This is a genomic window from Priestia sp. TRN 1309 (assembly GCF_050846875.1).
GTDB classification, from domain to species: Bacteria; Bacillota; Bacilli; order Bacillales; family Bacillaceae_H; genus Priestia; species Priestia zanthoxyli.
This window is the reverse complement of sequence record NZ_JBOZGM010000002.1, coordinates 56,627-114,297: the sequence shown is the minus strand read 5'-3', so window position 1 is coordinate 114,297 and position 57,671 is coordinate 56,627. Positions and strand designations below refer to the sequence as shown.

General features: G+C 39.1%; 56 protein-coding genes and 1 riboswitch (2 of these 57 running past the window's edge). Of the genes, 15 read left to right on the top strand and 41 right to left on the bottom strand.

Annotation, left to right across the window (positions count from 1 at the left end; genetic code table 11):
- Positions 1-4,823, bottom strand: partial view of a tandem-95 repeat protein gene (locus ACRPLQ_RS07885; RefSeq protein WP_432235864.1) — the 5' end (the start) only. The gene continues 5,389 nt to the left of window position 1, outside the view; only the first 4,823 of its 10,212 coding nucleotides appear in the window; it begins with the start codon at positions 4,821-4,823; its stop codon lies beyond the left edge, outside the window.
- Between the two features lie 189 nt (positions 4,824-5,012).
- Here ACRPLQ_RS07885 and ACRPLQ_RS07880 point away from each other — a divergent pair, with 189 nt between their 5' ends.
- The gene (locus tag ACRPLQ_RS07880; protein WP_432235863.1) at positions 5,013-5,651 is read left to right on the top strand and encodes a hypothetical protein; all 639 of its coding nucleotides are present in this window, start codon (positions 5,013-5,015) and stop codon (positions 5,649-5,651) included.
- A gap of 317 nt (positions 5,652-5,968) precedes the next feature.
- Here ACRPLQ_RS07880 and ACRPLQ_RS07875 read toward each other — a convergent pair whose 3' ends face one another.
- The gene (locus ACRPLQ_RS07875) at positions 5,969-7,117 is read right to left on the bottom strand and encodes an acyl-CoA dehydrogenase family protein (RefSeq protein WP_367078020.1); all 1,149 of its coding nucleotides are present in this window, start codon (positions 7,115-7,117) and stop codon (positions 5,969-5,971) included.
- A gap of 198 nt (positions 7,118-7,315) precedes the next feature.
- On the opposite strand from ACRPLQ_RS07875, the gene ACRPLQ_RS07870 reads away from it, so the two are divergent.
- The 7 genes from ACRPLQ_RS07870 to ACRPLQ_RS07840 all read left to right on the top strand — a co-directional run bounded on the left by ACRPLQ_RS07870 (position 7,316) and on the right by ACRPLQ_RS07840 (position 12,152).
- The gene (locus ACRPLQ_RS07870; RefSeq protein ID WP_274862507.1) at positions 7,316-8,521 is read left to right on the top strand and encodes a TcaA 3rd/4th domain-containing protein; all 1,206 of its coding nucleotides are present in this window, start codon (positions 7,316-7,318) and stop codon (positions 8,519-8,521) included.
- A gap of 182 nt (positions 8,522-8,703) precedes the next feature.
- Positions 8,704-9,483: an STAS domain-containing protein gene (locus ACRPLQ_RS07865; protein ID WP_028412846.1), complete on the top strand. Its 780-nt coding sequence runs from the start codon at positions 8,704-8,706 to the stop codon at positions 9,481-9,483.
- Positions 9,484-9,626: 143 nt separating this feature from the next.
- Positions 9,627-9,869, top strand: a complete 243-nt coding sequence (locus ACRPLQ_RS07860) for a spore germination protein (protein ID WP_013057625.1) — start codon at positions 9,627-9,629, stop codon at positions 9,867-9,869.
- Between the two features lie 107 nt (positions 9,870-9,976).
- On the top strand, positions 9,977-10,219 hold the full coding sequence (locus tag ACRPLQ_RS07855) for a spore germination protein (protein WP_013057626.1): 243 nt from the start codon (positions 9,977-9,979) through the stop codon (positions 10,217-10,219).
- Between the two features lie 51 nt (positions 10,220-10,270).
- On the top strand, positions 10,271-10,774 hold the full coding sequence (locus ACRPLQ_RS07850; RefSeq protein ID WP_028412845.1) for an Hsp20/alpha crystallin family protein: 504 nt from the start codon (positions 10,271-10,273) through the stop codon (positions 10,772-10,774).
- Positions 10,775-10,863: 89 nt separating this feature from the next.
- Positions 10,864-11,289, top strand: coding sequence for an Hsp20/alpha crystallin family protein (locus tag ACRPLQ_RS07845; protein ID WP_028412844.1), 426 nt, complete (start codon positions 10,864-10,866; stop codon positions 11,287-11,289).
- Positions 11,290-11,333: 44 nt separating this feature from the next.
- A complete protein-coding gene (locus tag ACRPLQ_RS07840) occupies positions 11,334-12,152 on the top strand; it encodes a hypothetical protein (protein WP_274862508.1) in 819 nt (272 codons plus the stop codon).
- Positions 12,153-12,169: 17 nt separating this feature from the next.
- Here the strand turns inward: ACRPLQ_RS07840 and ACRPLQ_RS07835 are convergent, their stop codons facing one another.
- From ACRPLQ_RS07835 to ACRPLQ_RS07825, 3 genes are all read right to left on the bottom strand, one after another.
- Complete coding sequence (locus ACRPLQ_RS07835; protein WP_033579427.1) at positions 12,170-13,453, bottom strand: ABC transporter ATP-binding protein; 1,284 nt, start codon at positions 13,451-13,453, stop codon at positions 12,170-12,172.
- The gene (locus ACRPLQ_RS07830; protein ID WP_028412841.1) at positions 13,450-14,508 is read right to left on the bottom strand and encodes a FecCD family ABC transporter permease; all 1,059 of its coding nucleotides are present in this window, start codon (positions 14,506-14,508) and stop codon (positions 13,450-13,452) included. Before ACRPLQ_RS07830 ends, ACRPLQ_RS07835 begins: the two co-directional genes overlap by 4 nt.
- A 205-nt stretch (positions 14,509-14,713) precedes the next feature.
- Positions 14,714-16,240, bottom strand: a complete 1,527-nt coding sequence (locus ACRPLQ_RS07825; protein WP_274862509.1) for a cobyric acid synthase — start codon at positions 16,238-16,240, stop codon at positions 14,714-14,716.
- A gap of 92 nt (positions 16,241-16,332) precedes the next feature.
- A riboswitch (cobalamin riboswitch) is annotated at positions 16,333-16,512 on the bottom strand.
- A 147-nt stretch (positions 16,513-16,659) separates the two neighbouring features.
- Here ACRPLQ_RS07825 and ACRPLQ_RS07820 point away from each other — a divergent pair.
- Complete coding sequence (locus ACRPLQ_RS07820; protein WP_049165300.1) at positions 16,660-17,223, top strand: YdcF family protein; 564 nt, start codon at positions 16,660-16,662, stop codon at positions 17,221-17,223.
- A 58-nt stretch (positions 17,224-17,281) separates the two neighbouring features.
- Here the strand turns inward: ACRPLQ_RS07820 and ACRPLQ_RS07815 are convergent, their stop codons facing one another.
- From ACRPLQ_RS07815 to ACRPLQ_RS07730, 18 genes are all read right to left on the bottom strand, one after another.
- Positions 17,282-18,853: an APC family permease gene (locus tag ACRPLQ_RS07815; RefSeq protein WP_028412838.1), complete on the bottom strand. Its 1,572-nt coding sequence runs from the start codon at positions 18,851-18,853 to the stop codon at positions 17,282-17,284.
- 424 nt (positions 18,854-19,277) lie between these two features.
- Positions 19,278-19,925 carry a nitroreductase family protein gene (locus ACRPLQ_RS07810; RefSeq protein ID WP_154973687.1) on the bottom strand — a complete coding sequence of 216 codons (648 nt, stop codon included), beginning with the start codon at positions 19,923-19,925 and terminating at the stop codon, positions 19,278-19,280.
- Positions 19,926-20,125: 200 nt separating this feature from the next.
- Entirely contained in the window at positions 20,126-20,362 is a 237-nt protein-coding gene (locus tag ACRPLQ_RS07805; RefSeq protein ID WP_432235862.1) for a hypothetical protein, read from the bottom strand.
- Positions 20,363-20,498: 136 nt separating this feature from the next.
- Positions 20,499-21,248 carry a glucose 1-dehydrogenase gene (locus ACRPLQ_RS07800; protein WP_033579431.1) on the bottom strand — a complete coding sequence of 250 codons (750 nt, stop codon included), beginning with the start codon at positions 21,246-21,248 and terminating at the stop codon, positions 20,499-20,501.
- Positions 21,249-21,269: 21 nt separating this feature from the next.
- A complete protein-coding gene (locus ACRPLQ_RS07795; RefSeq protein WP_033579432.1) occupies positions 21,270-22,241 on the bottom strand; it encodes a DHH family phosphoesterase in 972 nt (323 codons plus the stop codon).
- Positions 22,242-22,577: 336 nt separating this feature from the next.
- On the bottom strand, positions 22,578-23,126 hold the full coding sequence (hxlB, locus tag ACRPLQ_RS07790; protein ID WP_033579433.1) for a 6-phospho-3-hexuloisomerase: 549 nt from the start codon (positions 23,124-23,126) through the stop codon (positions 22,578-22,580).
- Positions 23,126-23,761, bottom strand: coding sequence for a 3-hexulose-6-phosphate synthase (gene hxlA / locus ACRPLQ_RS07785; protein ID WP_274862510.1), 636 nt, complete (start codon positions 23,759-23,761; stop codon positions 23,126-23,128). The genes hxlB and hxlA overlap by 1 nt, the downstream gene beginning before the upstream one ends.
- 102 nt (positions 23,762-23,863) lie before the next feature.
- Positions 23,864-24,874, bottom strand: a complete 1,011-nt coding sequence (locus ACRPLQ_RS07780) for a LacI family DNA-binding transcriptional regulator (RefSeq protein WP_034266759.1) — start codon at positions 24,872-24,874, stop codon at positions 23,864-23,866.
- 101 nt (positions 24,875-24,975) lie between these two features.
- A complete protein-coding gene (locus tag ACRPLQ_RS07775) occupies positions 24,976-25,620 on the bottom strand; it encodes a bifunctional 4-hydroxy-2-oxoglutarate aldolase/2-dehydro-3-deoxy-phosphogluconate aldolase (protein WP_014459503.1) in 645 nt (214 codons plus the stop codon).
- 26 nt (positions 25,621-25,646) lie between these two features.
- Positions 25,647-26,927, bottom strand: a complete 1,281-nt coding sequence (locus ACRPLQ_RS07770; protein WP_013083743.1) for an MFS transporter — start codon at positions 26,925-26,927, stop codon at positions 25,647-25,649.
- A gap of 2 nt (positions 26,928-26,929) precedes the next feature.
- Positions 26,930-27,889, bottom strand: coding sequence for a sugar kinase (locus tag ACRPLQ_RS07765; RefSeq protein ID WP_367078015.1), 960 nt, complete (start codon positions 27,887-27,889; stop codon positions 26,930-26,932).
- Positions 27,886-28,629: a sugar phosphate isomerase/epimerase family protein gene (locus ACRPLQ_RS07760; RefSeq protein WP_098625830.1), complete on the bottom strand. Its 744-nt coding sequence runs from the start codon at positions 28,627-28,629 to the stop codon at positions 27,886-27,888. Before ACRPLQ_RS07760 ends, ACRPLQ_RS07765 begins: the two co-directional genes overlap by 4 nt.
- A 157-nt stretch (positions 28,630-28,786) precedes the next feature.
- Complete coding sequence (locus tag ACRPLQ_RS07755; protein ID WP_028412829.1) at positions 28,787-29,515, bottom strand: hypothetical protein; 729 nt, start codon at positions 29,513-29,515, stop codon at positions 28,787-28,789.
- Positions 29,516-29,647: 132 nt separating this feature from the next.
- Entirely contained in the window at positions 29,648-31,108 is a 1,461-nt protein-coding gene (locus ACRPLQ_RS07750; protein WP_432235861.1) for a phytoene desaturase family protein, read from the bottom strand.
- A complete protein-coding gene (locus ACRPLQ_RS07745) occupies positions 31,105-32,211 on the bottom strand; it encodes a glycosyltransferase (protein ID WP_098113313.1) in 1,107 nt (368 codons plus the stop codon). The genes ACRPLQ_RS07750 and ACRPLQ_RS07745 overlap by 4 nt, the downstream gene beginning before the upstream one ends.
- The gene (locus ACRPLQ_RS07740) at positions 32,208-32,921 is read right to left on the bottom strand and encodes a lysophospholipid acyltransferase family protein (protein ID WP_272816185.1); all 714 of its coding nucleotides are present in this window, start codon (positions 32,919-32,921) and stop codon (positions 32,208-32,210) included. Before ACRPLQ_RS07740 ends, ACRPLQ_RS07745 begins: the two co-directional genes overlap by 4 nt.
- Positions 32,918-33,685 carry a carotenoid biosynthesis protein gene (locus tag ACRPLQ_RS07735; protein WP_028412825.1) on the bottom strand — a complete coding sequence of 256 codons (768 nt, stop codon included), beginning with the start codon at positions 33,683-33,685 and terminating at the stop codon, positions 32,918-32,920. Before ACRPLQ_RS07735 ends, ACRPLQ_RS07740 begins: the two co-directional genes overlap by 4 nt.
- Before the next feature lie 232 nt (positions 33,686-33,917).
- Positions 33,918-34,379, bottom strand: coding sequence for a hypothetical protein (locus ACRPLQ_RS07730; RefSeq protein WP_028412824.1), 462 nt, complete (start codon positions 34,377-34,379; stop codon positions 33,918-33,920).
- 272 nt (positions 34,380-34,651) lie between these two features.
- On the opposite strand from ACRPLQ_RS07730, the gene ACRPLQ_RS07725 reads away from it, so the two are divergent.
- A complete protein-coding gene (locus ACRPLQ_RS07725) occupies positions 34,652-35,290 on the top strand; it encodes an urease accessory protein UreH (protein WP_028412823.1) in 639 nt (212 codons plus the stop codon).
- 254 nt (positions 35,291-35,544) lie between these two features.
- On the opposite strand, the gene ACRPLQ_RS07720 is transcribed toward ACRPLQ_RS07725, so the two are convergent.
- The 8 genes from ACRPLQ_RS07720 to ACRPLQ_RS07685 all read right to left on the bottom strand — a co-directional run bounded on the left by ACRPLQ_RS07720 (position 35,545) and on the right by ACRPLQ_RS07685 (position 41,696).
- Entirely contained in the window at positions 35,545-36,354 is an 810-nt protein-coding gene (locus ACRPLQ_RS07720; protein WP_048019020.1) for an urease accessory protein UreD, read from the bottom strand.
- Positions 36,351-36,965: an urease accessory protein UreG gene (ureG, locus tag ACRPLQ_RS07715; protein ID WP_325077533.1), complete on the bottom strand. Its 615-nt coding sequence runs from the start codon at positions 36,963-36,965 to the stop codon at positions 36,351-36,353. The genes ACRPLQ_RS07720 and ureG overlap by 4 nt, the downstream gene beginning before the upstream one ends.
- Positions 36,966-37,004: 39 nt before the next feature.
- Entirely contained in the window at positions 37,005-37,691 is a 687-nt protein-coding gene (locus ACRPLQ_RS07710; protein WP_432235860.1) for an urease accessory protein UreF, read from the bottom strand.
- Positions 37,684-38,130: an urease accessory protein UreE gene (ureE, locus tag ACRPLQ_RS07705; RefSeq protein ID WP_432235859.1), complete on the bottom strand. Its 447-nt coding sequence runs from the start codon at positions 38,128-38,130 to the stop codon at positions 37,684-37,686. The genes ACRPLQ_RS07710 and ureE overlap by 8 nt, the downstream gene beginning before the upstream one ends.
- Before the next feature lie 9 nt (positions 38,131-38,139).
- On the bottom strand, positions 38,140-39,849 hold the full coding sequence (ureC, locus tag ACRPLQ_RS07700; protein ID WP_028412818.1) for an urease subunit alpha: 1,710 nt from the start codon (positions 39,847-39,849) through the stop codon (positions 38,140-38,142).
- 1 nt (position 39,850) lies between these two features.
- Positions 39,851-40,177: an urease subunit beta gene (locus ACRPLQ_RS07695; RefSeq protein WP_028412817.1), complete on the bottom strand. Its 327-nt coding sequence runs from the start codon at positions 40,175-40,177 to the stop codon at positions 39,851-39,853.
- A 14-nt stretch (positions 40,178-40,191) separates the two neighbouring features.
- The gene (locus tag ACRPLQ_RS07690) at positions 40,192-40,494 is read right to left on the bottom strand and encodes an urease subunit gamma (RefSeq protein ID WP_013057659.1); all 303 of its coding nucleotides are present in this window, start codon (positions 40,492-40,494) and stop codon (positions 40,192-40,194) included.
- 152 nt (positions 40,495-40,646) lie between these two features.
- A complete protein-coding gene (locus ACRPLQ_RS07685) occupies positions 40,647-41,696 on the bottom strand; it encodes an anthranilate phosphoribosyltransferase (protein WP_028412816.1) in 1,050 nt (349 codons plus the stop codon).
- A 194-nt stretch (positions 41,697-41,890) separates the two neighbouring features.
- Here ACRPLQ_RS07685 and ACRPLQ_RS07680 point away from each other — a divergent pair, with 194 nt between their 5' ends.
- The gene (locus tag ACRPLQ_RS07680) at positions 41,891-43,033 is read left to right on the top strand and encodes a C40 family peptidase (RefSeq protein ID WP_274862514.1); all 1,143 of its coding nucleotides are present in this window, start codon (positions 41,891-41,893) and stop codon (positions 43,031-43,033) included.
- 80 nt (positions 43,034-43,113) lie between these two features.
- On the opposite strand, the gene ACRPLQ_RS07675 is transcribed toward ACRPLQ_RS07680, so the two are convergent.
- The 6 genes from ACRPLQ_RS07675 to ACRPLQ_RS07650 form a co-directional block, all read right to left on the bottom strand.
- Positions 43,114-44,115, bottom strand: a complete 1,002-nt coding sequence (locus ACRPLQ_RS07675; RefSeq protein WP_274862515.1) for a 3D domain-containing protein — start codon at positions 44,113-44,115, stop codon at positions 43,114-43,116.
- A 430-nt stretch (positions 44,116-44,545) separates the two neighbouring features.
- Positions 44,546-45,295 (bottom strand): oxygen-insensitive NADPH nitroreductase, encoded by a 750-nt coding sequence (gene nfsA, locus ACRPLQ_RS07670; RefSeq protein ID WP_028412813.1) that lies wholly within the window; start codon positions 45,293-45,295, stop codon positions 44,546-44,548.
- Between the two features lie 92 nt (positions 45,296-45,387).
- Positions 45,388-46,521, bottom strand: coding sequence for an MGDG synthase family glycosyltransferase (locus ACRPLQ_RS07665; protein ID WP_028412812.1), 1,134 nt, complete (start codon positions 46,519-46,521; stop codon positions 45,388-45,390).
- Entirely contained in the window at positions 46,518-47,111 is a 594-nt protein-coding gene (locus ACRPLQ_RS07660; RefSeq protein ID WP_028412811.1) for a DedA family protein, read from the bottom strand. Before ACRPLQ_RS07660 ends, ACRPLQ_RS07665 begins: the two co-directional genes overlap by 4 nt.
- Before the next feature lie 15 nt (positions 47,112-47,126).
- Positions 47,127-47,837 (bottom strand): polysaccharide deacetylase family protein, encoded by a 711-nt coding sequence (locus ACRPLQ_RS07655; RefSeq protein ID WP_033579449.1) that lies wholly within the window; start codon positions 47,835-47,837, stop codon positions 47,127-47,129.
- Between the two features lie 290 nt (positions 47,838-48,127).
- Complete coding sequence (locus ACRPLQ_RS07650) at positions 48,128-48,730, bottom strand: alpha/beta hydrolase (RefSeq protein WP_182030808.1); 603 nt, start codon at positions 48,728-48,730, stop codon at positions 48,128-48,130.
- Between the two features lie 822 nt (positions 48,731-49,552).
- Here ACRPLQ_RS07650 and ACRPLQ_RS07645 point away from each other — a divergent pair.
- Positions 49,553-51,343: a transglycosylase domain-containing protein gene (locus tag ACRPLQ_RS07645; protein ID WP_034270090.1), complete on the top strand. Its 1,791-nt coding sequence runs from the start codon at positions 49,553-49,555 to the stop codon at positions 51,341-51,343.
- Positions 51,344-51,378: 35 nt separating this feature from the next.
- On the opposite strand, the gene ACRPLQ_RS07640 is transcribed toward ACRPLQ_RS07645, so the two are convergent.
- On the bottom strand, positions 51,379-52,710 hold the full coding sequence (locus ACRPLQ_RS07640) for a polysaccharide biosynthesis protein (protein ID WP_013057669.1): 1,332 nt from the start codon (positions 52,708-52,710) through the stop codon (positions 51,379-51,381).
- A gap of 294 nt (positions 52,711-53,004) precedes the next feature.
- A complete protein-coding gene (locus tag ACRPLQ_RS07635) occupies positions 53,005-53,922 on the bottom strand; it encodes a DMT family transporter (protein ID WP_047750569.1) in 918 nt (305 codons plus the stop codon).
- Positions 53,923-54,072: 150 nt separating this feature from the next.
- On the opposite strand from ACRPLQ_RS07635, the gene ACRPLQ_RS07630 reads away from it, so the two are divergent.
- Positions 54,073-55,449, top strand: a complete 1,377-nt coding sequence (locus ACRPLQ_RS07630) for a PLP-dependent aminotransferase family protein (protein ID WP_154992078.1) — start codon at positions 54,073-54,075, stop codon at positions 55,447-55,449.
- Between the two features lie 63 nt (positions 55,450-55,512).
- Here ACRPLQ_RS07630 and ACRPLQ_RS07625 read toward each other — a convergent pair whose 3' ends face one another.
- Positions 55,513-55,911: a FixH family protein gene (locus ACRPLQ_RS07625; RefSeq protein ID WP_034270096.1), complete on the bottom strand. Its 399-nt coding sequence runs from the start codon at positions 55,909-55,911 to the stop codon at positions 55,513-55,515.
- A gap of 150 nt (positions 55,912-56,061) precedes the next feature.
- Here ACRPLQ_RS07625 and ACRPLQ_RS07620 point away from each other — a divergent pair, with 150 nt between their 5' ends.
- Positions 56,062-56,640, top strand: a complete 579-nt coding sequence (locus ACRPLQ_RS07620) for a hypothetical protein (RefSeq protein ID WP_028412804.1) — start codon at positions 56,062-56,064, stop codon at positions 56,638-56,640.
- A 97-nt stretch (positions 56,641-56,737) separates the two neighbouring features.
- The gene (locus tag ACRPLQ_RS07615; RefSeq protein WP_028412803.1) at positions 56,738-57,403 is read left to right on the top strand and encodes a type 1 glutamine amidotransferase domain-containing protein; all 666 of its coding nucleotides are present in this window, start codon (positions 56,738-56,740) and stop codon (positions 57,401-57,403) included.
- Positions 57,404-57,445: 42 nt separating this feature from the next.
- Here the strand turns inward: ACRPLQ_RS07615 and ACRPLQ_RS07610 are convergent, their stop codons facing one another.
- A protein-coding gene (locus ACRPLQ_RS07610) for an ABC transporter ATP-binding protein (protein WP_154992077.1) crosses the window boundary here: on the bottom strand, positions 57,446-57,671 show its end. Its footprint extends 1,502 nt past the window's final position; only the last 226 of its 1,728 coding nucleotides appear in the window; its start codon lies off the right edge, out of view — the gene reads right to left on this strand; it ends in the stop codon at positions 57,446-57,448.

Sequence of the window (57,671 nt, the reverse complement as noted above, 5' to 3'; positions counted from 1 at the left end):
TCCGGCGCTGCCTGAAGAGAGTATGTGAGCGAATTTCCATCAATATCTGTTCCAATTACAGCAAGTGAGATAGACGTATCTTCATTTAATGAAATGGAATAGTTTGGTACCGTTGGGGGATCATTGACCGGAATAACGTTAATAACAACAGATGAAGTTGCATTTCCTCCAGCATTGTCCGTAACGTACACCGTAAATGCATCCATGCCATTAAAATTAGGATTTGGTGTATAGGTAAATTCACCGGTTGCGCTGTTAATAACAACGGTCCCGTTTGTTGACTGGTTTTGAATGGTATAAATCAGCGGATTCCCTAGAGAATTTGTAGCAATAATTTGACTCGTTAGCGGCGTATCTTCGTTTGTGCTCGTTTGAAGGTCATCGGCCACGGTTGTTCCATTGGAAGCTAAAATAGCAACAGTGACGGTTGAAAGGCCGGTTAGTCCCTCTGTGTTTGTGACTAAAACGGTGAAGACATCTGTGCCAGTAAACCCAAGGTTTGGTGTGTAAAGGAACGTACCATCAGCATTTAAGGTAACCGTGCCATGTGCAGGTGATTGCTCAATTGTATAGGTAAGGGTTCCTCCGTCGGGATTGGTCGCAGGAATACTGCTTGTAATTGGAATATTCACTGTTGTTGAGACGTCTCTGTCTCCGACAACTGGCGGATCGTTTACGGGTAAAATGGTAATACGGACAGTTGAAATGGCAGAAGCTCCACTTGTATCTGCAACTAAAACGCTAAACTGATCTAATCCGTTATAATTTAGGGCTGGCGTATAGATAAAAGTGCCGTCTGCATTTAAAAGAACAGTTCCTCCAGCTGCAGGCGGATTTAAAAGTGTAAACGTTAGCGGATCTCCTTCTGGGTCACTTGCGGGAATCTGGCTTGAAAAAGAAGTATCTTCGTTAATTGTAAAGCTTAAGTCAGATGTGACGGGTGCATCATTAACAGGTATAACGTTAATGGTCACGGTAGAAAGTGCTGTTCCGCCCAGTCCATCACTTACTAGTACGGTGAAAACATCAATTCCTGTAAAATTCAAGTTTGGGTCATAAGAAAAGCTTCCATCTGCGTTTACTACAGCCGTCCCGTTAGCAGGAAGGTTTTGTAATGAATACGTTAGCGGGTTTCCGTCAATGTCTGTAGCGACGATATTTCCTACAACAGAGCTATCTTCCTGTGTGCTAAACGTATAGTTGGGTACAAGCGGCGGATCGTTTACGGGTAAAATGGTAATACGGACAGTTGAAATGGCAGAAGCTCCACTTGTATCTGCAACTAAAACGCTAAACTGATCTAATCCGTTATAATTTAGGGCTGGCGTATAGATAAAAGTGCCGTCTGCATTTAAAAGAACAGCTCCTCCAGCTGCAGGTGGATTTAGAAGTGTAAACGTAAGGGAATCTCCTTCAGGATCACTTGCAGAAATCTGGCTTGAAAAAGAAGTATCTTCGTTGATGGTAAAGCTTAAGTCAGACGTGACAGGTGGATCATTAACAGCAATAACATTAATCGTGACCGTAGAAACAGCTGTTCCGCCTAGTCCATCACTGACTAGTACGGTGAAAACATCAATTCCATTAAAGTTCAGGTTTGGCGTGTAGGAAAAACTTCCGTCTGCGTTTACTACAGCAGTCCCATTAGCAGGAAGGTTTTGTAATGAATACGTTAGCGGGTTTCCGTCAATGTCTGTAGCAACGATATTCCCTACAACAGAGCTATCTTCCTGTGTGCTAAACGTGTAGTTGGGTACAAGCGGCGGATCATTTACAGGTAAAATGGTGATATTTACCGTAGAAAGTGCTGTTCCGCCCAGTCCGTCGCTTACTAAAACGGTAAAAAGATCGGTTCCGTTATAATTAGGGTTTGGCGTATAGGTGAACGTTCCGTCAAGATTCACAACAGTGGTTCCGTTTATAGGCGGGTTTTGCAGTGTAAATGTTAAAGAATTTCCATCAGGATCGGTTGCAATAACTTGATTTGTTAAAACCGTATCTTCATTAATTGTGAAAAATAGATCTCCTGTAATCGGCGGGTCGTTAACAGGCAAGACATTTACCGTAACAGTAGAGAGTGCTGTCCCCCCTAGTCCATCACTGACTAACACAGTGAATTGATCCGTCCCATTAAAATTCACATTAGGCGTATAAACAAAGGTTCCATCTGAATTAACGACTGTAATTCCGTTTGTTGGAGGAGTGTTCAGCGCATAGGTCAACAGATTTCCATCTACGTCCGTTGCAATAACGGCTGCTGTTAGCGGACTGTCTTCTTGAGTCGTAAACGTATAGTTAGGAACAACTGGCGAATCATTTACTGGAAGAATTGTGATAAAAACGGTTGATATAGCACTTCCTCCTAGCCCGTCGCTCACTAAAACGGTAAAGGTGTCCGTCCCAGTGTAATTTAAATTAGGCGTATAAACAAAGGTTCCGTCTGGATTTAAATTAACCGTCCCTTGAACAGGCGGATTTTGCAGCGAAAATGTCAGGGGATTCCCATCGGGATCGGTTGCTGTCACTTGCCCCGTTAGGATTGTATCTTCATTAATTGCAAAGTTTAAATCTCCGGTAATTGGATTATCGTTGACGGGAAGAACGTTAATAGTCACGGTAGAAATAGCCGTTCCGCCCTGCCTATCGCTGACTAACACAGTGAATTGATCCGTGCCGTTAAAGTTGGCATTCGGTCTGTAAATAAAAGTACCATTAGTGTTAACAACGACGGTTCCATTCGCAGGCGGCGTGTTAAGAGCATATATCAGTGGGTTTCCATCAGGGTCTGCTCCCACTACCGCCCCTTCTACTGGACTATCTTCTTGCGTAGTAAAGGTGTAATTAGGAACCGTTGGCGGGTCATTGACGGGAAGTACTGTTACCCTTACTCTTGAAACGGCTGTTCCTCCAAGCCCATCACTTACTAAAACAGTAAATTGATCAATTCCGTTGAAGTTGGGGTTAGGCGTATAGATATATGCTCCATTTGGATTGACTAGTGTCGTTCCATTAGACGGAGGATCTTGAAGTGTAAAAGTTAATGAATTACTATCAGGGTCAGTTGCCGTTACGGCCCCTATTAAAGGGGTGTCTTCATTTGTTGTTACGTTATAATCCTGCGTAACTGGAGAGTCATTTACAGGTGTGTTAATAATCGTGACCGTAGAAACAGCTATTCCGCCTTGCCCGTCTGATACAATTACCGTAAACGGATCTGGGCCGTTGAAATTAAGGTTCGGCGTATAGGTGAACTGTCCGTTTGGATTAACGGTTACGGTTCCATTTGCCGGTGGCGTGCCGAGCTGGTAAGTCAGCGGATTTCCGTCTACATCTGCTCCCACTACTTGCCCAACGGCTACAGTATCTTCTGGATTCGTGACAGTATAATTTGGAACCGTTGGCGGCGTATTAACGGCCGTTACTGAGTTAACCGAAGAAGCACCGCTCCCGGTTAATTGATTTCCAGGGGTTGATTGAAATTGATAGGTAATAAGCGCTTGGTTATTAAAAGTAGTCACATTCGTAAGGGGTCCGGACACTCGAACTTGATAAGTAACGATGACAGACTGGCCGATTCCAAGCGTTCCGAGCGATACGCCGTTACGAACATCAGCCCCCGCCTGTACTACCCCTCCTATTGTTACGCTTTGCGGAATAAAGGATGTAGCGTTTGACAAACTATCTTGAATACTAACAGAGTTTGCCACCGCTGTTCCTGTATTGCTCACTTGTACGGTATAAGTAATAACGTCTCCTACTCGAGCCGAAGATACGTTTGAAGATTTGCTAACATTAATAACCGGTGCGTTAATGTCAACTTGTATGCCTAGTGTACTGAGCACGTACGTGTCGCCGCTTGTTGTTCCTCGTACTACGGCGCTCGATTGGTTATTCTGTAAGAAAGAGGAAACGTTGATATTAGTTATATCCCACCCCTGTCTCGCTCCTGAGACAGTTGTAGTACCGGGCACAGAATTAATATTCCCAAATGTTCCTGTTGTATCTAGCGTCCCTGTATCTCCGTTGATTTGTGAAGCAAAAAAGTTTGTAATGGGGTTATTAGGACCTGAAACAGCCTGTAGAGAAGCAGTGGACGGACCGAACTGAAGCTGATCTCCTGTAATAGACGGGTCTCCTTCAATAGCGCTGACGAGGAGTCTTCCCTCTACAAGTCCCGATACGGGTGTGCCGAACCCTGAAACGGTTGCTGTAGAAGAACCTGTTCCTGTACTTGTTAACTCTGCACCGACAAATAAAGATAGATTACGAGATTTTTGCAGCGGATCTGCATAGATAACAGCTAACGTCCAGCCTGTACAGTTTAAGCTGTTCTCAGATGTGGCCTGAGTACCGGGCACGCCCAGCACGGTGTGGGTTCCTGGAGAAGAGATTAAGCTAGTTACATTGGCGCTTCGTACATAAAAGTTATTTCCGTTTGTAGTAAGAGTGTTTCGAGTAATAGTATCTGACTGAACGCTGAACGTGCCATTAGGCGTTCTTAAAGTAACGGGATTGTTTAAAAATGCACTAACATTTTCTCCTCCTAGATTATAACTCCCTCCCCAAATGAGCTCAGCATATAAAATGCTGGTTGTGGTAGACGGAAGGCGCAAAATGGCACTTGAGGAATTTTGGGTCCAATCGGCTGTCGTTCCAGTCGGAAAGGAGCCATCAATGGAACTTGGATTAACGCTAAAAAAAGTTCCGATAGCACCAGCAGTTCCCGGTGCATTAGCGTTGTTTTGTTTGTTTAACCCAAACGTGTTTCCGGTAAACGTAATTGCCCCATTAGCATTTGATAAAAATCGGTTAACATAAGGCACTTCTTTCACCTCTTCTTAATAGAATATACATCGACAATATATAAAATATAAAATTTCGTTAAAAACGTGCCAATTGTGTTTAAATCAAATGGCACGTCCATTAAGTAATCGGGCTTTTCCCCAGGTCACATATACATAGGTAATGAGTATACTAGGTGTATATTTGAAAGAAAGGATTGAATCAATGTTTTGACTAACCTATCTACAGAATGTATTCGTGCATTTCGGTTACATGATTGGACACAAAAAACAGTTAATAAGTTGATAGACTCGTTTAAGAATGAAGATGGTCCAATTATTGAAGAAATAAATATTTGTGATGACGCTAGATCATCTGATTTTTATTTGCTAACAGCAGAACTTGTTGATGAAAATGGACGACCTATTTCACCAGAAAAGGGCATTACGGTTACGGATTTAACAAACTATGAAACAAAACATAAAGAAACAACAAGTAAGCTAAAAAAGGTTCGTCTTGAATTTTCAGGTTTTTATGTTATTAAAATCTTTAATACTAAAACACGCATTACGTGTGTAACTACTCCTGTTTCTTTTTCATTTATAGATCAAACTTACTTATGTGTACCAACTTATGTTAAAGTTGATGCCACAGTTATCAATGCAGAGCTGAATGTTTCTACTCTATGCGTATGTGGAGAACTTACATCTTTAGATGTTTTCATTACAGCTTGTTTCCAAGTCTTTAGCGGGCTAGACAGCGTAGTTAGAATTCAGGTGCTTGACCAATGTCAGCCTCGTCCAGATATATCTTCTGTTAAACCATGTACCTCTACTCCTTCCCCTTGTGCTAACTGTATATTTCCGTAGTTGCTAGCAGTTGGGGGGATCAATCCAATCAATTATCACTGGATAAAGCTAAAATTAAGATATTTTCTTTTTTTGTGAGTCAGGAAAAGCTGTAGGATTCTATAAAATTTTCTTATAAATAATTTCTTTTTTCTGTTATTAGAAAGGGTGTTAAACAAACTGGTTGCTTTCTCTTCTACATCCATGAAACACCTTTACAATTTGCTAAATACTTCTTACGTTCTGTGATCATATCTTTTATAGGTTAGCTTAGTGTCCTATTATGTAAAAGAACTTAAAAAAGAAGCAGACTTTTATAAAGTCTGCTTCTTTTCTAGTTAGTTACCCTTAATAGCCTGCTTCGCTAAGTTAATAATCGTCATATCATCCATTGGAGGGTTATGAAGGCCGGCACGCACGTCTCTATAATACCTCTGCAGCGGATTACTGCGCTGCAAGCTACGCGCTCCTACTATGCGCATGGCTTTGTCAACAACCGTACAGGCACTATTGGTCACTACGTGTTTGACAGCTGCTAATTCTCCCGCTAATGCTGCTCGGTCGCTTGTTTCATCCCATTTATTTGCCACGCTGTACATAAAGTGACGCGCCTGCATGAGTTCAAGTTCCATCTCTCCGACTAAACGCTGCACATTTGGCAACTCGCTAATCGTTCCTTCAATACTATTAGGCGAATATTCTGTAGCAAATGCGACAGCATAATCTCTTGCTGCGATGGCTGTACCCATGTAGCAAGCTGGTATATGAAGCAACCAGCCGCTTGGCTCATTCTTTTTAAAGCCACCTAGGCGTTCAACAAGAAAGTCTTGTTCAATATCGACATTTTCTAGCACAAGATCGTGACTTCCTGTCCCGCGCATTGCAATCATATCCCATGTTTCTTCTATTGAAAGTCCGCTTGTTTCACGAGGAATTAAAAATAAACCGATCTCTTCTTCACCTTCAATGCTTGCTTTTACTAAGAAGTAATTTAACACTGGAGACATCGTGGTGAATGTTTTTCGGCCATTGATTCGCCAGCCTTTTTTTGTTTTTACAGCTAGCGTTTCCGGTTTGCCTCCTCGAGTAGGACTTCCTGTCTTAGGTTCAGTAGCAGCGGTATTAATAAGTGCACCTTTTTCTATTTCTTTAAAAATAAAATCGAGCATTTGCTGACTCCAAGGCTGTTTTTCACGCAAGTCCATTGTAATCCCCATATGCCATCCAATACTAAGAGCCGTAGAAGCGTCCCCTTGAGCAATTAATTCTTGAAATAATAAAAAATCATAAAGGCGTAATTCATCTCCTCCATAGTTGCTTTCTAGAGAAAGACGTGTGTAGCCAGCTTCTTTTAACTCTTGAATATTTTCAAACGGAAACGTACCTTCTTCATCTATTTTAAAAGCTCGTTTCTTAAATTTTTCGACTAGAGGTAGCAGTTTTTCGTACGTAGACTTTTGATTTTTATTTACAAATGAAACACTCATTTGCTTCATCTCCTTTTTGTATGACAGAGTGTCCCTATCGGATTAATATATAGTTCTTATCATAGCATACCTCATCTTTTCTGTGCATGTTTGGTGTGTTTATCTTTCTCGTTAAATCTATTCTTTTTCCAATTTAATGGTCTGTTTTACCTACACGTTCCATACATTTAATGGAATAAAAAGAAGGGAATGGTGTGAATGAATCAATGTCCAAAATGCGGTGCCAGTGCAAGCACAGATCAATTATTTTGCAATAACTGCGGCTTTTCTTTCACCGTGTCGCCAGCTGCAGCTAAGCATAAAAAGAGCTGGTATATTGGCGGGGGTATTGTGCTTATACTTCTTTTAACTTTTGTATTTTATTTCTTTTTCTCTGGTTCAGAAGAAAAAACGGCTGACCGCTTTATTGAGGCATTGGAATCGAAAGATACAGCTGTGTTAAGAGAGTTATTAGACTCTTCGCAGTCTACTATAGTTATTAATGACACATCTATTCAAGCACTGTTGGATGCAACTTCCGATGGTTCTATTTTACGAGACGTTGAAAATGATTTGAAAAATAAATCGAGTATCTACTTTACAATAAAAGAACAGAAACATTCACTACTCTTCAAAAAACAGTACGTGGTTGTGCCGTCATCATATTATATCTCCCTCACCACGCCAGAGGATGCAACAGTTACAGTCAATGATACAAAACAATCCATATCCAAAAATCAAACGCAAAAAATAGGGCCTTTTATGATTGGAAATTACCCGCTTACAGCTTCTTATGAAAGCTCTTACGGAAAGCTTACAGACCAAACCACTGTAAATTTTCACCGTCAAAAAGAAGAAAATATATCTGTTGTATTTAAAGGGGCTTATGTTACAATCTCATCGAATAGAGATGACGCTATTTTATTCGTAAACGGAAAAAGCACGGGGCTTCAGGTGAATAGCTCATCACAAATAGGGCCTGTTGCCACGGATGGAAGCGTCACTGTTCATGCAGAAGTGCAAAAAGGCAGCACCACGTTCAAAAGCAGTCCTTACACCATTCAAAATGAAGAAAGTATTATATTAAATATACAAACGCCGCCCGTTGAAAAGGAAAAAACCGTCATAAAAGAACGAGAAGTAATCGTGCCTGGGCCGCGCTCTTATGCTACTTCAAGCTCTTATATTCTTCCGGGTTCGGATTCTTACAAATTAAGTTATGGTGATATTAGCAGTTTGAGCTCGAGTGAACGAAGGCTAGCTCGAAATGAAATCTATGCGCGGCATGGGTATGTATTTAAATCGAAAGATCTTCAAGCCTATTTTTATGAAAAGTCATGGTATACACCTGATTCATCATTTAGAGACTCCTACTTATCAAGCGTTGAAAAATATAACATTGATTTTATTAAATCATATGAATAAAGTGAACTCCCCTTTACCCAGGGGAGTTTTTTGATTGAAGCGAGTGCTTACTCCTACGTTTTTTTACATACCATGATCCCTACATACGTTAATAAATTTTTTATAGCCTTCTTCATTCTTTTCACTGTAAAATATAAAGTAGATGTACATAAACTTACTACACGCATAAGGAGAGATGGAGAATGAATGGAATTGGACGACTTCCACAAAAGCTTAATGGACATTTGATTTTAGAAAATATTCAAGAAACCATGATTATTGCGGATCAAGACTATCGTGTGCAGTGGATGAATGCAAGAGCAATTGAAACACTTCAGCCAGTACTCCCAATCTACCAGTTATCTCATATCGAAGAGTTAATTGGAAAGCATATGGACTTCTTTCATTCCAATTCTGAAGAAGCGGAAAATTTACTCACCTCTCTTCATACAACCTACAGAACGCGTATAACGATTGGCAGTCAATACGTAGCAGAAGCTGTGATTCACCCCATTGATACAAAAGACGGCGAGCGTTATGGCTACTTGCTTATGCTATTAGACTTTACAGATCAAGCCGAAGCAGAGCTTGAAAAAGAACGGTTAATTGAGGATTTGTCCACTCCTTTATTAAAGATATGGGACGAGGTTTTAGCTGTGCCCATTACCGGTAAGATGGATATAGAACGTGGAAAGAAGCTAACTGAAACGGTATTGGAGGCAGTTGTAAAAGAACAGGCGCGCTATTTGCTTATTGATTTATCTTCCCTTCATTCATTAGATGAAGAACACGGTTATTATATTAACACGCTCCACGATGCTTTGCGTTTGATTGGTACCACTTGCCTTATTGTTGGTCTTTCTTCAAAAATGGCTCTGTCGCTTGTAGATTCTCAGTTTAATTGGCGAACATTTTCCACTGTCCAACAAAGCATCTCTTACATTTTAGAAAAAAAGAATTGTCGTATTGCACCCATTTCATAAGCCCATCATATCATTAAGTAATCCTCTCTCAATCGCTTTTTCCTTCAATCGGAAAAGGCGATTTTAGTTATGAGGAATTGTGAACGTTTAGGCACTTATCATCATAGGATACATTAATCAACCATAGAAAAGGGTGAGAGCCTATGCCAAGTGTTATTAACATTTATAATTTAAAGATCAACAGTATCTCAAGCAACGGTTCTGTCAACATTGGCGAAGCACTCCATAACAGTCACACGGCTCATTCAAAATCCACTGGTACGAACTCTTCTTATGGCGATGTCTCACCTGCTTCCTCGAAAATGCGAAACATTTATATCGATCCTGATACAAATGACCAAACAGATATTGCAAACGTTGATCATGTCAATGGTTATCAGCAGTGATATAGGGCAATGCTTGTCAACAGCATGACGACAAACGGTGAATACATTCTCTCTGAACGCAATAGGCCGTTGGAGTAGAATGAATAAAAACAGTAAGGAGTCTCTTTATGCCTCTTCAAATTAACGTTTTTAATATCGTAACAAACGGTGTCACACAAAACGCAAATATTGATTTCGGTTCCACCATTCAAAACAGTCACACGGCGAACTCAAAGTTTAACGGCGCAAATTTCTCTTTAGGTAACTTCTCTCCTACTTGCTCTCAAATGAATACGGGCGTGTTAGATCCTGACGTAAGCGATCAAGATCAAATTGCAAACCCTTCAGCTCCAATTGGAAATCAAATTTAGATTTAACGATTTTGTCGTTTTACTTGGCACATTACAAGGAGGTGTGTAAATATGTTTCCATTTGGAAAGTCTCCGTTTAAAGGAATGATGGAAAATATCCCAAAAGGAATGGCATCTAAAGACATGAATAAATATATTCAGCAAATGATTTCTTCTACGATGTCCCATTCTTTTCCGGATTTTATGCAAGGAAATGAATTCTTTAAGCAGGCCCAAGACATGATGAAAGAACAGCAGGATGTGGGAAATGAAGGTCATGGACAACAGCTAAGAAGATTTGATTCAAACGTCATTAATACATTAGACGAATGCATTGTTCAGTTAAAAATTCCTAACCGCGATATTGTATCAAGCATTAAAGTCTATCATACTCCATACGTGTGTACGATTGAAGGAATAGATGGAGAAGAATCCTTCAAAGAAGAAATTCAGCTTCCTTGTTCGGTTCGCAAAAAAGGTACACGCGCCGTATATCGTTCCGGGGTGTTGGAAATCCGGATGCCTAAACATGTTAATATTCCTATGTCTCAAATAGACGTCCACGATTTAGATTAAAGTGGACGTTTTTTTCTGTTTTCATGCATACATATAAAATAGAAAGCGGCAAAAGGCCTTGTTTTATTTTTTTAAAGAAGGTGACAAATATGAATCATGGAAAGTTTAAAAAGTGGGCAGAAACGTTACAAGAAGAAAACCATACAAAATTTTGGGAAAAGATTTTTGACGATGATCCTGAAGAAAAGAATGATACGGAAGCAGATGCTTCTCCTCAAATTGTAAATGAGTATCGAGATTATCCTTTAATTGATGTATACGAATGGGCAAATCAACTGTTAGTTGTGATTGAAATACCCGGTGCTAAACGAACAGACGTCGAATTGACCATGCATGAAAATACTTTACACATATCCGGTTCATCTCTTTTAACGATGAAGGATGCAAATGTTCTTCACAAAGAAAGACGTGAAGGAACGTTTCAACGATCAATCATCCTTCCACCTGCTGTAGGGGAAGCGCCGTGTCACGCATCATTTAAAGATGGTCTATTGCACGTGAAATTTGATTTGTAATTTATTGTGCAGAACTATACGTAGCATGAAAGGCAGGGAATTTCATGTTTTCTAAGTGGTTTAAACAATCGCCTAAAATTGAAACAGTCCGCAAAATAAATCCGTCTTCCCTTCCAACCAAAAAAAAAGTAAGTCCCATAGACCAAAGCTCTAATCAAAAGCAGAAAGAATTACCCGAAAAGATGAAAACTAAAAAACAGTCTAATCTAAAGAAACCCCCTCAGCAGCCAAAGAAGTTGCCGAGCCAAACGGAGCCTAAGACATCTGATGAAGTTGAATTCACAAAACCTGTTCATTCGTCAGATTCAGCGCTGAATCTGCAGGGAATTATTGATCAAGTGACGCGTTTAACCGACGCGATTCCTAAAATAGAAGAGCTTCATCAGCAATTACATGAATCAGCTCATCTTATTCAATCATTGTCTCAACTGCACGAGCAAACAGCTCATTTACTTTCGGCTATGCAGTCAGCTCCTAATTTCGAAGACATTCAAAATCAGCTCTCTGCGTTAAAGGAAGAATCGTCCAATACAGCTTTATATGAGATGGTGAAAACTCTTGACAAAAAGATTGATGAAGTAACTCAGCCAAAGCAGTCCATTGTTGTTGAAAAAATTATGGTGGAAAAAGTATTGTTAGACAAAATTGACCTTAGTAATAATTTTGGCCAGCTAGGAATTAAAGATTTGACCGGCCACTTAAACATTGGTACAACTTACAGCGCTGACTCTGATCAAGTGGATGAAGAAGTCAAAGACTTATTCTCTGTTAAGCTAAAAGAAAAAAAGATTGATGAACATACAACTGAGACAACGATGAGTTCAGGAGGTGAAACAGAAAAGCCTGATCACTCCGAAGAATAAAAAATGACCGCTACTGCTTATTTAAAGCAATTGTCGGTCATTTTTGTTTCCATAAATAGTTGTAATTCTTTCTGTAGGCGTTCCATTAAGAACGCTGAAATTTCTTCTTGATTTTCTTCTTTATGATGAGATGATGCTACAACAATACGGCCTGTTTTTCCTAAGAAAGCCCGGTATTCAATTACCTTCATCGCAGCATGAAGTAAGTTCGCGTCCGAAAGCGGTGTATTTGTTAGTAGAACAATATTCATTTCATTCTCTTTTTGTCCATGTGTCAGTACAGTCAGCCACGAGTAACCTTTATCGTCTTTTAAGCGAACTTCATGACTAGATAAAGACGCAGATTTCCACGCCGTGTTAGAACTGCTTTGCTGTTGAACAATTTCTTGACACCAGTCTAGACCTGTTTCATTGGAACCCAGTGAAAGAGTTCTCAAAGGACGAGCAAAGGATAAACATAGCTTGCCCGGTTCCTTTTGCAACTGATACAACTCATGGAAGTCCGTCTCTGGATATTGATACGGCGGCACAAAAGCAATTTGCCGCTTGTTCACAGCGGGATGGTGAAATACATGCAAATCAACGCCATATACTCTTTTTAACGTAGCTGCATCCTGAAAAATGGCATCCATCCCCGTTTCTTCTACTCTTCCATCTTTCAATAATACGGCATTATCTGCAAACAGCGAGGCAATGTTGAGATCATGCAAAATGGCCAGAACCGTCAAGCTCATTTCCTGCTGTAACGTTTTTAACAGCTGAAGCAGTTCCATCGTATGTTTTACATCTAAGTGATTCGTTGGTTCATCAAGAAGTAAGTAGTCAGGTTCTTGCGCCAGTGCTTTAGCAAGTAAAACCCGCTGTTTTTCTCCACCGCTCAGCGATTGAAAGGTATGATTTCGATAGTGCCAGACGTTTGTTAATTTCATCACGCTTTCTACCACTTCTTCATCCTGTGCTGATACAGTGCTAAACAAACCTTTTGCCTGATAAGGATAACGTCCAAGTGAAACAATTTCTTGAACCGTAAATTCTAATCCAATTTGATTTTCTTGCGTCATGACTGCAACTTTTTGCGCCAGTTGTTTTGGTGAATAAGCCTTCACTGACTTCCCTTCTACCTTCACTTCTCCTGATTGAGTGGTTAATACATTCATAATTAAGCGAATAAGCGTTGTTTTTCCGCTTCCATTTGGTCCTAGTAAAGCAACAAAAGAACCTTTGTCTACGGTGAACGTGATGTCACGAACGGTCGGTTTCTGTTTATCGTATCCTCCCGTCACATTATATAGTTCAATCATGATATTCCTCTTTTCCGCATACGTTCTTTTACAAGCAGCAGCGTAAAAATTGGCGAACCAATTAAGGCAGTTACGACTCCAATAGGCAGTTCACGAGGTTCTAATATCGTTCTTGCTAATAAATCGGCTAAAACCAAATAACTTCCTCCGATTAAAATAGAAAGCGGCAGTACATGCTTATGATTAGCTCCCGCTACGAGACGCACTACGTGGGGAATAACTAAGCCAACAAATCCAATTGCCCCAGATACTGATACCGCAGCCCCGGTTAATACGGATGCACCTATTAAAATCATTCTTTTTTTCTTCTTTACGTCTATCCCCATAAATTGAGCGGATTGATCGCCAAATGCTAAGCCGTTCAGCTCTTTCACATGTAACAGCAGCATAATCGTACCGACTAAAAAGAACGGCCCTAAAATTTGAATATGCGACCATCCTCTCATTGATACGCTTCCCATTAGCCAATATAAAACCTGCCTTACATCTTCTTCAGGAGAAAGAGCTACAATTAATGAAATAAGCGCGCTCATAAAGGATGATAAAATAATCCCCGCTAAGATGATGGTTTCATTGGCCAAATTGCCGCTTGCGAGTTTCGTAATACCAAAAACTAAAAGAAGAGTAATAAAACCAGATACGATGCCGACTACAGGCAGCGTGAAGATAGACAAACCAAAAATACTCCAGTGAAAATAAATTGCCATGACAGAGCCAAGGGTTGCACCTGAGGAAACTCCGATCGTGTAAGGATCCGCAAGAGAGTTTCTTAATAGCCCTTGAAAGGCAGCCCCTGCTATTGAAAGCGAAGCTCCTACTAAAAATGCCACCAGTACTCTTGGAAAACGAATTTGCCAAATGATTAAATCCATGTTTTCCGGACCGTGATATAAGGATAGTCCGGTAAGGTGGCCAATAATAATTTTGATTGTATCTCCTACGGTTAACGAAACTGTACCAATAAATACTCCCATAATCACCGAAGTACATACAATAAATAAACTGACTATGTATAAAATAGATGCTTTGTTTAAAAAAATACGTTTAAAAATCAATACTTTCAGCTCCTCTAGGAAACGAGGCGTGATGTTTTACATTACATTAACCATTCATTTTCCTGTCCATAAACCATGTTTCCATCCTACATAGTATTGGAAACAATCATCTTTTATTTGTTACGAGTGCTAGACTGTTGAACTAGGCAACGTAGAATAGCGTACTAAAGTTCTCGGTGAAAAAACAAGCGAAAACCTCTACAAGCTACACTTTTTGTGCTTGCTCCGGGCTTTTATAGTTGTCTATTAAATGATACAGCTTTTCCATATCTATAGCTTCTCTCACATATGCTGCTGCTTTTGAAAAAGACTCCTCTTTTTGCAGGCGACTGTTGAATGTATCCGTAATAGGCGGCAATTTTTTATGTTTACGAATTTGATTAAGCAAAGCTCTGCGCAAAGCATCGTTATGAAACACATCATGAACATACGTGCCAATGATGTTGTCTTTAACCGTTCCTTCTTTTTGATCATCTACCACCGCAAAGGCTTTCGTCATGCTTTTAGAAACCGTCTTTCCCATATGAATTTCATAGCCTTCAATCGAAACCTTCTCACTCTCTAACTGAACATATCCAGAAACTCTTTCTGTTTTTTTGCTGGTTGTCATAACGGTTTCCACTGGAAGCAAACCCAGCCCTTTAATAGATTCAATCCGGGACTCTACTGCATCGGGGTCCGTAATTGTCTCGCCTAACATTTGATATCCCCCGCAGATGCCAATAACGTGAGCGTTCGTTGCGTTCAAGACTTGATTAATGGCTAGAGCCAGGCCGCTTTCTTGTAAAAACTGCGCATCTTCAATCGTATTTTTGCTTCCTGGTAAAACAATTAAATCAGGCGTACCTAGTTGTGATGGCTTGGTTACAAGTCTCACATGACAGTCTTCTTCTAAGCTTAGAGGATCAATGTCTGTAAAATTTGAGATGCGAGGATACGAGATAACCGCAATATCGATTTCTTTTAACGGATTCACAAGCGTTGAGTAATTTCTGAGTGATAGCGAATCTTCAGCGTCAAGTTCCACGTCGTGCATATAAGGAATCACTCCTAGTACCGGAACTCCCGTGTATTCTTCAAACCACTTCAACCCCGGTTTTAAAAGCTCTAAGTCTCCTCGGAATTTATTGATTAACACTCCAATTACTCTAGGTTTATGTTCATCTGGAAGCAATTGAAGAGTACCCACCAGACTCGCAAAAACCCCTCCTTTATCAATGTCTCCTACTAACACAACAGGGGCTTGGGCTATCTTTGCTACGCGCATATTTACCAGTTCCCGATCGTTCAAATTCACTTCAGCAGGACTTCCAGCACCTTCAATCACAATTCGATCATAATGATTGGCAAGCTCTTTATAAGACTCCGTGATAACGTTCAAACCTTCATTAAAAAATTCTTGCCGATACTGAAAAGCAAACATATTACGAAGCGGCTTTCCATGAACGACAATTTGAGATTCATGATCACGAGTTGGTTTAATTAAAATAGGATTCATATTGGTTGTTGCTTCTACTCCAGCCGCTTCAGCTTGAATTCCTTGCGCTCTTCCAATTTCTTTTCCATCCATTGTAATGTATGAATTAAGCGCCATATTTTGCGATTTAAACGGTGCAGTTTGATAGCCGTCTTCTTTAAAAATACGGCAAAACGCTGTAGCAATCATGCTCTTTCCAGCGTCTGAGTGCGTTCCTTGAATCATAAGAGGTTTTCCTTTTTTCACTTTTTCCACTCCCTATCACATAAAAAAACCTTAACTGTAAAAGTCAAGGTTTGGTCATGCGCTCATTAACACATTGTCTTGACTTATTTCTCCCACCGAAAAATAAGGGGTTTTTAAAAGCAGGTCTCCTGGCTTATGCTTCATTTTACTTCTGCATCCTTCCTAGTTTGACTAGTGGGTCTTTGCAGGTTCATCCACATTTACAGTAGCGGGGGCTGCACCGGATTTACACCGATTTCCCTATTATCCTCCTTAGAGGCACTTTTAAAATCATTTATTCTTTATTGTAACGAATTTTATAACCATTCACAATAACGATTTTCTTCTATTATTATATATTACTGTGTTTATACTTATTTGGGTCTCGTATGCTATAATAACAATTATTTTCCAAACATCTTATGAAATAGCTAGGAAGGTGCTCGTAGTTGAAGAAAAAAATCATTTATATCTTTATTAGTTTGCTTGTTCTTTACATAGCAATCATGTCTTTTTGTATGTATCAAACCGCTCATCAGCCTGTTCCGCAAAAAGCAGATTATGTGCTCATTTTAGGTTCGAAAGTAGACGGAGATCAAATGTCTCCTAGTTTAAAAGAACGAGCAAAAACGGCTTTATCTTATTTAAAGACTCATAAACAAACAAAAGTTATCGTAACGGGTGGAAAAGGATCCGATGAAGAAATTTCTGAAGCAGAAGCAGCCTATCGTTTTCTACGAAAAGAAGGAATTAAAAAGAATCGAATGATAAAAGAGGATCAGTCAACTTCTACTTTTGAGAATTTCACTTTCACTAAAAAGAAAGTTGATATTCAACACAAAAAAGTCGTGCTTGTTAGCAGTGATTTTCATTTATTTCGCGCCTCTATTATTGCCAAGCGTCAAGGTTTTGACGTTTATCCTTTAGGTGCAAAGACACCAAATTCAATTAAACTTCAATCCTACTTTCGTGAGTATGCTGCTATCTTAAAAACGTGGCTGTTTGATAAATAAATAGAGTACACCCCTATACAAACGAAAAACACGGCATGAATTCATGCCGTGTTTTTTATTAATCATCCGTATCGATAACTGCTTTTGGCAAACCCGTGTATTTCGCCCAGTAGAAAATACCGATTGAAACAAGAGCAATTAAAATTAAGTCAAGCGGGTTGCTTAGCACACCTTGTCCTCCACCAAATGAGCCTAGGTAAGAGATAACAAGCATAATAATATAATAAGCAACTAGCCACCAAGCAGATTTAAGCTGCTGTGCAAATTTTACAACGTCAGTTGGTACGTATTTCTTAAATGCTACGTAGATAACAACCATTAGAAGCTGTGATCCTAGAAGCCAAGAAATTGTCGTCCATCCTGACCAATATACGATGTATGAACAGAAGATAAATGACACAGGAGCAATAACGCTCATGCCTTTTAATTTGAAAGGCTTTTTAAGGTCTTTTGCATTTACTCTGAATGCAGCGGCTGAAATTGGCGCAATCGCATAAGACAGAATAAGTGCTACTGAACATACGTTTACTAGCGCTTCCCAAGAAGGAAATGGCAGTGTCCAGAATACGGACATTCCAAACGATAGCCATAGTGACGCACGTGGAATTCCTGTTTTCTTATCTACTTTTGAGAAACGTTTAAATAGTGTTCCATTACGAGACCAAGCATAAACTAAACGAGAAGTTGTATTCATGAAGATGTTCCCGTTACCGCCTGGTGATAAAATAGCATCAAAAATAACAAGCGTTACTAACCAGCCAAGGCCTAAAATAAGTGCAATATCTTTAAATGGTAAAGAGAATTGCTCTTGAATTGTTCCCCATCCTCCTGATAGCATATCAGCCGGAATGTTACCAATGAACAATACTTGCAGTGCTGTGTAAATAATCGCTGAAAGTACAATACAGATAATGAGCGCGATTGGAATATTACGCTGCGGGTTTTTAACTTCACTGGCTACAGAAACAATAGGGTGAAGTCCTAGGTAAGCAAACATAACGCCACCTGTTGAAATGGCTGCTTGAATACCATTAAAACCAAACGGAGTAAAATCGCCAGTTGTAAAGTTAGCTGATTTAAAGTGATAAGCTAACACGACGATAATTGTAAGAGGAACCGCATATTTGAACACAGATATAATAACATTTGACTTAGCAAATGCTTTTACACTTACGTAGTTAATGATAAAAAATAGCGTTAATAACGCGAACTGAAATAACCAGCCGATTGTAGTAGGCGATTCAGAACCATGTTTAGTTAGACCAGGAAGCCAAAACGCAACATACTGACGTACAGCCGTTACCTCGATGGCAATCAAACTTGTGTAAGCAATAATGGTAATGAATGAAATTAAGTAACCCACTAAATGACCATGTGAGTAAACCGGATAACGGATAATTCCACCGGTACGCGGCAGCGCTGCTCCAAGTTCAGCATACACTAAACCGATAAGTAAAATAATGACTCCGCCAATCAGCCACGAAAAACTTCCGGCTGGACCAGCCTTTGACGCTACGTTACTAACCGCAAATAACCAGGCGGAACCAAAAATAGCTCCCATCCCAATTAACGTTAGGTCAAGTAACGATATTGATTTTTTAAACTTTCCTTGATTTCCTTGATCAGACATAATATCCTCCTTTAAAATTTCCACTCCACATATCTACGCCCTTGCGTCCGATATGGGATTCTTTACATCATCCTCCTCTTACTAAGACCTCACAAGTGGATATGTTAACAAATATTCTCTAAAAAACCAAGTTAAAAACTTTTTTTTTTGTAAAACATCGTTGAATTGCTTATGTATAGCGCATAAATTCCACAGAAGATTTGAGGACTACTCCTCTTATTTAACCGCATTTTTCTTAGGTTAAACATAAAAGAATATTCAAACTATTTACCGTAAAAAAGGGTCTGAGATATAACAAAATCAACCGCTAGAAGCAGCTACATACGCAACGCCTACGCTTGCCATACCAATAAAAAAATCCGAACGATGAATCGTTCGGATTTTGCTTCAACTAAAATAATTTTGTCCGTACCTCTTTTTTTGCTTATTTAAATACTTTTACACGTTCACTTAGTGGTTGAAATTCTTTTTCACCCGCTGGCGCCACAGGATTACCAAATGGCATTTGGGCAATTAATTTCCATGAACTCGGAATATTCCAAGCTGCTTTTACTTCATCGTCAATCAATGGATTGTAATGCTGCAATGTTGCTCCTAGGCCTTCGAGCTCAAGCGCTGTCCAAATCACATGCTGCAGCATGCCTGATGATTGGTTAGACCAAACCGGGAAATTTTCGCTGTAAGATGCGAACTGCTTTTGCAGCCCTTCAACTACTTCTTGATCTTCAAAGAAAAGAACTGTTCCATAGCCGCTTCCGAATAAGTTCATTTTTTGATCCGTATCTGAAAAATTTTCAGCTGGAACAATTTTACGAAGCGTTTCTCTCGTAATATTCCACACTTTATCATGCTGTTCGCCAAATAAAACGACTACGCGTGCGCTTTGGGAATTAAATGCTGAAGGAGTATGTTTCACCGCAAAGTTAATAATTTCTTCAATTTTTTCTTCTGACATTTTTACATTTTTATCAATTGCATAAATAGAACGTCGGTTTTTAATTGCTTCATAAAAATCTTTTCCAACCTGTTGTTGATCACTTGATTTATCAAATAATTTATCTAAAAAACCCATTTTCCACACTCCTAATTGTTTGTTTTTTTAAGCTTAAATTGCATGTTTATACCCTTCCCCCTGATAAAAGGAGATAAACAAGATATAATGAATTCTTATATCTCTAATTCGAGATATTAAACTAAAAAAATATTAATTGAAATTTAATTACTTTATGTAACTTACTTTACAATGATTATTATTACCTGTCAACAGAAAAATTATTTTTTTTTGTTGATCATCAAAAGAGGTTGAGACATAACGAAATGAATCCAATCTAAAATAAACAAATGGGATATATGAGCTGAACCGCTTTTGATACCGCAGTTGATTTCCGTGCACGACTTCGCTCTCCGCGGGCGGCCGCTGAGCCTCCTCGTCACTTGCGTTCCTGCGGCCTGCGGGGTCTCATCTGTTCCGCTTTTTCCGCAGGAGTCTTCGTCGTGCCCTTCAATCAACTGCTAGAAGGAATGAAACAGGTGAAACCTACGTTCACCGTAATAAAAAAACGAACCGCTAATCAAAAATTTTGATCAAGGGTTCATTTTTTCACTTCGTCTAAAATATTTTTATCTCAGCCTTTTTTATAGATACTTAATGTTCATAAATCATCTTTCGCGTCATTCCCCCGTCTACTACGAGGTTAGCTCCTGTTACAAAATCATTTTCGACGTTTGTTAAGTACATACACGCTCTTGAGATATCCGCTGGCGTTCCTACCCGATTAGACGGATGCTGCGTATGATCGATTTCACGAAGGCCATCGTAGTCAGATGTCTCAATCCATCCTGGAGAAATAGCATTTACCGTGATGTTGTCATCACCAAGCGAAACGGCAAGTGCATGAGTTAAAGCAACGATTCCTCCTTTTGTAGCAGCATAGGCTTCTGTATCTGGTTCAGACATTGAAGCTCTTGTAGAAGCTAAGTTTACAATGGAGCCTCCGCTTTCGTTTTTCCTCATCACTTTAGCTGCTTCGCGAGAACATAGAAACACGCTGCGCAGGTTCGTATTGATAATGTCATCCCATTCATCAACGGTTAGCTCATACGGTGATTTCCAGCGGGAAACGCCTGCATTATTAATCAAAATATGTATCGTTCCATACGTACTGACCGTTTTTTCAACGAGATGTAAAATGTCGCTTTCTTTTCGGACGTCTGTTTTTACAAAAATGGCTTCTCCGCCTTGTCTTTGAATAGCTTCTGCGTGACGCTCGCCTTCGGTTTCGTCCACATCTGCCAATACCACTTTTGCTCCTTGTTTTGCGTATGCGCGTGATACATCTTTTCCTATTCCATTCGCAGCTCCCGTAACAACAACAACTAAATCTTTAAATGACATAGCATCTCCTCCTTATACGCTTTATTCACTTTTTTCTTCGTCTTTAAACAAGTGATCCGTGACGAAAAGAGCAAACGTTTCAGCCGTTAACTTGCATCCAGAAGCTTTTGGGTGACCTCCTCCTCCAAGGTGCCCAACAATTTCGGCTAAGTTGATTTCGTCTTTTACTGCACGGAAGCCAATCTTTTGGCGTCCCATGTCCACCATAACGGAAAAGTCGATATCTTCGTTTTCTAGACACAGTGCATTTCCTAGCTCAGACTGATATGTATCTGCAAATACAATGCCTACGTTGTACGCTGTTTTAGCAATTTCAACACTTTCTTTTATGATTTGTTTTTGCTTGTCGTAAATATATTTTTCAATCTTTTTTTCTTCTGCTTCTAGTAAAATTTCGTGTTTGTCCGTAAACGTAAATTCTTGATTTTCAGTATGGTACGATTCACGAAGCGTTTCTAGAATGGTCTCTTTAAATTCTTCATGCGGGATTAGATAATATAGGTGATTGAGGCGCTTTGCTTTCACATTATTTTCATGAAACCAGTCCCACGTATCAAATAAGCGCACAAGTTCTACATATTCATCAAGCAACTCCGTTTTTTGAAGCATGTTGTTGCGCACTAAGTAGTCGTAGAAAAGAGATGTAGCTGCTGTCTTTTTACCGTTTTCGTCTTCTGCAATAACATGAACCCAATCGTATTTCTCAGCTAGTGGAAGAGCAGAGATATGATGGTCAATAAGAGTGATTTTCTGGCCTTTTTTTACCAGTTCATTTAATTTTTCCGCTACTTCATCGTTTACGCTAATATCTGTTATGTATAAAGCTGTGTCTCCATCGTTTTCTTCTTCAATAAAATGCGTCACTGTGTCATTGATGCGGCCAATGCTTACCGTGCTGTAATCAAAGTTGTCGTCGCCAAACGCTAACCGACCCAACAGTGCTGGACTTACCCCGTCTAAATCGTTATGTGAAATTAATTTTATTTTTGTCATCAATCAAAACTCCTTTATTTTCAGTCGCCTTAGTATATGTACCGGCTTGTATATTATAGCAATTTCAACATAAAAATGCTGTTATTTACTTTGAAGAGAAGGAATATCTTCGCAATAAACAAAAGTGAAGTAAACGTTTAGACTTACCTGTATCAAAAGAGAGTGAAACATAACTACATCGATCCAATCAACAGCTAGAAGCAACTACACACATGAAACCTACGCTCACCAATACCAATAAAAAAATCCGAACGAATGTGATTCTCCATCAAGAATCTCGACTCATCGTTCGGATTTTCTTTTAACCAATCTACTTTTGTTTCAGCCTATTTCCGCTTACTCTAAATTGCTGTGCTGTTTAAACGCCTGTTCATGATCCGTTTGGTTCAAATTCCCGTATTCTAAGCAAATCGTATCAAACACAACATGAGCACATTGATCAAACAATGAACCAAGCGGCTGAATAGAAGCGGCTTCATTTTCGCTTCGGTATTTGGTTGCAGCGGGAATGTGCAGCAGCTCATCAGTATGAGCAGTTAATGGTGATTCTGTACTAGCTGAAATGCCGATAACTGAACATCCTACTTCTTTGGCTTTTTTAGCTACGCTCACCACTTGCTGTGTTTTTCCTGAGCCTGATACAGCCACCAATACGTCACCTGCTGCAATCGAAGGAGTAATGGTCTCTCCTACAACGTATACTGTTGCACCTAAATGCATCAGCCTCATCGCAAATGATTTGCCCATTAACCCGGAGCGACCTTCGCCTATAACAAAAATTCGTTTTGCTTGGTAAAGTGAAAACGCTACTTCTTCTATTTGAGGCTCTTTTATGTGATTCATTACGGTCGTAATTTCATGTAAAATCGTTTGTGTTTTTGTCATTATACGTTCCCCCTGCTCATAAATAAGTCTTGAAATTCAGCAGATGCCTTTGCCACATCTGCACTTTTTGTAATCGCTGATCCAATAATCGCAACGTCCGCTTTCATTTGAAGTAATGATGCTGCTGAGGCTGGATTAATTCCTCCTGCTACTGCTATTTGCGCATCTGAATGAAAATACTGCCGCAAATTTATTTGACTCAGCGATTTTCCTTCTTTTTCTTGCTCGTCTTTGCTGATATGATGGCAAAAAATAGCGTTTCTATAAATACTTACTTGCTTTTGCGAGCCGCTTGACGTGTTTAATAAATCAACCATCATTTTTTTATTCCATTTTTCGCTGACATTTGCACACGTCTCTATCGTGGGTAAAGGTGATACGCCCATTACTGTTGCTATATCTGCTCCTGCTTGATAGCACATGGTAAACTCATACTCTGCGTTATCAATCGTTTTGATATCTGCTACAATCATCTTGTGCGGAAATGCCTGTTTGATTTTATAAATGCTTTCAATTCCATACTCTTTTATAAGAGATGTACCTACTTCAATCCAATCAACATAGGGTTCTGCCAGCTTGGCAAGGATAATAGCTTCTTCAATTGTGACGCGATCTAATGCTAATTGTATCTTCATCTTTCTTCTCCTCACTTTCTACTAAACCGGTTTAGTAACAGCGTAAAAAAAACGAATATTTTGATGAGCTAAAAAGAGCACGCCATAGGCGCTCTTTTTAGCTTAATGCGACAACGTTGTTTCTCGAATAATTAATTCACATTCATACTGGTACTCTTCATAAGCTATCTTTTCTTTCAAAATTTGTTTAATAAGTAAATCTGCTGCTTTTGTTCCCATGTCAAAAGCAGGCTGCGAAATCGTGGTAACGGCAGGCGTTGCTACATCTGCGTAAGGAATATTATCATAAACAATTAAAGATAAATCATTCGGGATATTAAATCCGTGTTGTTTAATAAATTTCTGCACTTCAATGAACACTAAATCGTTTCCAGCCAGCAGCGCTGTCGGCGGATTATCGGCTGCAAATAGCTTCTCCAGCGCTTTTTGCATGTCCGCTTTTTTGCAGTTAATAATCATAAATTCATTTACAGGCATATTGGCTGATGTTAACGCTTCTTTGTACCCTTCTACACGTTCAATCCGGGGTGTAATAGTTAATGGTTCTGTAATAATCGCTATATGCTTATGTCCAAGCTCCAGCAGATGCAAAATAGCCTGTTTTGTGGCTTCTTGGTTGTTCGCCACTACGGATGGAATTTTTCCTTTTACATCATGAATTTTACGATCCATAATAACAACCGGATATTCTTCTTTGATCATCTGCTCATAAAGAGAAGTATTGGCACCCGTTGGAAATAAAATAAGGCCATCTACTTGCTTTGCTTTTAACATATTAATATATTTCTTTTCTTTATCAGGGTCATCATCTGCGTTGCAAATGATGGCATGTATATCTTGCGAATGGCAATAGTCTTCAATGGCACGAATGACTTCCGTAGAAAATCTGTGCATAATATTGGCAACAATAATCCCGATCATCGACGTTCGCTTTTGTTTTAAGCTTCGTGCTAGATAGTTGGGCTGATAGCCCAGTGTATCAATCGCTTCTTTAATTTTCTTTCGCGTTTCTTCGCCCATATATTCGTATCGCTTGTTAATGTATTGTGATACGGTGCTTTTGGAGACATTTGCTGCTTTTGCAACGTCCAGCATAGTAACTTTTTGCATCATGATCCGTCCTTTTCATTCAATCCCTAAAATTATGCTACTCCTAGTGTAAACGAAAAAAACGAAAAAGGAAAAGCCTTCTTGCTAGCAGAAGGCTTTATTTATTAAGCGTACGCAAGCCTAGCTTCTTGAATTTCATGAGTAAAACGTTTCGCTTCCCTTGTTACTTGAAGTAAGTATTCAGGAGTTGGAAGCTGCTTGCCATCTACTAATGTGCTTCCTGCTCCAATAGCAGCTGCTCCGGCTTTAATATAAGCTCCCGCATTCTCAGCCGTAACGCCGCCTGTTGGCATTAACGGAATATGAGGAAGCGGTCCTGCTATATTTTTAAAATAAGCGGGGCCTACTACGCTTGCCGGGAAGACTTTAATCATATCTGCGCCGCATTCATAGGCTGTTAAAATTTCAGTAGGTGTAAAAGCACCCGGAACGCTAATGACTCCGTATCTTTTAGCCGTTTTAATTGTTCGTTCGTTCACCGTAGGGGAAAAAATAAATGACGCTCCTGCCATAATGGCAATTCGTGCTGTTTCTTCGTCTAGAACAGTTCCTGCTCCAATAAACATTGAATCGTCAAATTCATTTTTCAATTCTTTAATAACCTCTACGGCAGCAGGGTTTTCCATTGTGATTTCTAGATTTGTTACTCCGCCTTCTTTTAACGCGTAGGCAAGCGGAATAATTCGCTCAGCGCTTGCTCCTCGAATGACCGCTACAATACCGCTACTTGTAATTTTCTCAATATGCATCTCAATTCTCCTTTTCTATCATTACATTAAGCCGTTGTTTCAACTGGCTTCACACTCTGAACTTCTCTTGGCTTTTTCGTTGCGACAATGGTTAAAACTGCCGCAAGGAATAATGATCCAGCCATAAAGATATAGGAAGCGCCAAACCCTCCTGTTGATCCATTTAAAAATCCTACAATATAAGAACCGGCAAATGAACCAAGTGCCCCCATGCTATTAATTAAAGCCATCGCTCCTCCGGCAACATTACGCGGTAAAATTTCAGGAATAATCGCAAAGAACGGTCCGTACGGAGCATACATCGTTCCTCCGGCGATAACGAGTAAAGTAAAAGAAAGCCAGAAGTTGCTTGTGCCAACTAAATAAGATCCGTAAAAGGCAAGAGCTCCTACTAATAAGAACGGCCATACAAATGCGCTTCGTTTTAAAAACTTATCTGACAGATATGAAACCGTTAACATTAATACGACTGCTAATACGTAAGGAACGGACGCTAACCACCCTGTCTTTACTATACTCATGTTAGGCGCTGCTTTAATAATAGACGGCAGCCACATAACAAATCCGTAGACGCCAATACTCCATAAAGCATATTGAATGCTTAATAAAATGACAGTACGATTTTTGAAAGCTTCTTTATAGCCTTTAACAGGTTTAATTCCTTCTTGTTCTTTTTGCAGCGCATCGTGTAAGTCTGCTTTTTCTTTTTTCGACAGCCAGCCTGCATCTTTTGGCTCATCGTTTACTAGTTTCCACCATAAAAACGCCCAAATAACAGCTGGAAAACCTTCTAAAATAAACATCCATCTCCAGCCAAATGATTCTAGCAAATATCCAGAAACAATTGACATCCAAAGGACCGTTGCCGGGTTTCCTAAAATTAAGAACGTGTTGGCTCTAGAACGTTCTGCTTTTGTAAACCAGTGGCTTAAAAACACGAGCATAGCAGGCATAACGGCACTTTCCACTACTCCTAAAGCAAATCGAATAACAAACAAAAATCCGACGTGGCTTACCATACCTGTAGCTGTAGCAAGTGCTCCCCATAAAATCAGAGACCAAAAAATCAGCTTTTTGGCGCTTTTATTTTCAGCATAGTGAGCGCCAGGAATTTGGAAAAAGAAATAACCTAAGAAAAAGAGCGATCCTAATAAAGACGAAATACCTGGCGTAATATGAAGATCTTCTGCCAGCCCTGCTGCTGCTCCAAACCCGTAGTTTGCACGGTCTAAATATGCAAGGCTATACGTAATAAATACGATAGGAATTAACCGAAGCCATCTTTTTTTTGCTAGCTGCTGTTTCATTATCACTTCACTCCTTGTTTTTGGGATTCCATATATTTTTGCAACTGCTGTTCAGTTGGATATCCGTCGTTATCTCCAGGGCTTTGTACAGCTAATGACCCAATAGCATTTGCTCTCATGACAGATTGAGTAAGAGAATCATGTTGAAGAAGTCCGCTTAACAGCCCTACTGCAAAGCCGTCTCCTGCACCGACTGTATCCACTATTTGTTTGACTTTTATTCCTTCAACCATACCTTCCTCTTTAGCCGTCTTAAAAAAGGCTCCTTGTTCACCTAGTTTAATAACGACAAGCTCTACGCCTGCATCTAAATAGTAAGAAGCGATGTCTTCTGGGTTTTCGTATCCGGTTAAAATTTTCCCTTCTTCAATGCCTGGCAGAACGTAGTTTGCTTGTTTAGCAGCTTCGTTGATTGTAAAAATCATTTCCTCTTTTGATGTCCAAAGAGTCGGTCGCAGGTTCGGGTCAAAGGAAACCGTTCTGCCAGCTGCTTTCATCGAGGTAAGCGCGTGTAGAGCAAATTCACGCATGCTTGCTGACACAGCAAGCGGTATTCCTGTCATATGCATGTGTTTTGCCGCTAAAAAATAGTTTCGATTAAAATCGCTTGGGTGCAAGTGACTGGCTGCTGAATTTTTTCGGAAGTAACAAACTTCCGGATCTCCCACTTCCACTTTTGATTTAATTTGAAAACCTGTTGAATATTCGCTATCTACTAGTACACAATCGGTGTTGACCGACTCCTCTTGTAGCCGTTTCATAATAAACGTACCGAAAGGATCGTTGCCGACTTTGCTCACCCACCCTGCGCGCAGACCGAGACGAGCGAGACCAATTGCTACATTTGTTTCTGCTCCGGCTAGCTCTTTTGTATAATGCTTAATCTCATACAGCGGTCCTGGTTGTTCTGCCATGAACATCGCCATTGCTTCTCCGAAGGTAATAACGTCTAATGAATTCATTGCACTTCCTCCTGTTCTGCTGCTTGCACCAATGAAATGAAGCGGGGGATTTGTTCCGGTTCATCGATTGGAAACTCTAAAGCTTTAAAAATCGAATGAGAAAACCCTTTCAAAATATCTTTCCACATTTCATTTGAATCGTTTGATATAGAGGTTGTTACTAGCTTTCCGCTATTTTTTATTACGTGTTTAATATGAATATAGCCTACAAAGGACCTTAGCTTTTTGATTGCTTCCTGGGGTTGTTCTTGTACATAAAGCCAGTTACCAATATCAAACGTCATGGAAACAGGAATTTCGTAAGCGTTATCAAAAAATGCGTGCAAAGATGCTATGTTGCCTCCATAACTGGTTTGATCGTTTTCTACAAATAGATGTAAAGCTGGAAATGCCTGCAATAGCTCCTGCAATTCCCCTATAGGTGATTGTGGCTGATAAAAACCAAGAGAAACTTTTACCCACTGAGCGCCAAGTGATACGGCTTCTTCAAGAATAGATTTTAATTCTTGTTTGTTTAACTCTCCACTTTCTTTCCACAGTTCGATTGGAGCCGAATATACTGTAAAAAGCGGATATCTTTTTAATTCTTCGGCAATAAGCTCAATCTCTTGATCTACTTTTTTCATTAACTCTCTTCGAATTTCCACTCCATGTACTTGCTGTTCATATATTTTCCCAATCATGGTGTGCTGAGAGCTTGTCGTTTCAAATGCATTTAAAGGAATAATGATATGATTCATAAATCGACCTACCTTTCTTATTATACTAGCTAACCACTTACTAAACCGGTTTAGTAAATCGATTTATCTAAATTATAAGACTATTGAAAGCGCTTTTCAAGCTTTTTTTATAAATTATAAAAAAAAGAAACAACACGGCGTTATGCCGTGTTGTTTCTTAGTGATCTTCTGTGCTTTTTACTAAATTGCGATCTTGTTGATAAATATCATAGATTAAGAAACTAAAACCATAGTACAAGACCATGATTACAACTGACTTTGTCATGATAAATAAAGCGCCTAGCCCGATACCAACTAACAGCGTCTGGACACTCAAACGGTCACGCTGAAAAGCTAGCTGTGATAGGAAATAACCAATACCAATTAAAATAGCCAACACCCATGTATTTTGAATGGCTAATACATAGTGACTATATAAATAAAAGCTAGGAAAATAGACGGTGCTTTCTACGAAGCTGGAAATACCGCTGTATGCAAGCCACCACTTTTGCTCTCTTTCTGTTTTAGGAACGGTTGCCTCAATTGACGTGGGCATCTCCTGTTCCACAAAAACCGTTTCTCCATGATCTTTCATCCATTGGATCATAATGGAAATAATAATAAAACCTGCAAAGATTAAAAGCAGCAGATATTCAATCCACGCTGGATACGGAGCCGTCCGGTGAATCGTATCTAGATATACTCCCTGCAATCCTAACATAGAAAGTGGAACCGCATGGTATACCATCACCGCAATATAAAATAGTAAAATTAGCACATAAAAAAAGAACTGTTCTTTGTAGTAGCGAATTTTTTTGCCTTCTGAAGCAATTCGCTTAACAGTCACGCTCTCCAAGTACGGACGAATAATGCTTATGATAATAATAAGACACGTAAATACAATCATATAGTTATGTAATCACCTTTTCAACTTCATTATGTAACATTTTTTTCCATCCGCGAGAACAGGTGGTTAACAGCCTCTGTCCTTTCTTATAGTACCAAAAAACTAAACTTTTTGACAATCCTGATTTATCAATTAGGAAGATGAAATAAGCGTAGCTACATTAATACCGCTAATTGTGACCATAGGAGATCCCCCGCCTGGGTGAGTCGTTCCTCCTACAAAATATAAGTTTTTAACATCTTTTGAGACGTTGCTTGGACGAAGAAAACTATCCATTTTCCGATTTGAACTCACTCCATACAAAGCGCCTTTAAATGCACCAAAGGTTTGTTCAATTTCATATGGAGTAACAATTCGTTCATGTACAAGCGAGGGCTCAATATCTAAACCAAACTGAGAAAGCTTGCGATAGACAACCTCTCTGTAAGATTTCATTTTTTCTTGATTCTCTTCTTTTACAGCAGGGGCATTCACTAAAATAAATAAATTATCACCCGGAGCTACCGTGTTATCGGTATACGAAGAATTACAAACGTAAATGGTAGGGTCGGTTGGAAGCGTTTTTTGCTGAAATAGTTCATAGAATTCCTGCTTGTAATCCTGAGAAAAGTACACTTGATGATGAATCAGCTGAGAAAAGCGCTTTTTAACTGCTGCCATAATTACATAGGCTGATATGGAAGGCTCAAATTCAGCTGCTTTTTTGTTTTTAAAATGAGGTCTATCCTGCTCTTTTACGAGTGCCGGATAGGCTTTTAGCAAGTCCCCGTTTACAATAACGATATCCGCGTCTATCTTTTCTTCTCCATTCACTTCCACTCCGACAGCCTGCTTATTTTTTACTACTATTTCAGTCACGCTGCAGTTTGTATACAGCTTTCCGCCGACTTTTTGGAACACATGCCCCAGCCCTTTTGCAATTCTAGTATTTCCTCCTTTTACATAGTACACCCCGTCATTCATTTCTAAGTGTCCAATCAGTGAAAAGGTAGCGGGCGATGTATAAGGTGAAGATCCAATATAGGTTGCGTATCGATTAAATGCATTTCGAATGTTTTCATTTCGAAAAAAGCGCTGATGAAACGTATCTACTGTTTCAAACGGCCTTACTTGCAGCAGTGCTTTTAATAGAGAAGGGTTTGTGTAATCTTTCCATGACGAAAATGTCCGGTAGAAAAATTGACTTTTTGCAATGTCATATATTCTTTTTACTTCTTTTAAATAGGCCGGGTATTGTTTAGCAGCAAAGGGGTCGAGACGTTCAAACTGCTCAATCATTTTTCGTTCGTCGATAGACATGGAAAATTGTGAACCGTCGGTGAAGAAATTATTCGTATGATGCGTTAGTTTGACAAGAGGCATATAGTCTTCTGCACGTTCGCCCGCTTGCTCAAATAACCACTGAAAAACTTCTGGCATTGTAATGGTATTAGGCCCGAAATCAAAAGAATATTCTCCTAGCTGCACAGGCATCATTTTTCCGCCTACGTGCTCGTTTTTTTCAACGATTGTGACATCGAACCCTTTTGTTTGAAGAAGAACTCCTGCAGCTAATCCGCCTAATCCTGCCCCGACAATTAGTACTTTTTTCATTGATAATGCCTTCCTTTCCATTCATATCCCTGCTTTTTTCGTTCACGCTTCATAGAATGGTTCATGAGCAGCATCAGCACAATTGCCGACGCCGGCATAGTAAGAAACAAAAGCCCTTTTTGCTGAGCCGACCGGTCAATTAAAAACCGCTGAAAAAGCATAATGCAAAAAGGAAGAATCCAAAGTATGTTGCCTGTAAGAATTCCTGCTATAAACAAAGGAAGCGGCAGCACATAGTAACAGGCAAAAAAAACGCTCAGTATCCAAACTGCTTTAGCGGATCGGCCTAGACCAACAAAGATATTTTTAGCAAACCCATTCCATACTTCTTCAGTTGTTTCATACATATAACAGCTAACGTGAGACGTAATATTGGCTAAAATAACGCGCTGTTTCTTTTTCTTAAAAAGCTGAGCTAGATGCACATCTTCTACTAGTGAAGTTTTAACAGCTTCATGTCCTCCTGCGATCTCATAAGCTTCTTTTTTTATAAACATAAAAGCACCGTGAGCTGCTGAAGCTTTGCTCACCTTGTTACGGTTCGCTACCACAACCGGTAAATAGCTAAAAACAACAACATGCTGAAGCGGAACAACCAATGCTTCTAACCACGTTTTTACAGGAAAACGTGGAAATCCTGTTAAAAGAGCGGCTTTTGTCGCTTGTGCGGTGGCTAAAGTATGTTCTAGCGTGCGTTCTTTGAGCTGTACATCGGCATCTACAAACAATAAATAGTCTCCATTTGCAGCTTGCGACAGCTGGTGACAGGCATGAACTTTTCCTACCCACCCTTCTTTCAGCTCTTTTCCTTCTATGATGGTAAACCTTGAATCTCCGTGAATTTCTTTCAAAAGCTTTGTTCGTGTTTCATCTGTGGACTGATCGTCTAGTATGACACATTCTAGATTGCTGTACGTTAATCCTTTAACAGAAGAAATGATTCGCTTTACATTTCGTTCTTCGTTTCGCATTGGAATCAAAATAGAAATGAGAGGCTGAGGTGTTTTTGAATTCAACTTGTATCTATTTAATTTAGGCATTGCTTGAATATTTACAATGGTCAGAAGCAGCATCAAAATAAATAAAAGCATATAGTAAATCATTCTTTCACCTTCGCTTTCCACCACGTTAACCACTCGCTAAGCGTCTTTCGTCCTTTTAATAAAACCGTAAATTCCTCATCGTTTTCTTGAATGATTTTTTGTTTTTGATGATCGAGCTGAGCAGTGACTGCACCGGCTAGCGTTTTGGTTATATCTTCTCTTGCATTGGCTAAGTCGTAAAAAACAGCTTGCCCTACCCAGATAAAAAGCTCCGGTCGCTGATCATGGCGAAACGTATAATAATATGTAATGGGAATAACTTCAACGTCAGATTGCTTTTTTAGAAGAAAAGCAGGTCCTTCAGAAAAAGCTAACGGTCTTTTCTCAAGATGTTCTTCTTTTCCTTGAGGAAAAATAAGCACCGCTTTTTTATCCGCTAACAGCCTACTGGCAAACCTTAACGATTCCACCGTATGCTTCGGAGACGCTGCATTTACTGAAAAAGCCCCGATTCGTTGAAAAAAAGGAAAATCCTTCATTCCTTGTTCAGACATCATAGCGTATAGATCTGTTTTTAATACCGCGTTATTTAAATAAAATGTCACTAAACCGTCCCACCAGCTGGAATGATTAGCAATTAATAACATTTTTTTATCTTTTGGGAGCTCTTCTATATGTAAATGAATACGATAAAACTGTTTTTTGAGCTGATATGTGACAAACAGTTGAAAAAAGCGCTCAAATAGTGAGTTTTTCTTCGGATAAATCATAAGCGAGTCTCCTTTTTATACACAATATAAAGAATAAGAAAAGGAATCATCGTCAGCCATACCACAAGCCACAGGCCATTTACTAATGCTACAATTACAAACATCATGACGACTGCACTATACAAAAACACCATTCTTCTTTCCCATACCGGCTCTTCTTCTTTAGGAACCTTAGCTAAAAAGAAATATACGACCAGCTGAATGAAGAAAGACAGTAAAAACCAGCCGGAGAAATTGGATAAAGGAATATTATAATAAAAGCTGTCCCCTTCCCACACCCAATATTGTTTAACAATATAGGCAACGGGATCAATAGCCAAATCCATAATAACAGCAAATAGCGAACTAATGACCGCATAGGCAATTCCATGGACAATAAACGGCAGCTCCATGCGCTTCATAATTCCGAGAGCTAATATTCTGCTTGTGATTACGACCATAAACCAAGCCGATCCAATGGTCAGAGGAACTCCTAAGATTTTGGCGCCAAAATCTTTTTCATAATCGTAGGATCCAAACAAAAACCCATGTTTAACACCTAGACTTTCGACATAAATAGATGCGCCTGTCACAAATACTGCAACGACCAGTGCCCTCCTTACTCCATAGGCCTTAGCTAGATAAATAAGAGCAAGAAGACTGCTCAAGTGTAAAAAAACAGCATTCGCCCATTCTAACCATGAAGGCAGCAAATCAAATGAAAGCAAAACCACTCCGCATACGTACCAAATAAGAAAAAAACGATAAATACCATTTGTGATCATCGATTCACCTTCTCTCCAGCTTCTTTTTATCAAATTGCTATTATATAAGCTTGTACACATTCTCTCCATTTTCAATGTGCTCTTTTCTATGAGTAGAACACACTCTCTTAAGATTATGTGAAAATAGCCACTGTTAGTACGTTCCCTAAATAAGAGACTTTATTACTTATTTATAAACAAAAATAAAATAAACGTCCATTAAAATCTACGGATGTATAGATTGAAATGACGTTTATTTTTTCTTATGTATATACACTTCTAATAGCTTTTTGGCAATGAGTCCAATAACCAGTCCCGGTACAACAAACAGCATAGGGAGCCAAATTGGGCCTATAAAAACACCGTTGATGGTTGTCACTGAGGAATACATAATGCCTACTGTAACAAAATAAGCACAGGAGACAAAAGGAATAAATGTAAATCTAGATGCGCCGTTTTCTGCTTCTTTAACAGCATCCCAAATTGCAAAAAAATATAAACATGGATAAAACATTAACCACTGCATGTTCATTACCTCGAGGGATTGCTTTGTTTCCCCCAAAAAGCTTAAGCGAATGCCTTCATTAAAATTTGCGCCCATATTAATGAGAAATTCAAGTACAATAAACAAAATTCCTTTTATATGTTTTTTGTTTAGTAATTGTCCAAAGCCTGGCAACGCAATGCTCCATAAAAGAGCTTCTAGTCTAGTCACGTTCTATCCCAACATTTTGACGTATAAAAGAACTCCACAGCATGATATCAGTAGAAATTTTGTCCATAGTTATCAACCTCACAATAATTTACTTATAGTTTTTGTAAATGTAAAATTTTTATACTACATCTCCTTTAATATTTGTAACTTATTGTAAATTGATAAATGTTTTAGCTATTCAACCAGACATTTTCGTTTAGAATTTTCTGTTTATTAAAACAAAAGCGTGCGATATACTAGTTTTATACGTACGAAAGGATGAGAAAGCTGACATGGAAACAAGTTTTTTTTCAATTTTAATACTAGGATTTTTTTTAGGAATCAAGCATGCTCTAGAACCAGATCACATTATCGCTGTATCAACCATTGCCTCAAAAAGTAAAAAGCTGTGGCGCTCTTCGCTTGCAGGAGTATACTGGGGGATTGGTCATACGCTTACGCTGTTTATTTTTGGCATGATTTTAATAGTGTTAAAAAGCAGTATTTCTGAACGTATGAGCATGTCACTTGAATTTTTAGTAGGCATTATGCTCGTTTATCTCGGTTTTACATCGTTTCTGTCTTACAAAAAACAAGTGCATACGCATCACGAAAAAACGTCTTACTTAAAGTCATTAGGCATTGGCTTTGTTCATGGACTGGCCGGAAGCGCAGCGATGGTTGTAGTAACGATGGGCACCGTTACTCACGTATGGCAAGGTGCGCTGTACATTATCATTTTTGGAATCGGCACTTGTCTTGGCATGCTGTTATTTACGACGGTTATTGGAATTCCATTCGTTACAACTAAAAAGCAAGTGACGTTAAACCGCTGTTTGATGCAGGTAACAGGTGCTGTCAGCATTATATTTGGCCTCTATTATATGTATAATTTAGGTGTAAGCGACGGATTATTTAGTCTGTGGTTCTAACAGAGAATGAAACATAATGAAAATAATTCAATCTAAAGACGAATAAGTAGGATAAATGATCTGGACTGCTTGTTCCACAGCTGTTGATTTCTGTGCAAGACTTCGCTTTGTCCTCTAATCAACGGCTAGAACGAACTACATACGGGAAACCTACGTTCACCCTACCAATAAAAAATCCGAACGAATTTGATTCTCTATCAAGAGTTCAGCTCGTTCGGATTTTTCTTTAACTACTATACTTTTGTACAGGCACTTTAATACTTACGCAAAAGTGATACTTCAGCTTTTAATAACTCCTGCCGGAACAATCCGTATACTTTGACGATTATCTCTTCCACTTCTTGTGTACTAGCAGCTAGTATTCGAATAGCACATCCGGAAATCGGAAGTGCGGAAGCTCCTGCTTTACAGCCTGCCTCTTCGCACAGCTGATGTACTTTCGCTATAAATGCGTCGTCGGCGTTTGGATGAACAATAATAATTGATCCAAAATGAGTATACCCTTCCATTTTCATCATGCCGCGCAGATGGTTTTCTGGCTTCAAGTATAAGTGATCGTATACCTTCAGCTGCTTGTTTACATACAGTTTCAGCTTGGAACGCATAGAGGTATATTGAAACAGCTGCCCATCCGGCGACCACCCCGGGGTGATGCTGTCACACATAAACAAAGCAGCGTTTTCTGCCATATGAACCGTTATTTCTTGGACAAATGCAGCATTTTCATACAAAATAAGCGGGTCTGGTATATATTCCATGATGGATTGTTCTTCAAGGGTTATGCACGTTTCTTGTAAAACAGCTGCGTTCGGTGTTTTGTACACCTTTGTCGCAGATTGAGTAGTAGCAGTCAGCTGAGCATTTTTCTCGACCGTTATCATCGTTTTGTATTTGTCTCCGCTCACGTATCCCCCGCCTACGTGAAGCATATAAACAAAAGGTGATTCAGGAGTCATGTAAATAGGTCTGGCAACTTTGAAAGCCCCGTAATGATAAGTATCTTTAATAACCGTTCGCTCACTGTTTCTTTCTGCACGAAGCTCTAAATAACCCGTGTAGCTCATGATTCAAGGCCGATTAAAAAGGCCTCTTTTTTGATCCATTCTATCACTTGATTGAGCCCTTTATCTTCTTTTAAATTGGTGAAAACAAAAGGCTTGTGCCCTCTCGCTTGGATTGTATCTTTTTCCATTACTTCTAAACTGGCTCCTACATATGGGGCTAAATCTGTTTTGTTGATAATGAATAAATCAGATTTAATCATTCCTTGACCGCCTTTACGCGGGATTTTTTCTCCTTGTGCTACATCGATGATATAAATTGAAAAATCAACGAGCTCTGGGCTAAACGTTGCGGCTAAATTATCTCCTCCGCTTTCTACAAAAATAAGTTCAACATCGGGGTGACGTTCCACTAACTCATCAATTGCAGCAAAGTTCATAGATGCATCTTCCCGAATAGCCGTATGAGGACATCCTCCTGTTTCTACTCCGACGATACGATTTTCTGGCAAGATACTGTTTTTTACTAGAAATTGCGCATCTTCTTTTGTATAAATATCGTTTGTAACGACCGCCATGCTTAGCTGTCCTTCTAGTGCACGCGTTAATCGTTCTACTAACATTGTTTTCCCTGCACCAACAGGGCCACCAATTCCAATTTTAATTGCATCCATTTTTTACGCCTTCATCGTTAGAAGGCCTTCCCTCCTTTTTTATGACATGAACAATCGAACATGCAATTGTTCATGCTGCATTTGAGCAATTTCTAACCCTGGTGTCACGGCACCAAATTCCTCTTGATCTGCTTGCAAAATATGCTGAAGCGCTTGCTGCAGCAGCGGCTGAAAAAGAACGAGCGTTTTTTGCCCATCGGTTTGGCCGATTGGTATGCCGCGAACAGCATTTTGAATTAATGAAGAGATGCTAGCGTACAAATGACTTAAAATTGCCTCTTCTTCTGTAATGTTTAACTGCAGGCTGGCTAATGCAAATACAACAGCAGGATGTCCGTACGCCTTCTTTGCTTTTACTTCACTCATATACTTTTCTAAATAAGAGCCTTGAAATAACTCTAAGCAAAGCTTTAACATGCGCTGGCCCACCCGTCTTGTCCCTTCTCTTGTTTCTTTTGACAAAGCAAGAGCGTATAGTTCATGATCAATTCTCATAATTTCGTTAAACTGGTCACGAACAGCATACTCATAAGCCAGCCTGCATGCTAAGCCGTCCGTATACGTCAGCTGAACATCAAGGTATGTACGAAGCGCTTCTTGAAAGGTTTCTGTGTCGTAAATTTGATTTCGCTGAATATACGTTTCAAAACCAAACGAATGCGAAAATGCACCCGATGGGAAATTTGAATCACATAGTTGAATCAGCGAAAGCAATGAATTAGTCATGATTATGTCCGATATGCTTAAAAGCTTGTTTTACTTTTCTTTTTTCGCGCTTATAGGGAATGTTGAGCTGCTGAAGCAATTCTTCGACTAAATAATCGTACTGTACAAGCATGTCTCCACCTTCAAACTGCGCCGGCAAATGGCGGTTCCCAAGCTGATGAGCAATTTCTCCCATCTGCTGAATATCAATCGGCTGAATGGTCAAAATATCGTCTGCCAGAACTTGCACAACAATCATATTGCTTTCATCCATAAATAGTACATCGCCATCAACTAACTCGCGGTTTTCTTTCAGACGAATTCCGAGTTCCTTACCGTGATCTGTTACAACGCGCTGAACGCGTTTTACTAAGTGATCACTTTCGATATATACCTTTTCTATATGTGGAGCTCGTTTTTCTAATGTTGCTATATTTCCGATAATTTTTTCGATTACCATTTTTTCACCTCAAAATAAAAAGTATCGCTGCGCCATAGGCACAACTTCTGCCGCTTCACATGTAATCATTTGTCCATCTATTTTTACTTCGTACGTTTGGGGATCAACTTCAATCTTAGGCATTTCTCCATTTAACTTCATATCTGTTTTTTTTAACTGACGAATATCTTTTACTGGTTTAAGCAGCTTTTGTAACCCTAGTTTTTCGCCCACTTTGTTCTCATACGCTGCTTTTGACACAAACGTAACGGAGGTTTTAGCTCTTGCTTTTCCATAAGAAGCAAACATCGGACGATATAAGACCGGCTGTGGGGTTGGAATTGAAGCGTTAGGGTCTCCCATTAAGCTGTGAGCAATTAAACCGCCTTTTACAATCAAGTCAGGCTTTATTCCAAAAAACGCTGGCTCCCATAGGACTAAGTCAGCTATTTTCCCTGTTTCTACCGATCCTACGTATTCGGAAATTCCATGAGCGATAGCTGGATTAATCGTATATTTAGCTACATAGCGTTTGACACGTGCGTTATCGCCGACTTCGCTGTCACCATCAATTTTTCCTCGCTGCTTTTTCATCTTATCAGCTGTTTGCCACGTTCGTGTAATCACTTCTCCTACACGTCCCATTGCTTGAGAATCTGAAGAAATCATACTGAATACACCTAAATCGTGTAAAATATCTTCAGCTGCAATCGTTTCTTTGCGAATGCGGGAATCAGCAAAAGCGATGTCTTCTGGTACAGCAGGATCAAGATGATGACATACCATGAGCATATCTAAATGCTCTTCAAGCGTGTTGACCGTATAGGGTCTTGTTGGATTAGTTGATGATGGAAGCACGTTTGGAAAGCTTGCCATTTCCATAATATCAGGTGCATGCCCGCCTCCAGCTCCTTCAGTATGGTAGGTATGAATGACTCGATCACCAATTGCTGCAATCGTATCTTCAACAAAGCCGCCTTCATTTAAAGTATCTGTATGAATCGCAATTTGAACATCGTACTCGTCTGCTACTTGCAGGCTTGTGTCGATGGCAGATGCCGTGGTTCCCCAGTCTTCGTGAAGCTTTAGTCCAATTGCTCCTGCTTTAATTTGTTCAATTAAAGGCTCTTTCGCACTTGCATTTCCTTTTCCTAAAAAGCCAATATTCATCGGAAATGCTTCAGCGGCTTCAAGCATTCGTTCGATATGCCACGCTCCGGGTGTACAAGTGGTAGCCTTTGTTCCTGTAGCAGGTCCTGTTCCTCCTCCAATCATCGTTGTCACGCCAGAGGCAAGGGCGGTTTCAATTTGCTGCGGACAAATGAAATGAATATGCGCATCAATACCGCCCGCGGTTACAATTTTCCCTTCAGCTGCAATTACTTCCGTACTCGCACCAATGATGATGTCTACTTCATCCATCAACAGCGGATTACCCGCTTTTCCAATAGTTTGAATGAGTCCATCTTTTATTCCAATATCTGCTTTATATATGCCTGTATAATCAACGATAATGGCATTTGTCAACACTAAGTCCGCTGCTTCACTTCGCGTTGCAAGAGGATGCTGCCCCATTCCGTCACGAATCACTTTTCCTCCGCCAAACTTTACTTCATCTCCGTAGGTTGTGAAATCTTTTTCAATTTCAATAAATAGCTCTGTGTCTGCTAAACGAACAGCATCTCCAACGGTTGGTCCAAACATATCTGCATACTGACGTCGCGACATTTGAAAACTCATCTTATGCATCTTCCTTTCTATCAGAAAGCGATCTGTTTGTTTTATTGTTCAGACCGTAAATTTCTCTTGTTCCGGAAAAAGCAACCAGCTCTACTTCTTTTGCATCACCTGGCTCAAAGCGAACGGCTGTACCGGCTGGAATATTTAAATGATAGCCAAGCGCAGCTTCGCGGGGGAATTCGAGCGCGGCATTCACTTCAAAAAAATGAAAATGTGAACCTACTTGAACGGGGCGGTCGCCTCTATTGATTACAGTCACGCTAATCGATTGCTTTCTGTTATTACATGTGATGGGTTCTTTTTTTAAGACGTATTCCCCTGGAATCATATTTTTCCCTCCTCTTAACGAATTGGATCGTGAACAGTGACGAGCTTGGTTCCGTCTGGAAAGGTAGCTTCTACTTGAATATCATGAATCATTTCAGGAATACCTTCCATTACATCTTCTCGTTTTAAAATCTTGGTACCTTCTCGCATTAGCTGTGCTACCGTCTTGCCATCGCGAGCTCCTTCCATAATTTCATATGTAATGATCGCTACTGCCTCGGGATAGTTAAGTTTTAATCCTCTTGTCTGACGGCGTCTTGCTAAGTCTGCAGCTACGACAATCATTAATTTTTCTTGTTCTCTCGACGTAAGTTTCAATGAAAGTTTCCTTTCTGCTAATCTATTTTCTTGTTAACATCAAATGTGATATTTTCTAACACAAATACACAACTAATTATATTAAATTTTCTGATAAAAAACAAAGGATTTATATCTTTCGATAAAAAAAGATGAGCATATTTGCTCACCTTTTACTCTTCTGAAATCACTTGTGTTTTCCATTTCTGCAGGTGTTTCCAACCTAGACCTTCAGCTAGCTGACGTTTTGCATAGTCTACTCCTTCTTCAATAGAAGTTTCATAGCCAAATAAATAATAGCGCAAGCCGGCGTTTAATACTACTTGATTATAGACATAAGTCAGTTCGGAAGAAGATTCACCCTCCAAAATGCGCGTCACATATGCCGCTTGTTTTTCAACACTTATTTTCTTTTCAAAGTGTTCTTCTTCCACAAACAGTCCGTATTCTTTTGGATTGACAATAAACGACTCCATCTCTCCTTCTGAGATAGTAAAAACAAAGCTGCTTCTATGTACAGGTACATCTTCAGATCCTTCTATACCTTGCACCACGTATACATGTTTAAACGGGAGCGAAGCAAAAATGGGCACAATTTTGTTAATGGCCGTGCGGTGAAAAGCGCCCATCATTAAAGAAGAAGCATTTGATAAATTTAATAGTTTTTCAACCGTATTAATTAGTGTTCTTACGCCAATTTCATGACGAATTTGTTTGATGCGACTAAGAGGATAAGAGATTGTTTCAGCATTTACAAAGCCAATTTTTAATGTTTCTAACGTATGACCGATGTCTTCAATCGTTTGAGCTTGAGGGATCTGTAATGAATGAAGTACATCTTCAATCGTTGTTCCAAACTTTGGAGGAAGCGCTTCTGTACAGTGTAAAAAAGCTGGCACACCTCTTTCAGCTAATAAAATCGATACAGGAATGGTCGCAAAAAATGAATTTCTCCCTGCATAAGGGCTTGCAAAATCAATTGATTTATCTTTTAACGGCTGAGACAGCGGTATCTCTTTTGTTTTTTCGCGAAAAGCATGAACGAATCCCAATAGTTCATCTGCATTTTCGGTTTTAATACGTTCCGCAATAAAAAAAGCAGCGACCTGAGCATCCGTAGCTTGTCCAGAAGCGATTAAGCGAGCTGCTTCTTTTGCTTGTTCATACGTTAAGTCAGTTGATCCTCTTTTTCCGCGCGCTATTTCTTTGATAAATTGTTGCATATCGTACACTTCCTTTTTAACTGAATATTTGTACATTGTATCACATATTTCCTTTGCTCCTTAGATTATCTTCTATCAGGTACGCAAACTGCTAAAAAATATGAAATTAAAGGAAAAGTACTAGTTCTTTTATAACCTAATATAGTATAATCTATCTGCTATACTATTATTTGGATATTTGGGGGACTTTACAAATGAAAAAAGAGAAACTACTTGTACCATTTATAGCAGCATCCGTTTTAGTAGGAGCATCGGTGACAACGCCTGTTTTTAGCCACTCTGCTTATGCTGCTTCTTCTGTGAGCGTTTATCAAAAAGACGTTAATTCGCTAGCAGATTATTACGCACCATTTTATAAAACCGTAGAAAAAAAGCTAAAAGAAATTGAAGGAATAAAAGATGACGAAAAAGCGTTAGCGGCATATGATCAGCTTGCGGATCAAATTGACCAGTTTCTAACAAAGACTGATAAAAATTACGCGATGAATCATCTTAATTCAGAAGCTGATCAGCTTCAAGGGTATTTATATGACAGCTTAATTGCTCTTTACAATTACATTGTAGATCTTGAAGACTATGCGTTTGGAGATGTAAGTGACGCGGAATTTAATAAGATCTCTGCAAATTTTGAAAAAGAAATCAACGCATACAATACGCAATTTCAGCAAAAAGCGAAGAGCTATAAAACGAAGCGAAAAGTAACGTTTAGCGCAAATATGAGTTATTTGCTTGATGAAGATATTCAACCTTCACCAACAGCTCCATCTACACCGGCTGATAACAATGGCACCTACACGGTGAAAAAGGGAGACACGCTGACAGCAGTCGCTAAAAAGTACGGCATGACGGTAGCTGAATTAAAAAAATTAAACAATTTAAAAACAGATGCGCTAAAAGTTGGACAAGTGCTGAAAGTGAAAAGTACAAGCGCACCTGCGCCGGCTCCAGCACCCCAAACTTCTGTTAGTGCAAAACAGCAGCAAATCGTATCGTATGCCAAAACGCTAATTGGAAAGCCATATAAATATGGAGGAACGACACCAAAAGGTTTTGATGTATCAGGGTACACACAGTATGTATATAAAAACGCGGGTTCAACTATTTCTATCCCCCGTACAGTAGCAGATCAGTATAAAAGCGGAACGGACGTAAAGCAAAACAGTCTGCAGGCTGGAGATTTAGTTTTCTTTAAAAACGGCAAATCCGTTTCAGTCGTAGGAATTTACCTAGACAAACAAGAATTCATTTATGTCAGCAGCAAAGGCGTTAAAACGCAATCACTTTCAACAGCGTACTGGAAAAACAGCTATGCGGGCGCAAAGCGTATTATAAAGTAAAAAGAGGTGCCTTATGGCACCTCTTTTGTTTTACTAGCTATGTATTTCTATACTAGACTAGCAATTTTATAAAGAACTTCTTAGTTCATAACCGTGATTTTAACAGATTTTCTTCCGAACTGTTGAGCATCACCTTCAGAAGGAACGAATACATCGATTCGATTGCCTTTAATTGCTCCACCTGTATCGGCAGCTACAGCTTCACCATAGCCTTCTACATAAACTTTCGAACCTAACGGAATAACACTAGGATCAACAGCGATTACTTTTTGGTTTGGATTTGCTTTTAAATCCACTCCTGTAGCAGTTGTACCGCTACATCCAGCACAATTAGCCGTATAGGCAGTTGCTTCAACTGTCATTGATTTGCCGCTGGCTTGTTGTGACGATTCAGCAGGTTGTTGTTGTTTTTGAGCTTGTTCAGCTTGAGCTTGCTGCTGCTCTTTTTGAGCTTGTTCAGCTTGAGCTTGCTGCTGCTCTTTTTGAGCTTGTTCAGCCTGAGCTTGCTGCTGCTCTTTTTGAGCTTGTTCAGCTTGAGCTTGCTGCTGTTCTTTTAGAGCTTGTTCAGCTTGAGCTTGCTGCTGCTCTTTTTGAGCTTGTTCAGCTTGAGCTTGCTGCTGTTCTTCTTGAGTTTGTTCAGCCGGCGCTTGAGCTTGCTGAGTTTCTGGAGCAGCTTGGGCTACTGAAGGGCTTGATTGCTGAGCTTGGCCGTTTGGAGACTGAATTTTTAGTTGTTCGCCAGGATAAATTAAATCTGACTTCAGTCCGTTCCATTCTTTAATTTGATCTACCGTCACGCCGTATTGCTGACTGATGGACCATAATGTATTTCCTTGCTGAACTTTGTGCGTCATTTCTTTTATAGTAGCTACGTTTAATTCTTGATTTGGATAAATAATATTAGATGTTAAGTTATTTGCATCTTTTAGCTCGTCTACGCTCACGCTGTGCTTTTGAGCGACTTTCCATAACGTATCACCTTTTTCTACGTGATACGTTCCGCTTGTAGAAGCAGAAGCTGCACCTACAAATCCCGCTGAAAGGATTGCTGTTGTTCCTAGAGTAAATATAAATTTTTTCATTACGAATACCTCCTTATTTACTCAATGATTGAATGATATCATCCTCACATTTCACAGCCGTTACAGAGCCATGCTACTTTTATTACAAAACTTAACAAAAAGGAACGTTTAAACGTAATATTTCTGATAATTTGGCTATATGATGAAACGTTTCTACTTTTTACTGCTTTTTATTGTTGTTTTAACCAAAATAGTTAAATTTCTCTATCATTGCTGGCTAAGCCTCTTCTTTTTTATTGACCCTTTAACGGGTATATTAAGTTTTTTTTCGCAACAAAAAAGAGGTTGGAAATGAATCCAGTCAACTGCTAGAAGGAACTACATAAATGAAACCTATGTTCACCATAACAAAAAAAGCGAACCGCTCATCAAAGATTCTGATGAGCGGTTCGCTTTTCAATTCGGCTAAACTACTTTTGTCCCAGCCTTTTTATTTCTTATTAAATCCTTGCTTTTCAACAAATTCTTTCATATACATACGCTTAGGATTGGAAAGCATTTCAGCCATTTGACCAGTCCATGTGTCTTGGCGTTTGCCATTTGTTCGTTCGTTGTAATAAGCAGAAATTTCTTCGTTATACGTCGTTAATTCTTTTTTCGTCTGCTCATGGTTTGGCTCATATGTTTCTTCATGATACACATGTTTAAATGGTAAGCGCGGCTTTTTATCCGTCATACCCGCTGGATGTCCAACCGTTAGACCAAATAACGGGATTACATGATGAGGCAGTTTTAACAATTTGCTTACTTCTTCTAATTCGTTACGCAAACCGCCAATATAACAAGCTCCAAGTCCCATTGATTCAGCAGCAAGCGTTGCATTTTGCGCAGCAAGGGCAACGTCAATAATAGCTACCATGAACTGCTCTGTGCTTTCGAGCGCTGTCGATAAATCTTTTTTCTCCATTTCTGCAATGACATCATGACGATGAAAGTCAGCGCAAAATACAAAGAAGTGTCCATTTGTTTCTACGTAAGGCTGATTTCCTGCTAATTGGGCAAGCTTTCGCTTCGTTTCTTTATCTTTTACTCCAATAATGGAGTACGCTTGAATATAGCTTGATGTGGAAGCTGCCTGTGCGCTTTCGACAATCGTCTGAATTTGCTCTTCCGACAATGGTTTGTCTTCATATTTGCGAATAGAACGATGATTTAAAATCGTTTCAATAACTGAGTTCATATTATAATCTCCTTTTACTTCATTTAACCTTCTACAGATGTTATATCTACAGTTAGTTTATCGAATGTAAAAAGAAATAACCAATGTTCTGCTTAAAATTGATTTTGACTTGTCTCATATCGATACAGCTTAAAGTGATCTGCAAGCACGCGATCTACTTTTACTTCTAAGCTGTCTACATATTCGTCCATTCGTTTTATCAACCGGTTTCGTTTCACATCATTTTCTAAAATGTTCTTAAGCTGCTGTTCAAAGGCTTCAGCATCATTAAGCGGTATCAGCAGCTCTTTTTCTTTTAGATATTCAATGTTAATTTGTTCTTGACCGGGAAGAGATGAATGAATAAAAATAGGTAGTCTCTTATGAAGGGCTTCGCTAATTGTAACGCCTCCTGCTTTTGTGACAATGGCATCTGCTCCTTCATATAAATCATTCATTTTCTCTCTTGATTTTACATACGGGACCGCTTTAACTTTCGGGTGGTTTAGTTTCACTAGTTCTTGATACAACTTTTTATTTTTTCCACACAGCACATAATACATATACGTACAGTTTTGCGGAAGCTGCTGAAGCATTTTGCGTACATTCCCAAGGCCCGAATTTCCGCCGGCAATCAGGATATGCTTCTGTGGCATGAGATGGTCAATCCGTCTTTTTAAAAACGCTTTATGAACGGGAATGCCCGTTACATAAATAGAAGACTCTTTTACACCGTGAACGTTTTGTAGAAATGCTTTCGTATCCTGATCAGGCACGCAGTGAAGCTCGATTCCATTTTTACCCCATACGTCGCTTACTAAGAAGTCGGTGTATACGTTTATAATAGGAAGATCAATGATTCCTTTTTCTTTTAAGCCGCTTAATACACAGGAAGGAAAGCTGTGTGTGCAAACAATGACGTCGGGCTGCTCTGCATCAATTAATTTCTTCATATGATATTCGATAATCGGCCACTTTTTCACGACAAAATCATCCATCGTATGGTCGTTTTTTTTGTATACATGTCCGTAATAAAATTTTTCAAACTGCTTTGGAAAAACAGAAATCCATTTCATGTATATCGATGAAATCATTTGTTCAAGCGGTTTGCTCCAATAGCTTAAACAATCAATTTTTTGACAAATAACGTGAGAAAAACGTTCCATGATGGCATCCATAACGGCGTCTGCTACTTGGTGATGACCAGATGGCATCTGAAAAAGCGGCAAGAACAGAACCTTCCTCATTGACCATCCCTCCTCTCAAGACGTTTTCGGTTTCTTTTTCTTTTTATAAGTAAATAAATAACAAAAAAAGCTACAGCTCCCATAATGATATACGAAATATGAATCCGGTCTCCTACATAGTAACCTAGAACGAGAAAAGAAAGGACCCATACTAGACTGCCTACCACCGATAACAGCAAATAAAGCAAAAACGGATAGCGACTTATTCCTGCCATATATGGGCTAATTTGACGTAAGCCTGGAATATATAAACCAAATAAAATGGTCCATATCCCATATTTATGGTAGCTGCCGCTTGCCGCTTCAATTTTCTCTTTGGTTAACCCTACGTATTTTCCGTATTTATCAAAAAATGGGGTTCCTGCATACCTTCCTAGCCCGTAAGCAGTAAGCATTCCAGTTATAACACCTAAAAAAGCAAAAAGAGATGATTCGTATAAGTTCAGCTGATGTTTGGCAATAAACATGCCTAATAATATTAAAAATGATTCTTCAGGCGCTGGAATTCCAACGATCCCACAAAAAAGTACAAGTAAAATAACAATATAACCATAGGAATGTATATACTGAGAAATAATTGTTAAGTCCACTGCTCGCTCCTCTATTTACGATTGATTCATCAATTGCTGCATGGTTATACTTTCATACCCTTGCTGTTTTAAGTAAGGTAAAAATTCTTCTAACGCCGCAATCGTCATTTCAGGTGCTTTTTCATCTGCTCCCGGGGTATCTCCATTATCGTGTAAAACAAAAATGGCTCCATCTTCTACTTTACGCATTAGTTTTTGAACTAATGCCGTTTTCGTTGTTTTTAGTGTCCAATCCTGAAAGATTCCTGTCCAGATCACGAGGTGATATGGCTTGGCCATTAATAAACTGCTCATATTTAAATGTCCCCACGGCGGACGATAAAAAAGCGGCTTTTGATCTGTTACTTTCTCTATAACCTGTGCACATTGATGAATTTGTCTTTTTAATTGCCAAGGTGTTTGCGTCCATGCACTCACGTGACGATGATGATGTATAGCTACTTCATGTCCTTCATCAATCATCCTGTTTAAAATAGACGGGTGTTTTTCCCCTAGTTCTCCCACAATAAAAAAAGTAGCTTTCATTTCATGCAGTTTGAACAAGTCCAAAATTTTTGGCGTATAAACAGGATGAGGCCCATCGTCAAATGTTATAGCTATTTTATGCTTTTTTGCCCCTTTTATTATGACTGATGAATGATAGCGACGGTAAAGGGTTTGCGAAATAATGGTATATACACATATAACCATTAGAACGAAAAGTAAAACAATAAAAAAACGAGTCATATGCTTTTAACCATCCTTTTGAATTTAAATCCTGCATTTATTATAACGGTTTACTCAGACTTTGGTTTCATTTTTTTGTGATAGAAGCCAGGAATTTTAAAATAATTTGATACTTTACCTAAAAATAGCTGTTCTGCAAGGATATACCGGAAATAAAATGATATCATAAAATTTCCCTTCATTCAGTAAAAAAAGTACTTTTTACCATTTATATCTATCTTTTGTATGATAACTGTCCTTGTTTTTTGAAAATAAAAAAACTTCCCGCACGAGTGCGGAAAGTTTTGAAATTAAAATTTTGACCGATACCATTTTTCAGCTGCTTCAATTTCTGTTCGTGTTAACTGATGTCCAAATGATTCCCAATGGACCTGTACGTCCGCTCCGGCTTTTTCTAAAAGAGCAGAAAGTTCTTCCGTTTCTGATGCTGGGCAAATAGGATCGTTTGTACCTGCGCCGATAAAGATAGAGGCGTCGGTCTTAGGCACTTCAATTCCTCTTCTTGGAACCATCGGATGAAGAAGAGCCGCCCCTTTTAAAGAATTCGCATAATGAAACAGCAAACTTCCTGCAATATTGGCACCATTTGAGTAGCCTACAGCTACGATGTTGTGTCGGTCGAATGAATATGTTTCAGCCGCTTCATCTAAAAATTGATGAAGTTCTTTTGTACGTTCAATTAAATCTTCTATATCAAATATTCCTTCTTGTAAACGTCTAAAGAAACGGGGCATTCCGTTTTCTAGTACATTTCCTCTTACAGATAATACGGAGCAAGAGGAATCAATCATATCTGCAACAGGGAGCAGATCTTGTTCTGTACCTCCTGTACCATGCAACAGCAATAAAGTCGGTTTCGTCTCGTCCGTTCCTTTTTTAAAAATATGTTTCACGTATATCCACTCCTTTTAAATATCTCGAATTAAAGATAATTTTATTATAAGAACTTTCGAAGCATTTGTAAAGGAACTACTGTCAAAGAAATACCTGTATGTTTTGCTGGCAGTATCACATAATACTGAATAACTTCATATGGCCATTGCTCATATGCAGCTAGGTATTTAATTCGTTTGACTTACAGCGGGTAAAGAAATATTCCACTTTTATCTAAGTGCTCCCGTCAAAAGGTGGATAATAATTAAAACTCGCCCGTCCTCCTTCGTATAAAAAGTGCCCTAGTCTGATAAATTAGTTAATTTTTTCTTTATTTCGTTACTTTCAACAGATATCAGCATTTATACCCGAGCGTACTAAATCGTATTTCTTATACGTGTTATAACAACTTTTTTCTATGAGAAACAGAACGTAAAATACCCCCTTGGTTTTTCATAAAGGGGAACAAAGCCCCGAATGGTGCTTTATACGACTTTATTTGACAAACACAAATTTATGGGTAAACTAAGTTCAGATGATTGTATTTCACTTTGTTTCAGTTTAATAAAAAAACGAAGCATCTGCGAGTAAGCAAAAAATAACTGCGTAAAGAGCTATTTATGTCAATCATCTTATACCCTAAAAACTTACCTGCACTTGAATAATAGCCTTTATTAAACTTAGCGCGTCAGCTTTTAAACGTTAATACTTTATCACCCATCTCTTTGTTAAAAGATTGAATGGGTCAACAAACTTCAGCATTCTTTACATAACGACCTTGTAAAGACGAAGAATGTAGCTATGTGTGAACATGGAATTATTACTTAGTGGAGTGAACCAACATGAGGAAATTTATTTTAGCCTTTTTAGTCGTTGTTTTAATTGTAATGCTAGGAGTTACCTATGTATTAAAGCAATTTCAGCAAACGGCTGATTTATCTTACTCGAAACTGCAGTCGGTTCAAAGTACGGTAGTCTATGACAAAAATGACCGTAAGATTGACGAATTGTATAAAACCGTTCCCCGTCAAAATGTTTCGAGCAATGAAATTCCCGATTATGTAAAAATGGCGTTTGTTGCAACGGAAGACCGTCGCTTTTACAAGCATTTTGGGATTGATTTACAAGGTATTGGCCGCGCCCTTTTTAAGAACATTGTAACAATGAGTAAAGCTGAAGGCGCAAGTACCATTACACAGCAGTTAGCAAGAAATCTTTACTTATCTAGTGATAAGACCATTAAACGTAAAGTAGATGAAATGTTTCTATCACTAGGCTTAGAAAGACAATTTACAAAAGATCAAATTTTGGAATTATATTTAAATCAAATTTATTTCGGAAGCGGTGTATACGGTATTGGTGCAGCTTCTCAGATTTATTTTAATAAGCCTGTATCAGATTTAACCGTAGGCGAAGCTGCGCTTTTAGCAGGACTCCCAAAAGCGCCGAGTACGTATTCACCAAGCAATAGTACAGAAAAAGCAACAGCCCGACGAAACGTTGTATTGAAACTGATGCATGACCAAAACGTTATTAGCGATACTCAGTATCAGCAAGCGTTAAACGAACGCGTAGTCGAGCCTAGTATTCCGGTTAAAAAACCGAACTCAAATCAAGCATTTATTGATTATGTAATTAAAGAAGCTGCTCAACAATATGGCGTATCTGCTGATGATCTTTATAAGGGTGGTTATGCCATCTATACAGATTTAGATCCTAATTTACAGGAATCGATTAATAACTCTGTAGCAAATCATACGTTCCGAGATGATGACATCAACAGCAAAGTAGAGGTTGGGATTTCAGCTGTCAACCCTAAAACAGGCGGGATTTCAGCGATGTATGGAGGACGCAGCTATGAACGAAACGGCTTAAACCGTGCTACAAGCGGCTATCAGCTTGGTTCAGCTATTAAGCCTTTAGCCGTATACGGTCCAGCACTAGAAACTGGAGATTATACACCAACTTCACTCTTAAGTGACGAACGACAAGACTTTGGCGGTGGATATAGCCCTAAAAACGCAGAAGGTGAATATCAAAAGCATGTGACAATGCGTGAAGCACTTACTCGTTCACTTAACGTTCCAGCTGTTTGGCTTTTAAAACAAATTGGTATTGATACAAGCGTAAAATTCATGGAAAAAGCTGGACTTCCTCTTGAAGATGACGATAAGTCAAAATTAGGACTTGCTCTTGGAGGAACGACGACAACGTTCTCTCCCCTTCAGTTAGCACAAGGGTATACAACCTTCGCTAACAAAGGCGTCATGACTAAGCCGTACGCAATTCGAAAAATTGAGATGCGCGACGGTGAAGTGAAAAAGCCAGACATTCAGACAGAGCGAGTAATGAGTGAAGAAAATGCGGATACAATGACATCCATGCTGCAAGACGTAATTGAAAAAAGCTATGGAACAGGTGTTAACGCTCGTTCTTCACGAGATGCTGCAGGTAAAACCGGTACAACCAACGACGTCAAAGATGCTTGGTTTGTCGGGTATACCGATGATGCAGTCGTTTCTATCCACGCTGGCTTTGATAATGCTAATTCTACGCAAACAACGAAATACTTATCAGGCGGCGGCGGACAAGACCCTGCTACACTGTTTAGCTCAATTATGAATAACTGGTAACCAAAAAACCTCCAACTTCACTGTTGGAGGTTTTTTTAAGATAAATGCGTTTTATGCTTAAGTGAAAAAAAGGAAACGTTAATGACTTTGCAAATCGTTACATAATGCAGAACGGTCAAAACAACCACGCCACAGTTCATCCCGATAATAATTCCCTGCATGCCAATATTTGTTTGTGATCCTAAGAAAAACATCAGGGAAAAAGAGACAATATGAGACCAAATCGTATGATAAAAAGCATCTTTTACATAGCCGAGTCCAATTAAATAAGCTTGAAGCGGGACGGCAAAGAAGTGAAAAAGAAAATACGGCCATAAAGCCTTTAGATAGTACACGGCTTCTGTAGAATGAAAAAACAAGTTAGTAAGCGGCTCAGCAAAGAAATACATCGCCACTATAGACGGAATCCCATATAAAAATGTCATTTGCATACTTTGAGTCAAAAGTCTTTGAAGCTGTTCTTCCTGATTTTTCGCATGAGCTTCAGATACAGCAGGTATGAGTGCTACTAAAAGAGAGTGAGCAAAGAAAGCCGGAAAAAAGCCGATCGACATCGCTACCCCTGTTAGCATACCAAAATGCTGCGTTGCCCCGGTTAACGTCATGCCCGATAAAACGAGCGCGTGTTTGATTAAAAACGGCTGAATAGCATTACATACCGCATTAAATAAACGCAGTCCCGTGGTCGGAAGTGAGACGCCTAACAGCTTTTTCCGAATCTCACTTGGAGAAAGCAGAGGCCTGTGCCCTCTTGATAAAACACTTAACTGAGTAACATACGTGATAAAAAAATAAAGCAAAATAACAGCTTCGGTTCCAATCAGTGTACAAATCGCAATAAACAGAGACATTTTAACATCTGTGAAAGCGAACATTTGAAAAACAACAAATAAAATAGTTAGCTGAAAGGCTTTGCGAATAAAATTAGACACAGCGATGGTCGTCATATTATTTTTACCCGTAAAATATCCACGAAGCACCGCTGAAAATGAAACAACCGGAATAAAACATAGTACAACCCATTTCAAGTAAGGATGATAGTGACTGAAAAATGGAAAGGCTGCTAATACGGCCAGTGTAATAAAAAAGATCCCCAAGCTCACAGCAGTCGCAAAAATGGTGGCATGCTTCATCATATGCTGATGTTCTTTGCGATGATGTTCAGCAAGAAATTTAGAAATAGAAATAGGCAGTTCTAAGTTGGCTACGGTGGCAATAAGAAAAATGATAGGAAGAACAGTCATGTACATGCCCATGCCTTCCCTTCCTAATTCTCTAGCAAGTACCATATTTACAAGAAATTCAATTAACTCTCCTGCAAAGGCAGCACCTGCTAGAATAAACGTTCCTTTCAAAAAAGTGTTCATCTCGTTATCTCCTCTATCTCCCGTCCTTTTTCATCACTACCTCTTCTCTCTATGTATATGACAAGCCCAATACGAATTATTTGTCTAATTGTATTTTTTCGGTGTACAAGTTCTTGTATAATGTTCAACCTATGTGAAAAAAAACCGTTATATACCTTTTTTACATAGGAAATTCATTCATTTCTTATCTTTTGGCTCTTGAAACTTACATAGAAAAACAGGAGACTGAATGAACCTGCCGATTGCTAAAGGAAATAGCGCATGTTGTTTTAATGTAACAAATTTACATATTAGTTAAGCGTCTTTATTCATCATTTTCTCGGGATGCACTTCTTTTTTTGATACCGAGGCGTTTTTGCCTAGCACAACCGAAAAGACAACAATTATTGCTATAGCAAGAGTAAAAAGTGTAATTGATTCGCCTAGAAATAGAGCTGCAAACAGAATCATTAAAAATGGCTGCAAATATTGAACCTGGCTAACTCTGGCTATTCCCCCCATAGCCATCCCGCTGTACCAAGCAACGTATGCTAAAAATTGACTCACGACTGATAGATAAATCAAACTAACCCACGCTTTTAAAGGCGCATGAAGCATTTCAGCTGTAATGCTTAGTCCCACTGGAATCATAAAAAATGGCGCACCGATGATAATGGCCCAAGCAATTACCTGCCAGCTGCCTAATTCTCTTGCTAACACCCCTCCTTCTGCGTAGCTCAGTCCAAGTATCAGCACCGCTGCTAGTAGAGCGGCATCGGCAAACTGCAGTTGACCAAATCCGAGGTGAAGAGCATACACGATAACAGCTGCAGAACCAATCATGCTTGATATCCAGAATTTGAAAGAAGGACGTTCACCTCCTCTAAACATCGCAAAACCGGCTGTGGCTAATGGTAAAAGAGCGAGTTCAACCGCTCCGTGAGAAACAGGCAATGATTTCATTGCCCAGGAAGTGAGCAGAGGAAACCCTAAAACTGCGCCTAAAGCAACGATCAGCAGACTTTTAAATTGGCGAAGAGAAGGAAATTTTTCTTTTCGTACAATCAATATCACAGCTACTAAGATAGCAGCTATAGCTGTTCTTCCTAAACCGGCGACTGTCGTTCCGAAATACTCGACTGCAACACTTGTAGAAGGAAGGGTTAAGCTAAAACAGATAACGCCTACTACCCCTAACAATAAGCCGATTTTCTCTCTCGTTTCTTTTTGCATCTTACCCTACCCCTGTCTTTTTATTTTTCAGAACTGTACCATTTTTCTAAAAAAAGTTCTGATATAATTAAAAGGATAGCGCAGGACAACTAGTAAAATAAATCATTCTTTTACCTAACTGTACGGGTACAAATTAAAGGAGTAGGACCTATGAGTTTGAAATATCTAAAAATCATGGAAGAAATTAAGCTTGGCCTAGCAAATGGATCGCTTATTGCAGGTGGTAAACTCCCTTCTGTTCGCCGACTCTCCCATCATTTTTCGTGCAGCAAGAATACCGTTATTAAAGCGTACAGCGAATTAGAAAAAGAGCATTTAATTTATTCTGTTCCTAAAAGCGGCTACTACGTTGTGGCAGAATTTCAACATAGGACGAATGAAAATGAAGTGATTGATTTCTTGTCTGCTGGTCCAGATAAAAACGTTATGCCTTATCTTGAATTTCAGCATTGTATAAACCAAGCAATTGAACACTACAAAGAAGAGCTTTTTACATACTCTGATCAACAAGGCTCTTACTCATTGCGGGTACAGTTAGTGAAACACTTGCAGAGCCTACAGGTGTTCACTCAAGCTGAAAGGTTAGTTGTTGTATCTGGGTCTCAGCAAGCTCTTCACTTATTAGTTTCTATGCCATTTCCAAATGGAAAAAATAATATCCTGATTGAACAGCCCACTTATTTCGGTTTTATCGAGTCTCTTACCCTGCACCAAGCTACTACTTTTGGGATCGAGCTATCGATGGAAGGGATTGATCTTGATCGTTTGGAGTACATTTTTCGAAATAATGACATAAAATTTTTCTATATTATTCCAAGATTCCATAATCCTCTTGGACATTGTTATACAAATTTCGAGAAGAAAAAAATCGTGGAGCTGGCCGAAAAATACGATGTATATATAGTCGAGGATGACTTTTTGGGCGACCTTGATCCCGATGCAAAATCAGATCCTTTATTTTCTTTTAATCCTTCTGGACGAGTCATTTATATTAAAAGCTTTTCAAAAATTTTTCTTCCTGGGTTACGCATTGCTGCTATCGTGCTTCCTTCGTTAATGAATAACAACTTTTTACGATATAAATTCAGTTCAGATTTTAATAGTTCAGCGCTTTCCCAAGGCGCTCTTGAAATTTATTTAAAAAGCGGCATGTTTACTAGTCATCTTAAAAAGATAAAAGAGGTATACCATACCAAAATGCAAACTCTTGTAGAAGCATGTGATTCACTGCTGCCCGCTCATACACATTTTTCTAAGCCGCCTTCAGGATTCTATTTATCCATTAGTTTGCCTGAGCATGTGAAAGCAAAACAGATCGTCCACATGCTAAACGAGCAGCACATATATGTTGATGATGCTTCTAGATTTTTTTTACCAGAATATAAACGAGACACGCTTCTCCGATTAAGCATCTCACAAGTAAATAAGAATACGATCAAACGAGGGATTGAACAGCTGGCTCAGTGCATTACTTTAATTGATGATAGAAAACATCATCCTATTCCAAATAACCTTTTCCCCTTGTAGAATGGGAATTTAACGGACATACTAAACGAAAAGAAGCCAAGGAATTAGCATCCTTGACTTCTTTTATTTAACCGTAACGGTTATAAGAGGCATGTTATGCGTCCCTTTTGCAGAAACATGTGACTGCACGGTATATGTGCCAGGCTCAGAGAAAGATGTTTGTATCTCATATACACCTTTTCCTATTTGTTTAGGCTTTAACATCTTCCCTTTCCCTTCGCCATCTTTTTTCTCTATTTCAAATTCAATCATTTCAACGTCATCATTTTTTACTTTTTCGTCTCCATATGTAACTTCGGCTTTGTAGATACCGTTTTCATTTTTCTGTAACTTCTCTGGGCCTTGAAGGTTTACGTCCAACGGTTTTGGCTGCTCAGCATTTGTGCTTTGAGCAGGTTCCTGACCACAGGCTGTTAAAAGTAAACAAAGACTGATTATAGATATACTTATTCTTTTTTTCATGTATTCATCTCCTTTTTAAACCCTTTGTTTAACTATAACGCGTATTGCAAAGAAAAAAATGAATTTTTTTAAAAAAGAAGGATTTTTAAAGATTTTTTAAGAAAAAAAGTTCATACTGATACTAACTAGTTTTTTCCAAGGAGGAAGAAAATGAATTCCGCTAAATCTCCAGCTAAAAAATCATGGCTACAGACGTTAATCAAAAATAAAAGTGAGCGTAAAAAAGTGATCTTTATCTTTACTATCTCTTTTTTACTAGTTGTAGCAGGGCTTATTTACGTCCCTATTTATAAACATTCCCTTCCGCTTGATTCTAAAATATACGAAGGGAATTTTAAAGAGCTTGGTTCTATCGCACGAATTGGTTTCTTTGCAGCTTTAGCTATTTATCCTATCTTTTTATTATTAAAATGGAAACCGATATCGCAAATTAAAAAAGGAAAGTTTGAGTTAAAACCGCTTATTCAGTTTTTAGCCAAGTACGTTCGTCAGTGGCACGTTCCCGTTGCCCTTATATCAACTGCTTTGATTATTTTACATGGTTATATGGCTTTGATAAAAGGATTTCAAGCAAATTTTACGTACTTTTCAGGAATTATCACGATGGCTGTTCTAGCTTGTCTGCTCGTGATGGGCGTGAAGCGCTATAAGCGTACAGATAAAAAGTGGCATCTTAAATTTGCTATCTCTTTTTTGGTTTTGTTTATGATTCACGCTACCTTTTCATAACTTGCCATTGTTTAAAGTTTTTTTATATAGGGTACAGTTCACAATGAATACATGATATGTATCACTATACGTTTTACATCATTTAGGAGGTATAAACATGGCAAGAGTGTTAGCTGTATTATCAAGCGGATACGAAGAGAAAGATTATCACACAGGTTGGTGGGCAGAAGAATTATTTGCTCCGCTGCAAAAGCTTGAGAACGCAGGACACACCGTTGACTTAGCCTCACCTTTTGGAGGTAAGCCGGAACTAGACGTTCGAAGTATTTCAGAAGACTTTGATCCAGACGGAACGTATAAGAAATTATATGAGTCAGGAAGAGCGGATCAGACAATGAAACTTGAAGAAGTAGATGCTGAGAACTATGACGTTATCTTAGTAGTAGGCGGCCACGGCGCTATGTTTGACTTAGCAAAAAATGTGGACTTGCATGCACTTATGAACAAAGTGTACGACAACGGAGGTATTTTAGCAGCTGAGTGTCACGGACCTTCTGTGTTTGCTTTCTTGAAAGGATCCGATGATGAACTTTTAATTAAAGGACTAGACGTAACCGGTTATCCTGATGAAATTGAACCGGAAGAAGTACTTCCCTTTTTACCATACAGTTTAGAACAAGAACTTCGTGAAGTGGCTAATTACATCCCTGAGATGGATAAAAAAGCATATGCTGTTTGGGCAAATGATCAAATTGTCACAAGCCGAGATCCTTTTTCTTCTGAGTTAATGGGTGATGAATTAGTTAAAAAGCTAAATAAATAAACTAAAAAAAGACTGCTCGAAAGCAGTCTTTTTTTGTTTGTTCTATAGGGATGTTTGAAACTGCTGCTCTACCAAACGCCGGTAAAAAGAATGAGAGGCTAACAGCTCTTTATGCGTTCCGCTTCCTGTAACTTGCCCTTCTTCTATTACAACAATTTGGTCCGCATTAATGACCGTAGATAGACGATGGGCAATGACGAGTGATGTGCGTTCTTTCATTACTGTCTCCAATGACTCTTGCACAAGCTTTTCTGACTCGGAGTCCAAG

Excerpts from the sequence above, each read along its gene's own strand:
- ACRPLQ_RS07875 (WP_367078020.1), bottom strand. The coding sequence starts at position 7,117 with ATGAGTGTTTCATTTGTAAATAAAAATCAAAAGTCTACGTACGAAAAA.
- ACRPLQ_RS07870 (WP_274862507.1), top strand. The coding sequence starts at position 7,316 with ATGAATCAATGTCCAAAATGCGGTGCCAGTGCAAGCACAGATCAATTA.
- ACRPLQ_RS07865 (WP_028412846.1), top strand. The coding sequence starts at position 8,704 with ATGAATGGAATTGGACGACTTCCACAAAAGCTTAATGGACATTTGATT.
- ACRPLQ_RS07860 (WP_013057625.1), top strand. The coding sequence starts at position 9,627 with ATGCCAAGTGTTATTAACATTTATAATTTAAAGATCAACAGTATCTCA.
- ACRPLQ_RS07855 (WP_013057626.1), top strand. The coding sequence starts at position 9,977 with ATGCCTCTTCAAATTAACGTTTTTAATATCGTAACAAACGGTGTCACA.
- ACRPLQ_RS07850 (WP_028412845.1), top strand. The coding sequence starts at position 10,271 with ATGTTTCCATTTGGAAAGTCTCCGTTTAAAGGAATGATGGAAAATATC.
- ACRPLQ_RS07845 (WP_028412844.1), top strand. The coding sequence starts at position 10,864 with ATGAATCATGGAAAGTTTAAAAAGTGGGCAGAAACGTTACAAGAAGAA.
- ACRPLQ_RS07840 (WP_274862508.1), top strand. The coding sequence starts at position 11,334 with ATGTTTTCTAAGTGGTTTAAACAATCGCCTAAAATTGAAACAGTCCGC.
- ACRPLQ_RS07835 (WP_033579427.1), bottom strand. The coding sequence starts at position 13,453 with ATGATTGAACTATATAATGTGACGGGAGGATACGATAAACAGAAACCG.
- ACRPLQ_RS07815 (WP_028412838.1), bottom strand. The coding sequence starts at position 18,853 with ATGTCTGATCAAGGAAATCAAGGAAAGTTTAAAAAATCAATATCGTTA.
- ACRPLQ_RS07810 (WP_154973687.1), bottom strand. The coding sequence starts at position 19,925 with ATGGGTTTTTTAGATAAATTATTTGATAAATCAAGTGATCAACAACAG.
- ACRPLQ_RS07800 (WP_033579431.1), bottom strand. The coding sequence starts at position 21,248 with ATGTCATTTAAAGATTTAGTTGTTGTTGTTACGGGAGCTGCGAATGGA.
- ACRPLQ_RS07795 (WP_033579432.1), bottom strand. The coding sequence starts at position 22,241 with ATGACAAAAATAAAATTAATTTCACATAACGATTTAGACGGGGTAAGT.
- hxlB (WP_033579433.1), bottom strand. The coding sequence starts at position 23,126 with ATGACAAAAACACAAACGATTTTACATGAAATTACGACCGTAATGAAT.
- hxlA (WP_274862510.1), bottom strand. The coding sequence starts at position 23,761 with ATGAAGATACAATTAGCATTAGATCGCGTCACAATTGAAGAAGCTATT.
- ACRPLQ_RS07780 (WP_034266759.1), bottom strand. The coding sequence starts at position 24,874 with ATGATGCAAAAAGTTACTATGCTGGACGTTGCAAAAGCAGCAAATGTC.
- ACRPLQ_RS07775 (WP_014459503.1), bottom strand. The coding sequence starts at position 25,620 with ATGCATATTGAGAAAATTACAAGTAGCGGTATTGTAGCGGTCATTCGA.
- ACRPLQ_RS07770 (WP_013083743.1), bottom strand. The coding sequence starts at position 26,927 with ATGAAACAGCAGCTAGCAAAAAAAAGATGGCTTCGGTTAATTCCTATC.
- ACRPLQ_RS07765 (WP_367078015.1), bottom strand. The coding sequence starts at position 27,889 with ATGAATTCATTAGACGTTATTACCTTCGGAGAAGCAATGGCGATGTTC.
- ACRPLQ_RS07760 (WP_098625830.1), bottom strand. The coding sequence starts at position 28,629 with ATGAATCATATCATTATTCCTTTAAATGCATTTGAAACGACAAGCTCT.
- ACRPLQ_RS07755 (WP_028412829.1), bottom strand. The coding sequence starts at position 29,515 with ATGATTGTATTTACGTGTCTTATTATTATCATAAGCATTATTCGTCCG.
- ACRPLQ_RS07750 (WP_432235861.1), bottom strand. The coding sequence starts at position 31,108 with ATGAAAAAAGTACTAATTGTCGGGGCAGGATTAGGCGGATTAGCTGCA.
- ACRPLQ_RS07745 (WP_098113313.1), bottom strand. The coding sequence starts at position 32,211 with ATGATTTACTATATGCTTTTATTTATTTTGATGCTGCTTCTGACCATT.
- ACRPLQ_RS07740 (WP_272816185.1), bottom strand. The coding sequence starts at position 32,921 with ATGATTTATCCGAAGAAAAACTCACTATTTGAGCGCTTTTTTCAACTG.
- ACRPLQ_RS07735 (WP_028412825.1), bottom strand. The coding sequence starts at position 33,685 with ATGATCACAAATGGTATTTATCGTTTTTTTCTTATTTGGTACGTATGC.
- ACRPLQ_RS07725 (WP_028412823.1), top strand. The coding sequence starts at position 34,652 with ATGGAAACAAGTTTTTTTTCAATTTTAATACTAGGATTTTTTTTAGGA.
- ACRPLQ_RS07720 (WP_048019020.1), bottom strand. The coding sequence starts at position 36,354 with ATGAGCTACACGGGTTATTTAGAGCTTCGTGCAGAAAGAAACAGTGAG.
- ureG (WP_325077533.1), bottom strand. The coding sequence starts at position 36,965 with ATGGATGCAATTAAAATTGGAATTGGTGGCCCTGTTGGTGCAGGGAAA.
- ACRPLQ_RS07710 (WP_432235860.1), bottom strand. The coding sequence starts at position 37,691 with ATGACTAATTCATTGCTTTCGCTGATTCAACTATGTGATTCAAATTTC.
- ureE (WP_432235859.1), bottom strand. The coding sequence starts at position 38,130 with ATGGTAATCGAAAAAATTATCGGAAATATAGCAACATTAGAAAAACGA.
- ureC (WP_028412818.1), bottom strand. The coding sequence starts at position 39,849 with ATGAGTTTTCAAATGTCGCGACGTCAGTATGCAGATATGTTTGGACCA.
- ACRPLQ_RS07695 (WP_028412817.1), bottom strand. The coding sequence starts at position 40,177 with ATGATTCCAGGGGAATACGTCTTAAAAAAAGAACCCATCACATGTAAT.
- ACRPLQ_RS07685 (WP_028412816.1), bottom strand. The coding sequence starts at position 41,696 with ATGCAACAATTTATCAAAGAAATAGCGCGCGGAAAAAGAGGATCAACT.
- ACRPLQ_RS07680 (WP_274862514.1), top strand. The coding sequence starts at position 41,891 with ATGAAAAAAGAGAAACTACTTGTACCATTTATAGCAGCATCCGTTTTA.
- ACRPLQ_RS07675 (WP_274862515.1), bottom strand. The coding sequence starts at position 44,115 with ATGAAAAAATTTATATTTACTCTAGGAACAACAGCAATCCTTTCAGCG.
- nfsA (WP_028412813.1), bottom strand. The coding sequence starts at position 45,295 with ATGAACTCAGTTATTGAAACGATTTTAAATCATCGTTCTATTCGCAAA.
- ACRPLQ_RS07665 (WP_028412812.1), bottom strand. The coding sequence starts at position 46,521 with ATGAGGAAGGTTCTGTTCTTGCCGCTTTTTCAGATGCCATCTGGTCAT.
- ACRPLQ_RS07655 (WP_033579449.1), bottom strand. The coding sequence starts at position 47,837 with ATGACTCGTTTTTTTATTGTTTTACTTTTCGTTCTAATGGTTATATGT.
- ACRPLQ_RS07645 (WP_034270090.1), top strand. The coding sequence starts at position 49,553 with ATGAGGAAATTTATTTTAGCCTTTTTAGTCGTTGTTTTAATTGTAATG.
- ACRPLQ_RS07640 (WP_013057669.1), bottom strand. The coding sequence starts at position 52,710 with ATGAACACTTTTTTGAAAGGAACGTTTATTCTAGCAGGTGCTGCCTTT.
- ACRPLQ_RS07635 (WP_047750569.1), bottom strand. The coding sequence starts at position 53,922 with ATGCAAAAAGAAACGAGAGAGAAAATCGGCTTATTGTTAGGGGTAGTA.
- ACRPLQ_RS07630 (WP_154992078.1), top strand. The coding sequence starts at position 54,073 with ATGAGTTTGAAATATCTAAAAATCATGGAAGAAATTAAGCTTGGCCTA.
- ACRPLQ_RS07625 (WP_034270096.1), bottom strand. The coding sequence starts at position 55,911 with ATGAAAAAAAGAATAAGTATATCTATAATCAGTCTTTGTTTACTTTTA.
- ACRPLQ_RS07620 (WP_028412804.1), top strand. The coding sequence starts at position 56,062 with ATGAATTCCGCTAAATCTCCAGCTAAAAAATCATGGCTACAGACGTTA.
- ACRPLQ_RS07615 (WP_028412803.1), top strand. The coding sequence starts at position 56,738 with ATGGCAAGAGTGTTAGCTGTATTATCAAGCGGATACGAAGAGAAAGAT.